The 50,339-nt window shown below is 67.5% G+C and carries 48 protein-coding genes and 4 pseudogenes; 27 read left to right on the top strand and 25 right to left on the bottom strand.

Going from position 1 to position 50,339, the window contains the following annotated elements; all coding sequences use genetic code 11:
- Nucleotides 1-99 precede the first annotated feature (99 nt).
- Complete coding sequence (locus ACQVDU_RS14770) at nucleotides 100-2,112, bottom strand: KAP family P-loop NTPase fold protein (RefSeq protein WP_443477521.1); 2,013 nt, start codon at nucleotides 2,110-2,112, stop codon at nucleotides 100-102.
- A gap of 548 nt (nucleotides 2,113-2,660) precedes the next feature.
- On the opposite strand from ACQVDU_RS14770, the gene ACQVDU_RS14765 reads away from it, so the two are divergent.
- Together ACQVDU_RS14765 and ACQVDU_RS14760 are read left to right on the top strand one after the other, a co-directional pair.
- Nucleotides 2,661-4,178, top strand: a complete 1,518-nt coding sequence (locus ACQVDU_RS14765; protein WP_443477520.1) for an SEC-C domain-containing protein — start codon at nucleotides 2,661-2,663, stop codon at nucleotides 4,176-4,178.
- 45 nt (nucleotides 4,179-4,223) lie between these two features.
- A pseudogene (locus ACQVDU_RS14760) lies at nucleotides 4,224-4,421 on the top strand (hypothetical protein); the annotation flags it as partial.
- Nucleotides 4,422-4,447: 26 nt separating this feature from the next.
- On the opposite strand, the gene ACQVDU_RS14755 reads toward ACQVDU_RS14760, so the two are convergent.
- Both ACQVDU_RS14755 and ACQVDU_RS14750 read right to left on the bottom strand, forming a co-directional pair.
- Nucleotides 4,448-4,723, bottom strand: a complete 276-nt coding sequence (locus ACQVDU_RS14755) for a type II toxin-antitoxin system RelE family toxin (protein ID WP_443477519.1) — start codon at nucleotides 4,721-4,723, stop codon at nucleotides 4,448-4,450.
- Entirely contained in the window at nucleotides 4,720-5,004 is a 285-nt protein-coding gene (locus ACQVDU_RS14750) for a type II toxin-antitoxin system Phd/YefM family antitoxin (protein ID WP_443477518.1), read from the bottom strand. Before ACQVDU_RS14750 ends, ACQVDU_RS14755 begins: the two co-directional genes overlap by 4 nt.
- Before the next feature lie 329 nt (nucleotides 5,005-5,333).
- Between ACQVDU_RS14750 and ACQVDU_RS14745 the strand changes: the two are divergent.
- Nucleotides 5,334-6,511, top strand: a pseudogene (locus tag ACQVDU_RS14745) (IS3 family transposase).
- A 48-nt stretch (nucleotides 6,512-6,559) separates the two neighbouring features.
- Nucleotides 6,560-6,904, top strand: coding sequence for a PASTA domain-containing protein (locus ACQVDU_RS14740; RefSeq protein WP_443477517.1), 345 nt, complete (start codon nucleotides 6,560-6,562; stop codon nucleotides 6,902-6,904).
- A 172-nt stretch (nucleotides 6,905-7,076) separates the two neighbouring features.
- On the opposite strand, the gene ACQVDU_RS14735 is transcribed toward ACQVDU_RS14740, so the two are convergent.
- From ACQVDU_RS14735 to ACQVDU_RS14720, 4 genes are all read right to left on the bottom strand, one after another.
- Nucleotides 7,077-7,751 (bottom strand): nucleotidyl transferase AbiEii/AbiGii toxin family protein, encoded by a 675-nt coding sequence (locus ACQVDU_RS14735; protein WP_443477516.1) that lies wholly within the window; start codon nucleotides 7,749-7,751, stop codon nucleotides 7,077-7,079.
- Nucleotides 7,744-8,391: a hypothetical protein gene (locus tag ACQVDU_RS14730; RefSeq protein WP_443477515.1), complete on the bottom strand. Its 648-nt coding sequence runs from the start codon at nucleotides 8,389-8,391 to the stop codon at nucleotides 7,744-7,746. Before ACQVDU_RS14730 ends, ACQVDU_RS14735 begins: the two co-directional genes overlap by 8 nt.
- A 115-nt stretch (nucleotides 8,392-8,506) precedes the next feature.
- Entirely contained in the window at nucleotides 8,507-9,112 is a 606-nt protein-coding gene (locus tag ACQVDU_RS14725; protein ID WP_443477514.1) for a helix-turn-helix domain-containing protein, read from the bottom strand.
- A 40-nt stretch (nucleotides 9,113-9,152) separates the two neighbouring features.
- A complete protein-coding gene (locus ACQVDU_RS14720) occupies nucleotides 9,153-9,677 on the bottom strand; it encodes a TetR/AcrR family transcriptional regulator (RefSeq protein ID WP_443477513.1) in 525 nt (174 codons plus the stop codon).
- A 70-nt stretch (nucleotides 9,678-9,747) separates the two neighbouring features.
- On the opposite strand from ACQVDU_RS14720, the gene ACQVDU_RS14715 reads away from it, so the two are divergent.
- Nucleotides 9,748-10,461: an MBL fold metallo-hydrolase gene (locus ACQVDU_RS14715; RefSeq protein ID WP_443477512.1), complete on the top strand. Its 714-nt coding sequence runs from the start codon at nucleotides 9,748-9,750 to the stop codon at nucleotides 10,459-10,461.
- Nucleotides 10,462-10,893: 432 nt separating this feature from the next.
- Here ACQVDU_RS14715 and ACQVDU_RS14710 read toward each other — a convergent pair whose 3' ends face one another.
- From ACQVDU_RS14710 to ACQVDU_RS14700, 3 genes are read right to left on the bottom strand one after another with little or no spacing between them, the layout of a single operon-like run.
- Nucleotides 10,894-11,478, bottom strand: a complete 585-nt coding sequence (locus ACQVDU_RS14710) for a nucleoside deaminase (protein WP_443477511.1) — start codon at nucleotides 11,476-11,478, stop codon at nucleotides 10,894-10,896.
- Nucleotides 11,479-11,481: 3 nt separating this feature from the next.
- Nucleotides 11,482-14,247, bottom strand: a complete 2,766-nt coding sequence (locus ACQVDU_RS14705) for a molybdopterin-dependent oxidoreductase (protein WP_443477510.1) — start codon at nucleotides 14,245-14,247, stop codon at nucleotides 11,482-11,484.
- Nucleotides 14,244-15,080: an FAD binding domain-containing protein gene (locus ACQVDU_RS14700; RefSeq protein ID WP_443477509.1), complete on the bottom strand. Its 837-nt coding sequence runs from the start codon at nucleotides 15,078-15,080 to the stop codon at nucleotides 14,244-14,246. Before ACQVDU_RS14700 ends, ACQVDU_RS14705 begins: the two co-directional genes overlap by 4 nt.
- 119 nt (nucleotides 15,081-15,199) lie before the next feature.
- Here ACQVDU_RS14700 and ACQVDU_RS14695 point away from each other — a divergent pair, with 119 nt between their 5' ends.
- Nucleotides 15,200-15,592, top strand: a complete 393-nt coding sequence (locus ACQVDU_RS14695; protein WP_292712881.1) for a DUF1304 domain-containing protein — start codon at nucleotides 15,200-15,202, stop codon at nucleotides 15,590-15,592.
- Between the two features lie 103 nt (nucleotides 15,593-15,695).
- A complete protein-coding gene (locus tag ACQVDU_RS14690) occupies nucleotides 15,696-16,673 on the top strand; it encodes a zinc-binding dehydrogenase (RefSeq protein ID WP_443477508.1) in 978 nt (325 codons plus the stop codon).
- 20 nt (nucleotides 16,674-16,693) lie between these two features.
- On the opposite strand, the gene ACQVDU_RS14685 is transcribed toward ACQVDU_RS14690, so the two are convergent.
- On the bottom strand, nucleotides 16,694-17,458 hold the full coding sequence (locus ACQVDU_RS14685; protein ID WP_195692735.1) for a nucleoside phosphorylase: 765 nt from the start codon (nucleotides 17,456-17,458) through the stop codon (nucleotides 16,694-16,696).
- A 155-nt stretch (nucleotides 17,459-17,613) separates the two neighbouring features.
- Between ACQVDU_RS14685 and ACQVDU_RS14680 the strand changes: the two genes are divergently transcribed.
- Nucleotides 17,614-18,174, top strand: a complete 561-nt coding sequence (locus tag ACQVDU_RS14680) for a nucleotidyltransferase family protein (RefSeq protein ID WP_300593222.1) — start codon at nucleotides 17,614-17,616, stop codon at nucleotides 18,172-18,174.
- A gap of 116 nt (nucleotides 18,175-18,290) precedes the next feature.
- On the opposite strand, the gene ACQVDU_RS14675 is transcribed toward ACQVDU_RS14680, so the two are convergent.
- The 3 genes from ACQVDU_RS14675 to purS form a co-directional block, all read right to left on the bottom strand.
- On the bottom strand, nucleotides 18,291-19,235 hold the full coding sequence (locus tag ACQVDU_RS14675) for a 2-hydroxyacid dehydrogenase (protein ID WP_300593225.1): 945 nt from the start codon (nucleotides 19,233-19,235) through the stop codon (nucleotides 18,291-18,293).
- 181 nt (nucleotides 19,236-19,416) lie between these two features.
- Nucleotides 19,417-20,124 carry a phosphoribosylformylglycinamidine synthase subunit PurQ gene (purQ, locus tag ACQVDU_RS14670; protein ID WP_300593228.1) on the bottom strand — a complete coding sequence of 236 codons (708 nt, stop codon included), beginning with the start codon at nucleotides 20,122-20,124 and terminating at the stop codon, nucleotides 19,417-19,419.
- Nucleotides 20,121-20,369 (bottom strand): phosphoribosylformylglycinamidine synthase subunit PurS, encoded by a 249-nt coding sequence (gene purS, locus ACQVDU_RS14665; RefSeq protein WP_195692738.1) that lies wholly within the window; start codon nucleotides 20,367-20,369, stop codon nucleotides 20,121-20,123. Before purS ends, purQ begins: the two co-directional genes overlap by 4 nt.
- A gap of 250 nt (nucleotides 20,370-20,619) precedes the next feature.
- Between purS and ACQVDU_RS14660 the strand changes: the two genes are divergently transcribed.
- The 5 genes from ACQVDU_RS14660 to ACQVDU_RS14640 all read left to right on the top strand — a co-directional run bounded on the left by ACQVDU_RS14660 (nucleotide 20,620) and on the right by ACQVDU_RS14640 (nucleotide 26,534).
- Nucleotides 20,620-21,900: an ABC transporter substrate-binding protein gene (locus ACQVDU_RS14660; RefSeq protein WP_443477507.1), complete on the top strand. Its 1,281-nt coding sequence runs from the start codon at nucleotides 20,620-20,622 to the stop codon at nucleotides 21,898-21,900.
- A gap of 71 nt (nucleotides 21,901-21,971) precedes the next feature.
- Entirely contained in the window at nucleotides 21,972-23,054 is a 1,083-nt protein-coding gene (locus ACQVDU_RS14655) for a carbohydrate ABC transporter permease (RefSeq protein ID WP_443477506.1), read from the top strand.
- Complete coding sequence (locus tag ACQVDU_RS14650) at nucleotides 23,051-23,959, top strand: carbohydrate ABC transporter permease (protein WP_443477505.1); 909 nt, start codon at nucleotides 23,051-23,053, stop codon at nucleotides 23,957-23,959. Before ACQVDU_RS14655 ends, ACQVDU_RS14650 begins: the two co-directional genes overlap by 4 nt.
- A gap of 1 nt (nucleotide 23,960) precedes the next feature.
- Nucleotides 23,961-25,445: a GH1 family beta-glucosidase gene (locus ACQVDU_RS14645; protein WP_300592469.1), complete on the top strand. Its 1,485-nt coding sequence runs from the start codon at nucleotides 23,961-23,963 to the stop codon at nucleotides 25,443-25,445.
- A 45-nt stretch (nucleotides 25,446-25,490) separates the two neighbouring features.
- Entirely contained in the window at nucleotides 25,491-26,534 is a 1,044-nt protein-coding gene (locus tag ACQVDU_RS14640; protein WP_300592466.1) for a LacI family DNA-binding transcriptional regulator, read from the top strand.
- A gap of 25 nt (nucleotides 26,535-26,559) precedes the next feature.
- Here the strand turns inward: ACQVDU_RS14640 and ACQVDU_RS14635 are convergent, their stop codons facing one another.
- Both ACQVDU_RS14635 and ACQVDU_RS14630 read right to left on the bottom strand, forming a co-directional pair.
- Nucleotides 26,560-27,456: a phosphoribosylaminoimidazolesuccinocarboxamide synthase gene (locus ACQVDU_RS14635; protein ID WP_300592463.1), complete on the bottom strand. Its 897-nt coding sequence runs from the start codon at nucleotides 27,454-27,456 to the stop codon at nucleotides 26,560-26,562.
- 65 nt (nucleotides 27,457-27,521) lie between these two features.
- The gene (locus ACQVDU_RS14630; RefSeq protein WP_300592460.1) at nucleotides 27,522-28,805 is read right to left on the bottom strand and encodes an ATP-binding protein; all 1,284 of its coding nucleotides are present in this window, start codon (nucleotides 28,803-28,805) and stop codon (nucleotides 27,522-27,524) included.
- A gap of 189 nt (nucleotides 28,806-28,994) precedes the next feature.
- On the opposite strand from ACQVDU_RS14630, the gene ACQVDU_RS14625 reads away from it, so the two are divergent.
- Both ACQVDU_RS14625 and ACQVDU_RS14620 read left to right on the top strand, forming a co-directional pair.
- A complete protein-coding gene (locus ACQVDU_RS14625) occupies nucleotides 28,995-29,618 on the top strand; it encodes a PadR family transcriptional regulator (RefSeq protein WP_300592457.1) in 624 nt (207 codons plus the stop codon).
- Entirely contained in the window at nucleotides 29,615-31,114 is a 1,500-nt protein-coding gene (locus ACQVDU_RS14620; RefSeq protein ID WP_300592454.1) for a DHA2 family efflux MFS transporter permease subunit, read from the top strand. Before ACQVDU_RS14625 ends, ACQVDU_RS14620 begins: the two co-directional genes overlap by 4 nt.
- On the opposite strand, the gene purD is transcribed toward ACQVDU_RS14620, so the two are convergent.
- Entirely contained in the window at nucleotides 31,107-32,372 is a 1,266-nt protein-coding gene (gene purD, locus ACQVDU_RS14615) for a phosphoribosylamine--glycine ligase (RefSeq protein ID WP_300592451.1), read from the bottom strand. The two genes, ACQVDU_RS14620 and purD, sit on opposite strands and share 8 nt — an antisense overlap.
- A gap of 34 nt (nucleotides 32,373-32,406) precedes the next feature.
- Between purD and ACQVDU_RS14610 the strand changes: the two genes are divergently transcribed.
- Nucleotides 32,407-32,760 (top strand): sterol carrier family protein, encoded by a 354-nt coding sequence (locus tag ACQVDU_RS14610; RefSeq protein ID WP_300592448.1) that lies wholly within the window; start codon nucleotides 32,407-32,409, stop codon nucleotides 32,758-32,760.
- Between the two features lie 28 nt (nucleotides 32,761-32,788).
- On the opposite strand, the pseudogene ACQVDU_RS14605 reads toward ACQVDU_RS14610, so the two are convergent.
- A pseudogene (locus ACQVDU_RS14605) lies at nucleotides 32,789-33,564 on the bottom strand (heme ABC transporter ATP-binding protein).
- Nucleotides 33,561-34,163 (bottom strand): annotated as a pseudogene (locus ACQVDU_RS14600) (FecCD family ABC transporter permease); the annotation flags it as partial. The pseudogenes ACQVDU_RS14600 and ACQVDU_RS14605, both read right to left, overlap by 4 nt.
- A 57-nt stretch (nucleotides 34,164-34,220) precedes the next feature.
- On the opposite strand from ACQVDU_RS14600, the gene ACQVDU_RS14595 reads away from it, so the two are divergent.
- The 5 genes from ACQVDU_RS14595 (at nucleotide 34,221) to purF (ending at nucleotide 38,027) form a co-directional block, all read left to right on the top strand.
- The gene (locus ACQVDU_RS14595) at nucleotides 34,221-34,595 is read left to right on the top strand and encodes an HtaA domain-containing protein (protein ID WP_300592445.1); all 375 of its coding nucleotides are present in this window, start codon (nucleotides 34,221-34,223) and stop codon (nucleotides 34,593-34,595) included.
- Nucleotides 34,596-34,653: 58 nt separating this feature from the next.
- Nucleotides 34,654-34,983 carry a potassium transporter Trk gene (locus ACQVDU_RS14590; protein ID WP_366945436.1) on the top strand — a complete coding sequence of 110 codons (330 nt, stop codon included), beginning with the start codon at nucleotides 34,654-34,656 and terminating at the stop codon, nucleotides 34,981-34,983.
- 24 nt (nucleotides 34,984-35,007) lie between these two features.
- Nucleotides 35,008-35,412 (top strand): hypothetical protein, encoded by a 405-nt coding sequence (locus ACQVDU_RS14585; RefSeq protein WP_300592442.1) that lies wholly within the window; start codon nucleotides 35,008-35,010, stop codon nucleotides 35,410-35,412.
- A 104-nt stretch (nucleotides 35,413-35,516) separates the two neighbouring features.
- A complete protein-coding gene (gene purM / locus ACQVDU_RS14580) occupies nucleotides 35,517-36,560 on the top strand; it encodes a phosphoribosylformylglycinamidine cyclo-ligase (RefSeq protein ID WP_443477523.1) in 1,044 nt (347 codons plus the stop codon).
- A gap of 6 nt (nucleotides 36,561-36,566) precedes the next feature.
- Complete coding sequence (purF, locus tag ACQVDU_RS14575; RefSeq protein WP_443477504.1) at nucleotides 36,567-38,027, top strand: amidophosphoribosyltransferase; 1,461 nt, start codon at nucleotides 36,567-36,569, stop codon at nucleotides 38,025-38,027.
- A gap of 30 nt (nucleotides 38,028-38,057) precedes the next feature.
- Here the strand turns inward: purF and ACQVDU_RS14570 are convergent, their stop codons facing one another.
- Nucleotides 38,058-38,243 (bottom strand): DUF3073 domain-containing protein, encoded by a 186-nt coding sequence (locus ACQVDU_RS14570; RefSeq protein WP_228179361.1) that lies wholly within the window; start codon nucleotides 38,241-38,243, stop codon nucleotides 38,058-38,060.
- 174 nt (nucleotides 38,244-38,417) lie between these two features.
- On the opposite strand from ACQVDU_RS14570, the gene ACQVDU_RS14565 reads away from it, so the two are divergent.
- Entirely contained in the window at nucleotides 38,418-38,960 is a 543-nt protein-coding gene (locus ACQVDU_RS14565) for a universal stress protein (protein WP_292712931.1), read from the top strand.
- 51 nt (nucleotides 38,961-39,011) lie between these two features.
- Here the strand turns inward: ACQVDU_RS14565 and ACQVDU_RS14560 are convergent, their stop codons facing one another.
- Together ACQVDU_RS14560 and ACQVDU_RS14555 are read right to left on the bottom strand one after the other, a co-directional pair.
- Nucleotides 39,012-39,626 (bottom strand): PadR family transcriptional regulator, encoded by a 615-nt coding sequence (locus ACQVDU_RS14560; protein ID WP_443477522.1) that lies wholly within the window; start codon nucleotides 39,624-39,626, stop codon nucleotides 39,012-39,014.
- Nucleotides 39,626-40,477, bottom strand: a complete 852-nt coding sequence (locus tag ACQVDU_RS14555; RefSeq protein ID WP_331790876.1) for a DUF4097 family beta strand repeat-containing protein — start codon at nucleotides 40,475-40,477, stop codon at nucleotides 39,626-39,628. The genes ACQVDU_RS14560 and ACQVDU_RS14555 overlap by 1 nt, the downstream gene beginning before the upstream one ends.
- 138 nt (nucleotides 40,478-40,615) lie before the next feature.
- On the opposite strand from ACQVDU_RS14555, the gene ACQVDU_RS14550 reads away from it, so the two are divergent.
- Nucleotides 40,616-41,389: a MerR family transcriptional regulator gene (locus ACQVDU_RS14550; RefSeq protein ID WP_300592430.1), complete on the top strand. Its 774-nt coding sequence runs from the start codon at nucleotides 40,616-40,618 to the stop codon at nucleotides 41,387-41,389.
- A gap of 76 nt (nucleotides 41,390-41,465) precedes the next feature.
- Here ACQVDU_RS14550 and ACQVDU_RS14545 read toward each other — a convergent pair whose 3' ends face one another.
- Nucleotides 41,466-41,627, bottom strand: a complete 162-nt coding sequence (locus ACQVDU_RS14545) for a hypothetical protein (RefSeq protein ID WP_292712937.1) — start codon at nucleotides 41,625-41,627, stop codon at nucleotides 41,466-41,468.
- A 168-nt stretch (nucleotides 41,628-41,795) separates the two neighbouring features.
- On the opposite strand from ACQVDU_RS14545, the gene ACQVDU_RS14540 reads away from it, so the two are divergent.
- The 3 genes from ACQVDU_RS14540 (at nucleotide 41,796) to ACQVDU_RS14530 (ending at nucleotide 46,301) form a co-directional block, all read left to right on the top strand.
- Complete coding sequence (locus ACQVDU_RS14540) at nucleotides 41,796-42,197, top strand: fluoride efflux transporter FluC (RefSeq protein ID WP_331790875.1); 402 nt, start codon at nucleotides 41,796-41,798, stop codon at nucleotides 42,195-42,197.
- Nucleotides 42,194-42,568: a fluoride efflux transporter FluC gene (locus ACQVDU_RS14535; protein ID WP_292712941.1), complete on the top strand. Its 375-nt coding sequence runs from the start codon at nucleotides 42,194-42,196 to the stop codon at nucleotides 42,566-42,568. Before ACQVDU_RS14540 ends, ACQVDU_RS14535 begins: the two co-directional genes overlap by 4 nt.
- Before the next feature lie 103 nt (nucleotides 42,569-42,671).
- Nucleotides 42,672-46,301 carry an efflux RND transporter permease subunit gene (locus tag ACQVDU_RS14530; RefSeq protein WP_443477503.1) on the top strand — a complete coding sequence of 1,210 codons (3,630 nt, stop codon included), beginning with the start codon at nucleotides 42,672-42,674 and terminating at the stop codon, nucleotides 46,299-46,301.
- Here ACQVDU_RS14530 and ACQVDU_RS14525 read toward each other — a convergent pair.
- Complete coding sequence (locus tag ACQVDU_RS14525) at nucleotides 46,289-47,209, bottom strand: aldose 1-epimerase family protein (RefSeq protein ID WP_443477502.1); 921 nt, start codon at nucleotides 47,207-47,209, stop codon at nucleotides 46,289-46,291. The genes ACQVDU_RS14530 and ACQVDU_RS14525 overlap by 13 nt on opposite strands.
- 294 nt (nucleotides 47,210-47,503) lie before the next feature.
- Between ACQVDU_RS14525 and ACQVDU_RS14520 the strand changes: the two genes are divergently transcribed.
- A complete protein-coding gene (locus tag ACQVDU_RS14520) occupies nucleotides 47,504-49,657 on the top strand; it encodes a DEAD/DEAH box helicase (RefSeq protein ID WP_443477501.1) in 2,154 nt (717 codons plus the stop codon).
- Nucleotides 49,658-49,769: 112 nt separating this feature from the next.
- On the opposite strand, the gene ACQVDU_RS14515 is transcribed toward ACQVDU_RS14520, so the two are convergent.
- A partial coding sequence (locus ACQVDU_RS14515) for a radical SAM protein (protein WP_443477500.1) occupies nucleotides 49,770-50,339 on the bottom strand: 570 nt, incomplete at its 5' end.

Genomic DNA, 50,339 nt, shown 5'->3' with positions numbered 1-50,339 from the left:
TCTATTCTTCCTGATCAGAGGGGCATTTCTACGTCACGACGCTCGCTCAACGCCCCGTCCATCGGTGGATCGAGGCTAAGTCTGGGTCGTTAGGAGAAATCATCCCGAACCACCTCGGCGCAGGGAGACAAGGGCTAATGTTGTTGCGCGACGGTCCCCGATTACGTCTAGCTGATTGAGGTCGGCCGATGTTGGGGCCGGAGGCGCAATCTGCACGATTGACTCAACGATCTCACCCCCCAGGTGTCCCTCGGCCTCGGCCCATCGAATGATCGGATGTTCATCTTCCGGTTCGAACGCGGTCGCGAGGTAGAGGGACAAGAGGTCAATCCCGTCCCAGGTGCCTGAGTCCAGCATCGTTGTCGTTACGGTACGCAGCTGCACCGGGCTGAGCCGCGCGAGGCGGAAGTACGCGGCGGCCGACCCCGGTTCAGTCAGACCCGCAGCGGTGGTGGAGGCCAGTTCGTTCACGAGGCGGGGGATTGCTTCTTCGGCCATCGCCTTGAACGCGGACAGAATTTCGGGATCCGACGTGAATCTCTCGAGCACATTCGAGACGTCGACAGAGAGGTTAGTTCCAGCGAAGAGGGCGCTCCTACGGAGGGCCTGTGTTTGGTCGGCGTCCAAATCCCTGATCACTCTGGCCGAAAAGGCGCGCAACGCTCGATCGCTTCGCTGAAAGGCGTCGACCATAACGGGTGATAACGCGTCATAGACGCTGGCCGCCCACTCAAGTAAGTACGGACGCGACTCATGACATCGACCAATATTGCGCTCAACGGCCGAGAGAGTTAGGCGCGCAGAATCAGTCCACAGTTCGTTCAGGCCGGACGAGGCGGCCGAACTCGGCATGTCGGACAGGAGCCGTGCAATTTCTACTTCGGACACCGCTCCTGGTGGTACCTCAAGCCAGAGATAGTGGTCGGCGAAGTCTCGATCGCCCATGCCGCGCTCCCGCTCGGGGTATTGAGCGATGTTGTTCGAGCCAGCCCCTAAGCCAAGCGAGGGGAAGTGCTCGATGAACGATTCGAGCAAATCCTCCTTGATGGCTAGGCCGCTCGTGGCGGTGGAGAGGCGATTCAATACTGTCGCGGCTCTCCGCTTTCGCTCGTCTTCGCCAACAAGCATTTCTTGGCCGGTCAGGAATCGTCGCTCATCGACGATCACTTGCCAGGCGTCCGGAGCGAACATTCGCCAGAACAACGATTCATATAGGTCGCTCGCCGGGAGCTCCTGCCAAAGATGCGCTGGCACTGAGGTTGCTAGATCAACAAACCGCTCCGCAGCTCTAGGTGTCGTGATGACTCGGGAGAGCAGACCTTGGAGCCGATAATCCATCACCTCGTCCAGATCGGCGGTAGCGTCCCCGAGTCCGGTATGAATGGGCAGCCGCCTGAAGAGCACCGCTTCTATCTGATCCTGCGTTAGCGGGGGAACCGCAAATCGGTGCTCAACGATCTTCTCAAGGTAACGTCGAGCACGTTCCGGTGACCCCGCCGCGAGCGGGGTCTGCTCAAGCAAGTGCTGCAGGGTGACCTCGTCGTATGCCAAGAGATAGTGCAAGCCAGGCACGTCTCCCACCAGCCTGACTAGTTTGAATACCGTAAGTAGCTCGCCGGGGCTCAGACGATCGAGGTCGTCCATGACGACTAGCAGTTTGCGGTTGGTTCGTCGGAGGCCTTCGGCAATCGCGGCTCTGATCCGCTCGGGCGTGGAAGCCATGAGATGCTCACCGATCGCAGTCACAGGCCCACTGACGTCGACGCCCCCAAACTTGGCCGCAGGACCGATCGACTGGAGCAGCGACGCGACGCGCTTGCGGGCGCGTTGTACTTCAAGCGTTCCTTGGACAAGGAGCGAACTGAAGCCGGCGAAGAGTGCACCGTCGTCCGCATAGAACCATGGGTTGAAACTGACGAGAGCGGCGTTCGCAGCGGTGAACTGCGGATCAGCAGGCAATCTCTGTCGGATATGCGCGAGTATCCAAGACTTCCCAGCTCCCCACGATCCAACCAGAGCCGACACGCTGGAGCGGTCACCATCCGACACCCTTCGTGCGAGCTCAGCGCTGAATCGCTCCGCCAGCGGTTCCCGCCCGAGATCGACCTCCATGCTGGGACACTATCCGACCGGCGCTCCCCCGCCGCCGCCATGAGAGGGGCTCGCGTACATCGCTTGTCTGCTCGACGCATGGCACGGGCTTCCGTCCCGACGGAACACGCACGTGGGAGATTCCGGTCCACGTGAATGAGGTCTGCGGGTAGTGCCTGCAACTCGTGGGTTCGTGCACTGCTGCGAGACAACTCACGAATGCCGCCGCGCTGACCAGCATCCATCGCGCGAACGCCAGGCAACACTCGCCGGTGGTTGAGCCGCCATGTCGGACGCCGCCTGCGTCAAGCGTCCAGACATGTGGCGCTTGCCACCTGCGCACGAGTGCAGGGTGGGGGCCGCCCGGTCAAGTCGCGAGACACGGCTCCCAGAGAACGGGGGCTCTAGCGCTGACCTGGGGCACTCGTTGTATGGACATGTAGCTTCGCCTCTCGCCCGGTCGTAGGCCAAGAACGCGTGCGGCACTCGAAGGAGTGGGGACGTGACCCTGTAGCGGAGCGCACACTGAGCCGGGCGGACTTCGGTGACTCGATCGGTAGCCTGAGTGGGTGAACCCGCTCGCCCCGTTCGACCGCCAAGATCCGTGCTGGTGCGGGTCCGGAAAGACGTACCGGCTTTGCCACAAGCGCTTCGCGTCACCACGTCATCCGCCGGGAGCACCTGTTCCCCCAGACGACGATGAATTCATCAGTCTGAGCCCTGATGTGCGACTCGCGCGGTCGGCCATCCCATCAATGATGCCCGCCGGTACGCCTCTCACTCTGCCGCCGGAAACTCCCACCCCAAGACCTCTTAGCGCGACAGCGTTCGATCGCGCTGTCGCTTCTTCGTCGCTCGACGATGACCCGGCCTCGGCACAGGAACTCGGGCGCGCGCGCATCGCGCTATTGCGCGAACTCGCCGCTCTCCCCGAACGTGACGCGCCGCTTGAGGGCCGGTACGTCGATGCAATTGCCTCCTTCGCAATCGATGCATGGAAGACCTCCAGTGCTCTTCGTCGGCTCACACCAAGGCGCACAATCGTCTGGAACGAGGAACTCGCGGCGGACAAGCTCATCGCGCGCACCATGCTCCTGGCTGATCACGTCCTCTATCCGGACAAGCTCTTGGACGCCCTCGCCTCCAAGCCCACAGCCCTGCGCCTGCGAACGCTCGCCACGGATGAACTCAAGCTCGAGCATCTCCTTAGGGCAGGGCACGTGCTCCCAATGCCGGACAGCGTGGCGCAGTACACCGGAAGCGTATTGATTCGCGAGGCGACAGAGACCGCTCTGGCGAACGACTCCCTGCTCAAGTTCGTGCGGTCTCAGCTGGTGGTGGAAGGTCCGACCGCCCGCGAGGTCCTGTTCATTAACGCTATCGACGACATCGAGAACGATTCCGGAATGTGGTTCTACGGTCACACCGGGCCCGATGCTGTTGATGAGAATGAGCGGTCGATCGGCTTTCGCATGCTCCAGCAGTACGATCCTCACCACGACTACTCGGCGTGGATCAAGCAAGAGTCGGATCGGGCCACGGCCAACTATCTGCAGCGCACCGAACGGCGTCTCGTTGTTGCCGATGTTCTTGGGGCGGAATACGTGGCGGCCTCCCCATTTGAGGCACGCATGCTCCAACGTCGAGATACCACCAGCCCGAGCCTCACTAACGCAACTCTCTGGGCAGATGTTCCGGCTCTGGCGGACCTCTCAGCACGGGACCTCGCACGCATGTTGTCCGCTGAGGACGCTGTCGAGGATCTTCGGGCGCGAGTACGGATCGCGATGGACGCCGCACCCGACTTCGGCTCCCAGATCTCCTCAATCCGCGCCGTCGCCGCCGATATCGAACAGTCCTCGAGAGTGCTCAACAAGCGCATCGGCACCTATCGCAGCCTTACTCTCGCCGTTCCTCTCATCACTGGCGGGATGGGGCTCGTAGTCGGCTCTGCCGGTGGGATGGCGGGGCTGTCCGGCGCCGCGCTTGGGCTCGTCGGCACCATCAGCCCTGCTATCGCGGAACGCCTGAACCAGCGCCGAGAGGCGGCCTTCCTCTTTACACTGCCGAAGCGGAAGAGGAAGTGATGCCTCAAGACTAGGCACCCGCGTGGCTTCCACCGCTTCTGGGGCACGCGCCGCCTCAGGATCGCGGTCCGCGCGGTCGCAGAACACGGCGGCGGCGTCATTGGGCTGAAGCCGACGCTCCAGCGCCAGGCACTTGGGCGCGGCAGTGACGAGTGGACTGGGCAGGGTCTGGTCACCATCGAACCGGGTGAAGAGCTCACACGGATCTGCCAGGATGTCGCGGCATTCGCACGTCTGACCTGAGCAACCCGTCGCACGGCAGCCGCGGGTCAACGGCGGCGGTAGGCATCCCGTCGGTGCTCGATGGTGACGATCTCGATGAGCAGCCGGTTCTCTTCGATCCGGTAGAGCACTCGGTACTCGCCGCGGCGCGCGGAGTACAGCGGCGCGAGTGGCTCGCGCAGGGGTTTGCCGAGTCTTCGCGGGTTCTCGGCCAATGGTCCGACGATGAACTCGAATGCTGCTGCCGCAACCGGTTCGGGGAGAGTGATCTCGAGGGCGCGTCGCGCCGATCGCGTGAAGACGACCTCGTAAGGCGTGCTCACCCCGCGAGCCGGCCGCGCGCGATCATCGCGGCACGCACCTGATCCGCCGACGACACGTCACCGGACTCGAGTTCCGCGATCGCGGTGCGCAAGGCGGCAACCTCCTCCGGATTGCTCAGGATGTCGACCGTCTCGACGAGCGAGTCGTAGTCCTCTGCGCTCATCAGCACCGCGACTCGTGCGCCGTTGCGGGTGATCTCGAAGCGCTCGTGCGTGGTGACTGCCGAGTCGATGTGCTTGCTCAGCGCGGCGCGGGCGTCGGCCAGCGAGAGAACCGTCATGTACATAATTCTAGCGCGGAGATTGGAAGGTGCCATTGGCATTCCGTCGTGTGAGCGCCGCTCCCGCGGTTGGTTCTGTTCCGTAAGTGCTGCTGTTTCTTATGCCGCGAAACATGGCGCGTTACGGAACAGGAAGTCGCGGTCGGCCAGAGCTACTCGTCCTGCCGCGTGGATCAGGTGAAGACACCCAAAGCCGCATATTCGGTCGCGAGCAGCACCTGCACCACCCGAGGTCTTGACCGGCCGCGGGAGGGTCGATCGGGCGTGAGGAACGAATCGGTGACAACTGATCGTTAGTGTCGGGAGGCGCTGACGGGGAGGATGTCATCATGCCCGGTCCCTATCCCAGAGAGTTCCGCGAAGACGTTGTCGCGGTCGCTCGCAGCCGCGAGAGCGGCGTCACCATCAAACAGATCGCCATCGACTTCGGCATCAGTGAAGCAACCCTGCAGAACTGGCTCCGCCAGGCCGATGTTGAAGACGGCAATCGACCTGGTCAGACCGCGGCGGACGCGGCCGAGGCTCGGGAGCTGAAGAAGCGGATCCGGTTGCTGGAGCAGGAGAACGAGGTCCTCCGCCGTGCGGCGGCGTATCTGTCGCAGGCGAACCTGCGCCTTGGTGGCTCCCCAAAATGACGTACCCGCTCGTTGCTGAGCTCGCCGAAGCGGGGATTCCCGTGACGGTGTCGTGTCGGGTCCTCAAGCTCGCAAGACAGCCCTACTACCGGTGGCGCAACGCCCCTGTCCGGGACGCGGACGTGCTCCGCGCGTATCGGATCAACGCGCTGCATGACGCGCATCACGACGACCCGACGTTCGGGTATCGATACCTTGCCGACGAAGCCCGTCGGGCGGGATGGCGGATGAGCCGGCGGACGGCGTGGAAGCTGTGCTCGCAGGCCGGGATCCTCTCGTCCGCGCAGCGCCGGCGACGTGGGAAGGGCAAGAAGGCCGGCCCGCCGGTGTTCGACGATCACGTGCAGCGGGTGTTCCGCGCCGATGCCCCGAACCGGCTGTGGCTCACGGACATCACGGAGCATCGGACGAGCGAAGGCAAGCTGTACTGCTGCGCGATCAAGGATGTGTTCTCCAACCGCATCGTCGGCTACTCGATCAGCGACCGGATGACCGCGAAGCTCGCCGTCGATGCCGTCCGCAACGCCGTCTCTCGTCGCGGTGAGGTCGCCGGGTGCATCCTGCACGCTGACCGGGGCAGCCAGTTCCGCAGCAGGGCGATGGCCCGCGAGCTGCGCCGTCATGACATGGTCGGATCGATGGGTCGCGTCGGCGCCGCCGGAGACAACGCCGCCATGGAGTCGTTCTGGTCGCTGCTGCAGACGAACGTCCTCAACCAGCAGCGGTGGACGACCCGGCAGGAACTCCGGCTCGCGATTGTCGTGTGGATCGAGCGGAAGTATCACCGCCAGCGCGCCCAAGACACCCTCGGCGGCTTGACGCCCATCGAGTTCGAAGCCAAGCTAGCCGAGCCGCACACACTGGCGGCCTAAACCGAACCTGTCACCAGTTCGTTCCTCACGCCCATCTACCATTGCCGCATGGTCGAGCGCAGCATCCGACCCATTGTCACCGTGCCGGACGTGGTGGGGTTGCCCTTCCACGTCGGGCGCGATGTGGCGGCCGAAGCGCGCGTTGCACTGGCGAATCCTGACCCCGATGGGCCAGCCATCGGGACGCTGGCGTGGCCTGGGCTCTTCTACATCGTGTGGCAGCATCCGGAGCCGGGAACCCAGCTGCGCGAGTGGGACTCTGTCGCCGTCCGGGTAGTCAAGCACGGTGACGCGACGGATCGAGAGCCGGCAGACCCGCTCGATGCGCCGCCCGCTGATTCGGCGCACGCGCAGCCCGATCGGGAGCAGTATCTCGACCTCACCGAGGATTGACTCGTCCGACTAGGGACCGTCGCCGATGGCCAGCGCTCGCAGTTCTACTGGGCCGGGTGACCGGCAAGGGTTACGCGAGCGTCGCTCAGAGCCTCTGCAGCGCGTCGCGCACTCTGCCGGCTGCCTCCTCGGGCGTAACGGCGGGGATGCACTGGTGGTCCAGCGATGCACTCTATTCGGCGGCCGACGGAGGGTGCGCGAAGGACACCTGGGAAGCGCTCGTGTACGGACCCCACCGCCCGAATACCTCGGATGCGGTCGCATCGATGTAGCCGGCCTCGGCGAGTGCCCAGAGATCGTAAAGGTCTCGTGGGGCTTCCCGGTCGCTCCACGAAGACAGCTTCGACGCAACGAACGCTGCGGGGGTGAGTACTCGTAGGCGCGCGGGTGGAGCGTCGCTGTAGCGCTGCTCGATATCGACGATCTCGGTGGGCCACTGCGGATAGCCCTCTGACGACAGCAACTGGATCTGCACGCGCACATCCCCTACCTGCATCACGGACGGATGCGGGTGTCTGGTCTCCCTCAGCCGCGGGGTGAACGTCACCGTGCCGAAGCTACGGCGCAGTTGACGGGTGACAGCCTCCTCGATCTCGTCGGCAACTGCTGACCTGTCGCCGAGTGCGATGAGGTCGATGTCCTCCGAAAGACGTAGTTCCGTGAGGTGTGTGCGCGCGAGGGCGGTACCACCGAAGAAGACGATGTCGTCGGTACCCACGCTGCTGATGGCGGCGAGTGCGTGTGAAATGACGTGGTCTCGGGCGACCTGTTCTGAATCAACGCCGAACGTGGCCTCGATGTGCTCTCGTTCACCGTCATCGAGGACCCCGGGGACAGGCTTAGCCATTCGCCGTCTCCAGTCGCTCGCGCATGTCCCGTGCGCCGGCTGGCACGAGACGAGCGCGCGCGACGATCTCGGCAAACTCATCTGGCTTGACCAGGGGCGTAAGGTTCTCCACGGCGCCCGCGACTTCTCGACCGAGTCCATCGCGATCCATGCGGCCCAGGAGGTCGAACAGGGTCTGCTCGGGTGTCGTGACGAGTCCCTCACCGAGTCCGGTGCGTTCCAGTACGAGCTCAAGGGCGTCCATCTTGCGAGGAACGAACTTGACGAGCCCACCTCCCTCAAGGGTGACGGGTGCGTAGCCGCGTCGAGGCACCGCAACCGTGGCGACGCCGATAGCCCGTGGGATGGCAGCCCAGTGGCGCGCGGCGCTGACTCCCATGAGGGCAACTTCTCTCGCGCCGAATCGCGCCGTCGCAACTGCGAGAGCGGCCGCCTCCAACGGTGGCTTCCAAGTCCGACCATCGCGGCCATCAGGAACCGCCGTATAGACGCCATGAGCTAGCCGCACCAGCGCGCCCTGCTCGACCAGCCGGTCCGTTGTCCGCCAGGTGTTCCGTGCCAGCTCGGGGACCTCCTTCAGGCGCAGGGTGCGAAGCGGTGCCCGCGCGACAGCGCGCACGATGTCAACGTCCGCGGCCATACTTCCCCCTCTTCTCATTGGAAGTATACGCCGAGCGTCTATTTACGATGAGTAAATTGGTGGAGCACTCGGCGGCAGGCGGAGGATCCTCGAGCCGGGCGTTAGATGGCCGCCTCTACGCCCCGCCGGTGTACACGAACGCGACGCGGGCGGAGCCGTCCCCGCGAAGGTGCCAGCGGTTTCGCAGCGCACCGGGGTGGGCGACGGCATCCCCGGCGCCGAGTTCCCAGATCCCGAGGCCTTCGATCTCGAGGGCGATGGCGCCTTCGATGACGTAGTGGATGACTTCGCCATCCGTCTCGAACCAGTCCCCGACCTGCTCGCCGGGGCGGATGACGTACTCCTGCAGCGAGGTCTCACCGGCATGGATGACGCGGGTATGGGCGGTGTCGGATGCCTCAGAGACCGGCACCCACGTGGCATCCGCCGCCCTGGAGACATGGACAACCGCGGGGTCGGGGTCGGCCGGGAGGAGCGCGGAGGGGGAGATATCGAGGGCGTTCGCGATGCGGTACAGGGTCAGCAGCGAGGGCATCGTCTGGCCCGACTCGATCTGGCTCAGAAACGGCTGGCTGATCTCGGCAGCCGACGCGAGCGCCCGCATCGACAGCTTCTTCTCGGTGCGCGCCTGCCGCACCTGCCGCCCGATTCCGACGCCGATCTGTGTCTCGTCGGATGCCGCACTCGGCCCCTCGGCGCTGGTGCGGGCGGGAGTGGACACCGCTCCAGGATACGGCGCTGCCCACAGCCGACCGGCGCGCCTAGTCGGAGACGAGAGAGCCCACGAGGTGGGCGATGCCGTAGTCGTAGGCGTCGTCGAGATCACCGCCGAGGCGGAAGGCCCCGGCGAGCTCCATCGTGACGAACCCGGTGGCCCACGCCGTCAGCAGCCGCGCCGCGTCGAGCGCGTGCTCCGGCCCGACGGCGGCCGTGGTCGCGCGCAGGGCTGGCGCGCTGGTGGCGGCGAGCTTGTCGGCATCCACCCCCGCGGTGAACAACAACCGGAACGCCTCGGGTCGCTCGTGCGCGAAGCGGCGAAAGACGAGCAGCAGCTCTTCGATCCCGGATGCCGCATCCAGGCGCCCCGTAAGGTCGTCAGCCGCGGCGCCGCCGACGAGCCCCAAGAGTGTTTCGCGGTCGCGCACGCGCTTGTACAGCGAGGGAGCTTTCACCCCGACATCCGCCGCTACCGCCTGCATCGTGACCGCCGCGACCCCGCCCGTTTCGAGCAGGCGCGCTGCTGCGCTGACGATCTCGTCGAGCGATGTTCTCTTTGGTGTGGGCATCGGACCTCCATGGCTACGAACATAAGCTATCATGGCTAACGTTCGTAGCCATCCTTCTGAAAGGCCAGTCATGAGACTCGCACCATCGCTGCACCGCATCGGCAACGACATCGTCGCCGCTTACCTGATCGTCACGCCCGAGGGCATCACGCTCATCGACGCAGGACTGCCCGGCATGTACGCCGACCTCACCCGCGAGCTGGATGCCATCGGTCGCTCCGTCGACGACATCCGCGGCATCGTGCTCACCCACGGCGACAGCGACCACGTCGGGTTCGCCGAGCGCCTCCGCGCCGAGCGAGGCATCCCGGTCTTCGTGCACGCCGCCGACGCCGATCGCGCTCGCGGCGGTGACAAGCCCAAGACCCCGATGGGCCCGACCCGGATCGGCCCCCTGCTGCAGTTCGCCGCCTACGGCATGCGCAAGGGCATGCGGCCGCGCTGGCTCACCGAGGTGCGCGAGGTCAGCGACGGCGACACGCTCGATCTTCCCGGCGCGCCCCGCGTGATGTCGATGCCAGGCCACTCGCCCGGCAGCATCGCGATCTTCTCGCCCGAGGTCCGGGCCGTCTTCGTGGGAGACGCGCTCACGACCCGCCACGTGCTGACCGGTCGCACCGGCCCCGGCCCGGCTCCGTTCACGGATGACCCCGCCGAGGCACTCGTCTCGCTCAGCCACATCGCCGAGCTGGATGCGGACTGGGTGCTTCCCGGCCACGGACCCGCCTTCCACGGCTCACCCGCCGCAGCCGTCGAGGCCGTCCTCGCCGCGGCGCAGGTCTAGGCCACCCCGGTCCGACCGGTCCCTGCCCGGCGAACCCCGGTTCAGTCGCGTCGTGTTGCGGGTGCGGATGCTGCGCACCCACACTTCGGCGCGACTGAAGATTCTGGGCCGGAGGTGAGAGGTTGCCGTGCCCGGTTCGGTCGCGTCGTGTTGCGGGTCAGGATGCTGCGCACCCGCGTTTCGGCGCGACTGAAGATTCTGGGCCCTAGCCCTCCCGGGTTCAGTCGCGTCGTGTTGCGGGTCAGGATGCTGCGCGCCCGCGTTTCGGCGCGACTGAACAGTCTGCGCCCTAGCCCTCCCGGGTTCGGTCGCATCGTGTTGCGGGTCAGGATGCTGCGCACCCGCACTTCGGCGCGACTGAACGATCTGGGCTACAGCCCGGCGCGACTGAACGGCGCGGGGCTGTAGCCCGGCGCGACGGAACGCCCCGGGCTACTCGCCGCGGGCGTTGTAGACCAGGGAGTCGCTGGCGCCGTAGGCGCGGTAGACCTCGAGGGCCTCGTCGCGCCCGACATCCTGCGTCACCCGGATGCCGCGCGCCTCGAACTGCTCGGCCCAATCGGCGACCATCGGGCCCTCATCGAAGCCCGACAGCTCCTCGAGCTCGGGACCAGACCCCGCGACAACGAGAGACCGCACCCCGCTCCACATCGTCGCGCCGTAGCACTGCACGCACGGGCGCCAGTTGACCACGAGCGAGAGGTTCGCGCCATCCGCGCCGAGGTCCCAGCGGCCCAACCCCTGCTGGGCAAGCCCCAGCGCCATGACTTCGGCGTGCCCCGACGACTTGCCGGTCGAGAGCACGACGTTGACCCCCGCCGAGACGAGCTCGCCGGTGTCGTCGTTGACGACGATCGCCGCGAACGGACCGCCGTTGCCTTCGCGCCAGTTGCGGTCGGCGAGGCGGTTGACCAGGGCCATCCGCTCCTCGAGCGTCGGCAGCACGGCCGGCAGCGCATCGGCCTCGTCGACCAGCCACGCGGGCAGGGTCATGGTGAAAGATGTCGCGATCGGCATGGGTTACTCCGCAGGTCGGATGGGGGCTGGTTCAGGATGCTGCGCCAGGCGCCATACGCGCTGGCGGGTGAAGGGCTGGTGGAAGGGCCGCTGCCCGAGCGCCCGAGCGATGGCGTTGCCGATCGCGGGGGCGACCGGGTTGTAGGGGGACTCGCTCATCGACTTCGCCCCGAACGGACCGACGGTGTCGGAGGTATCGGCCAGATACACCTCGGTCTCGGGAACGTCGGCGAACTGCGGGACGCGATACACCCGGAACACCGGGTTCACCACCGCGCCGTCTTCGACGAGCACCTCTTCGTACAGGGAGCTGCCCACGGCCTGCGCGACGCCACCCTCGATCTGACCGCGCAGCTGGGCCGGGTTCATCACGGTTCCGGCATCCGCCGACTGCACCGACTGCAGAATCCGCACAACGCCCGTCGCCGGCTCGACGGCAACGCGCACCGCGTGCACGTTGAACGACACCGACCGCAGGTGCCCCTCCTCGTCGCCGGTTGCGAACAGGCCGTTCTCGTCCCGCTCGGCCGGGTCAGCCCCAGCGACCAGCGAAGCAAACGACACCACTCGTGCGGGCGTTGCGACCCCGGCATCCGTCAACAGGCCGGCATCCGGATCGGTGCCGGTCTGAGCCGCCGCGAGCTGCAGCATCCGTGTCCGCAGCGACTGGCATGCGGCGGCAAGCGCCTTGCCCGCGACGGTGATCCCGGTCGAGGCGAACGCGCCGGTGTCGTGCTCGACGGCGTCGGTGTCGGCAGTCCACAGGTGCAGTCGCTCGAACGGCGCCTCGAGCACGGATGCCGCGATCTGCCGCAACACGGTGGTGGTGCCGTTTCCGAACTCGGCGGTGCCGGCGCGCACGACGAACGTGCCGTCAGGGCGCAGCGCGACCTTCGAGCGAGAGACATGCCCGTTGGGGGCGATCGTCGCAATCATCGCCACCGCCATGCCCTCGCCGACTGCCCAGCCCTGCGGCGCCGCCACCCCGTTGCCGCGGCGCAGCGCATCCTGCGCGAGGTCGAGGCACTGGTCCAGGCCATAGCTGCCGATGATGAGGTCGCGTTCGTACGGGTCCTCATCCGGATGCAGTGGATCATCGGCCCGCACGATGTTGCGCCGCCGCAGCTCGAAGGGGTCGAGATCGAGCTTCTCGGCGAGCATGTCCATGGCGGATTCCACGCCGAGCATGACCTGCCCGAGCCCGTAGCCGCGGAACGCTCCCGAGGGCACGTTGTTCGTGTAGACGGCCTCGGCGTCGATGTGGCGCACGGGCGTCCGGTACACGGTCGTCGACTCGGCAACCCCGTGGAACATCACGCCGATCGCGTGGTTGCCGTACGCACCGGTGTCGCTGAGCACGTCGAGCTTCATCGCAGTGAGGGTGCCGTCGGTATCCGCCCCGAGCGTCACCGAGACGCGCATCGGGTGCCGCAGTGACGCGCGCGTGAACTGTTCGGTGCGACTGAACTCGTACGTGACGGGCCGGCCGGTGCGCAGTACGGCGAGGGCGACGAGGTCTTCGGTGAAGATCTCCTGCTTGCCACCGAACCCGCCGCCCACGCGCGCCGCGAAGACGCGGACGTTCTCGCGCGGCAGGTCGAACACGTGCGCGAGCTCGTCGCGGGTGAGGAAGGGCACCTGCGTGCTCGAACGGATGACGAGCCTGCCGTCGTCGTCGAGCCAGCCGACAGCGCCGTGGGTCTCCAGCTGTGCGTGCGTGACGCGCGAGGTCTGCCACGTGCCCGTCACGGTCACCGTGCTCGCCGCCAGCGCCGCGTCGATGTCACCCCCGTGGCCTTCGTGCAGCTGCGCGACGACGTTGCGGGAGGCATCCGCGACCCGGTCTTCGGGAGTGCGGCCCGGATGCAGTACCGGCGCTCCCGGCGTGCGGGCTTCTTCGGGGTCGAAGACGGCGGGAAGGATGTCGTACTCGACCTGCACGAGCCGGGCTGCCGCGTCCGCGGCGGCGGCGGTCTCGGCGACGACCGCCGCGACGCGCTGTCCGATGAAGCGGACGGTGTCGTCGAGCACCCGGGTGTCGTCGGGGTCGTCGGTTCGGTGCTCGTGGCGGCCGGTCGAGAACCGCGTCGCGGGAGCGTCCTCGTGCGTGAAGACCGCAACAACCCCCGGGACGGCGAGGGCGGCATCCGTGTTGATCGAGAGGATGCGGGCATGCGCGTGCGGCGAGCCGACCACGCGCAGCACGAGCGAACCGGCAACGGGCTCATCGAGCGTGTATGGCTCGCGACCCTGCACGATACGGCGCGCGGGCTCGGGAATTACTGACGCCCCAATGCCGCCGGAAGCGACAGACGCCGAACCCGTCTCGCGCACCGGCCCCATCACCGCGGCAGTGATCGCCTGGCGGATCGGACGGTAGCCCGTGCAGCGGCAGAGGCTCCCCTTCATGCGGCGGTCGAGTTCGGGCAGGTCGGCTTCGGTGAGGGTGGATGCCGTGACCGCCATCCCCGGCGTGCAGAACCCGCACTGGAACCCGAAGTGTTCGACAAGCTGCTCCTGAACGGGATGCAGCTCGTCGCCCGGGGCAAGGCCGCCCGCGGTCGTGACGACAGCACCATCCATGCGCTGCGCCGGCACGATGCACGAGTGGACGGGCTCGCCGTCGACGATCACCGCGCACGCGCCGCAGTCGCCGGCGTCGCACCCCTTTTTGACCTCGGTGTGTCCATGCTCGCGAAGGAATGTACGCAGGCACTGACCAGGAGTGGGGTCGCCCTCGAGGTCGGTGCCATCGACCGTGAGCCTCATGCCGCGTCCTCCATCGCCAGGTCAGCGAGCACCCGCTCGGCGAGGACGGCGGTGACGGCGCGCCGCCAGTCGGCCTCGCCGAGGGCATCGGTGAAGAAGTCGGTCGGGGTCGCGACATCCGCCCGCAGCTGGGCGTCATCGGGCAGGCCCGGGTACCGGAAGACGTGAGGGGCGAGGGTGGATGCCGTCACCGCGATGACGGTCGAGCCGTCTTCATCGCGACGGCCACTCACGACGATGCCCGATCGACCGAGTTCAGCGAGGGCCATCTTGTGCAGGCTCACGCGGGCGCGCATCGCGGCCGCGGGAACGTCGAGCGCGCGCAGCACCTCGCCGGGCCGCAGCGTGTTCTTCGCCTGACCCGTGATGAACTCCGCGACCGGCTGTCGACGTTCACCGCCATCCGGCGTCCAGATCACCGCTTCCCCCTCGAGCGCCGCGAGAAGCGACACCATCGCCGCCGCCGTGAACGACTGGCACACGTTGCCGCCAACCGTCGCCGTGTTCCATACCTTGAACGACATGAGCAGTGCGTGCGCGGCATCCGGGATCGCTCCCGCGGCGTGCCAACCGTCAGGCACCGGGGTGTCGAGCTCGCCTCGCGACCACGCGACGAACCGCGCGATCGTGCAGGTCGCGGCGATGCGGAGCCCGGCATCCGTGATCTCGACCTCGGGCCAGCCCATGCGGGTGATGTCGACGAAGCCGGTCACGTCGGGCTGTGGTTCGCTCATCAGCCACGTGCCGCCAGCGAGAATCTTCTCTCCGGGCGCAAGAGCGAGGTCGTCTCTGGTACGCGCGAAGCGGTAGGAGGTGACCGAGGTGATGTCCATGAGCCCCTCCCTCCGGCATCCGATGTTGACTCAGCGAACACTCCGAGTGAATCAGTCGAGGATTTCGCGAGTGTTTCGCCGTGGCACGTGCCAGGCTAAGTCAGTCGAGAGGAACCCGGATGCTCATCACCGGAATGGTCTTCGCCGCACTGGCCGCCCTGCTGCACGTCTACATCTTCTGGCTCGAATCCCTCGCCTGGGGCGGAGCCCGCAGCCGGGCCACATTCGGGGTTCGCAACGACGCCGAGGTTGAGATCACTCGGGCGTTCGCGTTCAACCAGGGGTTCTACAACCTGTTCCTCGCGATCGCCGCGATCCTCGGCATCGTACTGGCCGCGATCGGCTCGGTTGCCGTCGGCGTGACCCTCATGCTCGTGGGAACCGGCTCGATGCTGGCCGCAGCCCTCGTGCTGTTCGTCACCTCTCCCGACAAGCGTCGCGCCGCTGTGACGCAGGGCCTCTTCCCGCTGCTGGCGGTTGTGAGCCTTGTCATCGCCCTGCTGATCGGCTGAGTGCGGGACTAAAAGCCGACTCGCCCGACGTTGTGCTTCGGGTGCGCTCGTTCCGGGTGATCCTCGCTGAGCGCCGCACCAGCCATCCGTACAAAGGAGAATCATGCGCGCACTCGTGCAGCACCAGTTCGGTGACCCGGCAGAGGTCCTCGCCGTCGAGGAGGTCGAGCTTCCCGAGCCCGGACCCGGTCAGGTGCGGCTGAAGGTCGTTCTCAGCCCCATCCACAACCACGACCTCTGGACTGTGCGGGGCGAATACGGCTACAAGCCCGAGCTTCCCGCGCGCGCCGGCACCGAGGCGCTCAGCGTCGTCGACGCGCTCGGCGACGGCGTCACAGGCGTCGAGGTCGGGCAGCGCGTCGTCACGGCATCCGTGTTCGGAGTCTGGTCCGAGTACGTGATCGCGCCCGCAGCAGCGCTCATTCCGGTGCCGGATGCCGTTGCCGACGAAGCCGCAGCACAGATCATCTCCATGCCCCTGAGCGCGGCGAGCCTGCTCGAGTACCTCAACGTCAGCGAGGGCGACTGGATCGTGCAGAACGCCGCGAACGGTGCCGTCGGGCGTCTGGTCGCGCAGCTCGCCGCCTCACGCGGGGTTCGCGTGCTCGGCCTCGTGCGCCGCGCCGCCGGCGTCGACGAGCTCGCCGCGGTCGGCATCCACGATGTCGTCGCGACGGATGCCGAGAACTGGCGCGACCGCGTCGCCGAGATCACCGGCGGCGCATCGATCCGCGCCGGTGTCGACTCGGTCGGCGGTGCATCCGCCGGCGACGTCACGTCGCTCCTCGGTGAGAACGGCACCCTCGTGATCTTCGGGGCGATGGCATCCCCGACCATGGAGATCCCGTCGGGTGACGTGATCTTCCGCCAGCTCACGGTCCGCGGATTCTGGGGCAGCAAGATCAGCGCCGCGATGGATCCCGCCCACCGCGTCGAGCTGATCCGCGAGATCATCACCCTCGTCGCGCAGGGAAAGCTCGACCTGCCCGTGTCGCAGATCTTCGGCCTCGAGCAGATCGCTGACGCCTCGCGTCTGAACTTCGAGCCCGGCCGCGTCGGCAAGGTCATGCTCCGCCCGTAAGCCCAGGCGCGAGACCGCCGTCAGAGCTCGAGCTCGACGGCGGTCTCGAGGGCTGCCTCGATCGAGCGCATCCAGCCCGCCTGCAGGTCGGCCTTCGTGCCCGAATAGAGCGATGCGCCGTCGACGAGGTTGCTCGAGCAGGCACACACCATGCCGGCGCGAAGGCCCCGGAGGCGCGCGACGATGTAGAGGGCGGATGCCTCCATCTCGACGTTGAGGATCCCCATCGTGTTCAGCTGCGCGATCCATTCGGGCGTCTCGGCATAGAACGCGTCATCGCTCACGCTGATGCCGCGGAACGAATTCGTTCCTGCAGCCCCGGCGATGCGCTCAGCGTGACGGGCCAGTGCGGTGGTGAGCTCGAGGTCGGGCACAGCGGGGAAGCCCTTCGGAAGGTAGGCGTCAGTCGTGCCGTCGTTGCGGAAGCTGCCTTCGCTTACGAGCAGGTCGCCCGGCGCGATGCCCGGCTGCAGGCCCGCCGAACTGCCGACACGGATGAAGGACGTGACGCCCACGCGCGCAAGCTCTTCGACCGCGATCGCGGTGGAGGGGCATCCCATGCCCGTCGAGGTCGCCGTAATGTGGCGGCCCTTGTACCAGCCGGTCATCGTGCGGTGCTCGCGGTTGTGCGCTACCTCTTTCACGTCGGTGAGGAACTCGGCGACGAGCGGCACCCGGAACGGATCGCCGGGCAGCAGAGCAACGCTGGAGACCTCGCCGGGCGCAATGGCGATGTGATACTGGCGGGCGTCGAGCCCTGCAGCTGACTTGTCGACGACGGACATGGGTACCTCCTGGGTTCTGAGACGATTCGGGTCGTCGCAGTCCCCGCCCTGGCGCCGGAGCCATGGTTGATAGGACGTGCTCTGCCGCGACGCTAACACCGCGCTGTTTCGCGGCTGTTTCCCGGGCGCGACCAGACCCCGATACGCTCGCCCGCATGACGGCGTGCGGAATCGTGTTGGCTGCCGGGGCGGGGCGTCGATACGGACAGCCGAAAGTCTTCGCGCGCGCCGCGGACGGGGTGCTGTGGCTTGAGCAGGTCGTCGTCGCGCTCCGCGAGGGCGGATGCAGTGAGGTGCTCGTCGTCATCGGTGCCGAAGCAGAGCGCGCGGTCTCGATCGTTTCGACGCTCGGCGCGGTGAGCGCGGTGGTCGCCGCCGACTGGGAACTCGGGCTGTCGGCGTCAGTTCGCGCGGGACTCGCGGGTGCCGCGAACACGGATGCCGACTCCGCCGTCATCGCACCCGTCGACGTGCCTGGCATGCCGGCATCCGTCGTGGCGCGCGTGCTTCGGGCAGGTGCTGGAGGGGAGGGGCTTGCCCGCGCGATCTATGACGAGCGGCCCGGGCACCCGGTCGCGATCGGGCGGGATCACTGGGAGCTGGTGGCAGCATCCGTTCACGGCGACTCGGGCGCGAACCGGTACCTCGCGACCCACGCCGCGGTTGTCGTCGAGTGCGCCGACCTCTGGGATGGCTTCGACATCGACACTCGCTAGCCGGGCTTGCGTGCCGAACCCAGGACAGGGAGTCGGGGGTCTGGGGTCGGCGAAAGGGAGCTTTGCTCCTGCAATCGTGCCAGGTTCGGCGGGCGCGCCCCGACGTGGCTGTGGCCTCAGGTGCGGAGAACGACGTTGATCGGCTCTTCGCCGCGCTGCATCCGTTCGGCCTGCGTGCGAACCAGATTCGCGATCCGGGGTCGCATCGCGGTGGACGCGCCCCCGACGTGGGGAGTGAGTAGCAGTCCGGGCGCCGACCACAGCGCGTGACCCTCCGGCACCGGCTCCGGGTCGACGACGTCGAGCGCCGCACGGATCCGGCCCGCGTGCAGATGGCGAAGCAGGGCCTCGGTGTCGACAAGGCTCCCGCGCCCGACGTTGACCAGAAGGGCGTCATCCGGGAGAGCCGCGAGGAAGGCGTTGTCGACGAGTTTCGCCGTCTCTTCCCCACCCGGCAGAGCAAGGATGACGATCTCTGTCTGGGGGAGCAGACCCGACAGCTCGTCGAGTGCGTGGACCACGATCCCGTCCTCAACCCGCGTCCGGGTGGCGACAGCCTCGACGTGGGCTTCGAAGCCGCGCAGTCGCGCCGCGATCGCCGTGCCGACGCCGCCGAATCCGACGATGAGCACCCGGCGGTCGGCGAGGCTCGGGGGGAACGCATCGCCCTCGCGCGCCCCCGCCCAGCGGCCCTCGCTCTGGGCCGCAACGAGGCGCGGGATCTGGCGCTGCGCCGCGAGCGTCAACGTGAGAGCGAGTTCGGCCGTCGAGTCCTCATGAACCGTCGCCGCGTTCGCGTAGACGATCCCCGGCGGCAGGTGGCGGGCGGCAGCCTCATACCCGATGGACTGGCTCTGCACCAGCCGAACATCGACGCCCTCGAGACGAGCGAGCACCCGCGGGCTGCGAATGTACGGCGGAACGACGATGTCGAACGCCGCCCGCGGCGCCGAATCGCCCATGTCCCACCGCACGACCTCGATGCCGGGAAGGCCTGCGAGGTCTTTCTCGAGCTTGTCGTCGGGTACGGAAATCACCAGGGTGCGCGCGTCGGAGGTCACCCCTTCACGCTACCCACTGAGGGTTTCGGTCGCGCCGATGTGTGGGTCTTACGGTGCTCGACCCGCGGGAGGGCGCGACTCAGGCTGTGGTTCGGTCGCGCGGATGTGTGGGTCATGTACCGCGAGACCCGCAGGAAGGCGCGACTGAAGTGCCGGCGGACCGACGAGACGAAACGGCGGGTCAGGCGGCGGCGCTGACGACTGCCGAGATCGCTGAGGTGAAAAAGCTCAGGCCGTCGGTGCCGGAGCGCATCGCGTCGCGGGTGTCGGGACCGAAGCCAGGCTCGACAGCGTGCTCAGGATGCGGCATCAGGCCGACCACGTTGCCTCGCTCGTTCGTGAGACCGGCGATGTCGTCGAGAGAGCCGTTCGGGTTGATCCCGAGGTAGCGGAACGCGACGAGGCCTTCACCCTCGATGCGATCGAGGGTCTCGGTCGAGCAGATGTAGCCGCCATCGGCGTTCTTGAGCGGGATGACGATCTCTTGGCCCGCCTCGAAGCCGCTCGTCCACGCGGTGTCGGCGTTCTCGACGCGCAGCCGCTGGTCGCGACGGATGAACTGCTGGTGCGCGTTGCGGATCAGCCCGCCGGGCAGCAGGTGCGCCTCGACGAGCATCTGGAAGCCGTTGCAGATACCGAGGATCGGCATCCCCTTCGCCGCGGCATCCGCGACCTCGCGCATGATCGGCGCGTGGGCGGCAATCGCCCCGGCACGCAGGTAGTCGCCGTAGCTGAAGCCGCCGGGAAGCACGAGCGCATCGACGCCAGCGAGGTCGTGGTCGCCGTGCCACAGCGCGACGGGCTCGGCGCCGGCGACACGGATGGCGCGCTGCGCGTCGCGATCGTCGAGCGAACCGGGGAACGTGATGACCCCGATGCGAACGGTCACTCGATGACCTCGATTCCCACGACATCCTCGATCACGGAGTTGGAGAGGATCTCATCGGCGATGCGCTGAGCGGTCTCCAGAAGCGCGTCGTCGACCTCGCCCTCGACCGTCAGCTCGAAGCGCTTGCCGATGCGGACACCGGCGAAGCCATCGATTCCAAGCCGGTTCAGGGCGCCGGCGACGGCCTTTCCCTGCGGGTCGAGCAGCTCGGCCTTGGGCATGACGTCGACGACGATGGTCGGCATGGGGCGCTCCGGATGTCGAGGGAGGGGGTCGTGCCAGTCTACCGAGGCGGCCGGATGGCGCGCTGAGCGGCCGTGATCAAACCGTTATCCGAATTCGTGGGAGCGCTCCCTTGACGCCGTGGGAGCGCTCCCGTACCGTGTTCCGCAGTCGTGGGAGCGTTCCCACGATGGCCAGGGTTCCGCCCTCCCTCGGTACCCAGGCACAAGCCAAAGGGTGCCTCTTCGGCATCCATCACACAAAGGAGTGACTGTGTCATCACGTGCCTTCCGTCGCAGCGCGATCGTCGCCGCCGCCTTCGGCGCCTCCGCGCTCGTCCTCGCCGGCTGCTCGGGCAGCGGCGGGGGATCGGAAACCGTCAACCCCGACGAGCCGATCACCCTCACCATCTCGACCTTCAACGACTTCGGGTACACCGATGCACTGCTTCAGCAGTACATGGATGAGAACCCGAACGTGACGATCGTGCACAACGTCGCCGCGACGTCCAACGACGCTCGCGCGAACTACTTCCAGAAGCTGGGCAAGACGGGTCTTGCCGACATCGAGGCCATCGAGGTCGACTGGCTGCCCGAGGTCATGCAGTACGCGGACCTGCTCGCCCCCGTGCCCAGCGACCTCGCCAGCCGCTGGCTGGACTGGAAGGTCGAAGCAGCCACCGACCCCGACGGCAACCTGATCGGCTACGGCACCGACATCGGGCCCGAGGCAGTCTGCTACCGCACTGACCTGCTCGAGGCCGCTGGCATGCCCACCGACCCCGCCGCTGTCGCCGACCTGCTCACGGGCGACTGGGACACCTACTTCGAGGTCGGTCAGCAGTACGTCGACGCCACCGGCAAGGCCTGGTTCGACTCGGCCGGCGCCACCTACCAGGGCATGATCAACCAGGTCGAGGCTGCCTACGAAGACCCGGCCACCGGCGAGATCATCGCCACCACCAACCCCGAGGTCCAGGACATCTACAACGCCGTCCTCGACGCCAGCTCGACGCAGTCCGCTCACCTTCAGCAGTGGGGCGACGACTGGTTCGCCGGGCTTGCCAACGGTGACTACGCCACGATGCTCTGCCCGGGCTGGATGCTCGGCGTCATCTCGGGCAACGCGCCCGACGTCACCACGTGGGATATCGCCAACGTGTTCCCCGGCGGCGGCGGCAACTGGGGCGGCTCGTACCTGACCGTTCCTGCCAACGGCGCGAACGTCGCCGCTGCCCAGCAGCTGGCCGACTGGTTGACCGCTCCGGAGCAGCAGATCACCGCCTTCGAGGACGCTGGAACGTTCCCGAGCCAGGTGGACGCTCTGGCTGACCCGATCCTGCTGGACTCCACGAACGAGTACTTCAACAACGCTCCCGTGGGTTCGATCTTCACCGATCGCGCCAACGCCGTTGACGTCGCACCGTTCAAGGGCCAGTACTACTTCCAGATCAACGACGCCATGCAGCAGGCGCTGACCCGTGTCGAAGACGGCACGCAGAACGCTCAGCAGTCGTGGGACCAGTGGGTGTCTGAAGTCGACCTGATCGGCTGATAAACCCCGCCGCGGACCCGGCGCCCTTCCGCCGGGTCCGCGGCACCTCCCCTCGATCTCAGGAAGCTCTCGTGACCAGCACACTCGCTCGCCCGGCATCTGACGCTCCGGCGAAGACCCCCGGCCGCTCGCCTCGGCGCATCGGCTTCGGGCACCGGCTCAGCCGGTGGGACCTGAAGCTCTCGCCCTACCTCTACATCTCGCCGTTCTTCATCCTCTTCTTCGTGGTCGGCCTCTTTCCGATCGCCTACACGGCCGTGATCTCGTTCATGGACTGGGACCTGGTCCGAAACTCCGGCGAGTTCATCGGCTTCGAGCAGTACACGTGGGTGCTGTCGAACCCCAAGTTCTGGATTGCGCTGCGCAACACCTTCAGCATCTTCTTGCTCTCGAGCGTGCCGCAGCTGATCATCGCGATCTTCATCGCGGCGATGCTCGACCAGAACATCCGCGCCAAGACGTTCTGGCGCATGGGCGTCCTCGTCCCCTACGTCATGGCGCCGGTCGCGGTAGCCCTCATCTTCAGCAACATGTTCGCCGACCAGTACGGCCTGGTGAACAACCTCCTCGCCTCGATCGGGCTCCCCGCGGTGCCGTGGCACTCGGATGCCTTCGCCAGCCACATCGCGATCGCGACGATGGTGAACTTCCGCTGGACCGGCTACAACACCCTCATCCTGCTCGCGGCCATGCAGGCGATCCCGCGCGACTACTACGAAGCGGCGACCGTCGACGGTGCGGGCAAGATCCGACAGTTCTTCTCGATCACGGTGCCGAGCCTGCGGCCCACCCTGATCTTCGTCATCATCACCTCGACGATCGGTGGCCTGCAGATCTTCGACGAGCCGCGCATGTACGACCAGTACGGCACCGGCGGTGCCAATTCGCAGTGGCTGACGATCACCCTCTGGCTCTACAACATCGGGTGGGGCGAATGGAACTTCGGCCGTGCCGCAGCCCTCGCCTGGATCCTGTTCATCATCATCCTCGTGATCGGTGTCATCAACCTGCTCGTGACCCAAAGCGTCGTGCGCACCGAAGGCAGCCGTGGTGAACTCAGCCGCCGCGATAGGCGCGCACAGAGCCGCGCAGCGCGCGAACGTCTGGCGGCCGATTCCGCCGCCGAATCGACATCCAAGGAGGACGTGCGATGACCGCCGTCGAGCCGATCCCGGTAGCCCCGCACGACGAGTACCCGCCGGAGGAGCGCAAGCCTCGGCGCCGGCGCGGCATCCGTGGCCAGCGTCCAGGCTGGGTCACCTACGCCGTGCTGGGCGTCTTCTTGCTCGGATGCTTCTTCCCCTACTACTGGTCGATCCTCATCGGCTCGGGGGACTCGAGCACGATCCGCGACCCCAATATGTCGTGGATCCCCGGTGGCAACTTCTTCGCAAACGCCGCTGCCGTGGTCTCCAACCCCGCCGTGAACTTCTGGCTGGCCCTGTGGAACAGCATCTGGAGCTCGGTGGTCATCGCGGCATCCGTGGTCTTCTTCTCGACGCTTGCCGGATGGGCCTTCGCGAAACTGCGTTTCGCGGGGAGCCGCTGGCTGCTCGTCTTCGTGATCGCGACCATGGCGGTTCCCACGCAGCTCGGCGTCGTGCCGCTGTACATCCTGTTCTCCGACCTCGGATGGACCGGCCAGATCGGCGCGATCATCATTCCCGCGCTCGTGACGGCGTTCGGGGTGTTCTGGATGACGCAGTACCTGCAGCAGGCGGTGCCCGATGAGCTGATCGAGGCTGCACGCGTCGACGGTGCCAGCTCGTTCCGCACCTTCTGGACCATCGGCATCCCGGCGGCTCGTCCCGCCGCCGCGATGCTCGGACTGTTCACCTTCGTGACGGCCTGGAACAACTTCTTCTGGCCGTTCATCGTGCTCGACCGGCAGAACCCGACGCTTCCCGTCTCGCTGTCGCTCCTGCAGTCCAACTACTTCGTCGACTACTCGATCGTTCTCGCCGGAGTGATCCTCGCTACGATTCCGCTCCTGATTCTCTTCATTTTCGCGGGCAAGCAACTCGTGAGCGGCATCATGGCGGGAGCAGTGAAAGGCTGAAATGACCACCAATTTCTCGACCGAAACCGTGGCAACGGCATCCGTGTCGGCACGCCCGTTCCCGACGAACTTCCTGTTCGGCGCAGCGACCGCGGCCTATCAGATCGAGGGCGCTGCCCACGAAGACGGGCGCCGCGATTCGATCTGGGATGCCTTCAGCCGCGTCCCGGGAGCGGTGATCAACGCCGACAACGGCGACGTCGCGTGCGACCACTATCACCGGTATCGCGAGGATGTCGCGCTGATGCGCGACCTCGGACTGCAGACGTACCGCTTCTCGACCTCGTGGTCGCGGATCCGCCCCGACGGCGGCGCGATCAACCCGGCGGGGCTCGACTTCTACAAGCGCCTGGTCGACGAGCTGCTGGATGCCGACATTCTGCCGTGGCTCACGCTCTACCACTGGGACCTGCCGCAGGCGTTGCAGGAGCGTGGCGGCTGGGCCGCGCGTGAGACCGCAGACCTGTTCACCGAGTACGCGCTTGACGTGCACGATGCCCTCGGCGACCGCGTCAAGGTCTGGACCACCCTGAACGAGCCGTGGTGCTCGTCGTTCCTCAGCTACACCGCCGGCATCCATGCCCCCGGTCGATTCAGCATCGCCGAAGGGATGCTCGCCTCGCACCACCTGCTGCTCGGTCACGGCCAGGTGGTGCGGGAATTGCGCGCGCGCGATGAGTCGCTGAACCTCGGGATCACGCTGAACCTCACCGTTGCCGAGCCCGTCACCGACGCACCAGCCGACCTCGACGCCGCCCGTCGGATCGACGGCCAGTTCAACCGGTGGTTCCTCGACCCGATCTTCCGCGGTTCGTACCCGGCCGACATCGTCGAAGACATCCGTGCCGTCGACGCGGCCGCGGTAGCCGAGTGGGAGGGGGCGGTCTCGGATGCCGACCTCGCCGTGATCTCGACGCCGATCGACAGCCTCGGGGTGAACTACTACCACGGCGAACTCGTCGGCGGCACGCCCCCGGCGGTCAGCCCCGGCGGCGGTGAGGCTCCCACCGAGCGAGAGACGGCGTCCCCGTTCCCTTCGCACGAGGGAATCTTCTGGCACGACCGTGGCCTGCCGCGCACGGCCATGAACTGGGAGATCCAGCCCTCGGGTCTGACCACCCTGCTGCGACGCGTGTGGGACGACTACGCCGAGCCGGCCGGTGTCACGCTGTACGTCACCGAGAACGGTGCTGCCTTTGACGACATCCGTGTCGACGAAGCCGGCGGGGCCCGCGTCCACGATGCCGCCCGTACCGCCTTTCTCGAAGACCACCTCGCGGCGATCCTCGACGCGGCGGATGCCGGTGTCGATGTGCGCGGGTACTTTTACTGGTCACTCATGGACAACTACGAGTGGGCGTGGGGATACGCGAAGCGGTTCGGTATCGTACGAGTCGAGTACGACACGCAGGAGCGGGTCGTCAAAGACAGCGGTGCCCGCTACCGCGAGATCATCGCCGCGCGGGCGCTACCCGAATCGCCCTAGGCGAGGCGCCCGCCGAGGGAGGATACCCACGTGGACGGTGGAACGATGAGCGAGGCCGTCGTGGGCGAGGAGCTTGTACGGGCTACCCCGTTTCGCGGTGCTGTGACGATCGAAGAGGTGGCTGCAGCTGCCGGTGTTTCGCGCTCGACGGTCTCGCGTGTGGTCAACGGCTCGACGGCGGTGAGCCCTGCGGCTCTGGATGCCGTCAACCGCGCGATCGCCGAGTTGAACTATGTGCCCAACCGTGCTGCGCGCTCGCTTGCCAGCCGCCAGACCCGGGCCCTGGCGTTGGTGGTGCCCGAAGACACAACCCGCTTCTTCGGTGACCCGTTCTTTGCCGCCATCGTCTCGGGGATCAACGCGGGGCTGCGCTCGTCTGACTACGTGCTCAACCTCTTCATCGCCAGCGACGACCCGGGTGACAAGACCACGAGCTACCTGCGGTCGGGAAGCGTCGACGGCGCCCTGATCGTCTCGCACCACACGAGTGACACGTTCATCGATCGCATCGCGGCAGCAGTCCCCGTGGTCTACGGTGGCCGTCCGGTGCGCGAGCGGGGCACCGACTATTACGTGGATGTCGACAACGTCCGCGCCGGGTACGACGCCACCCGGTACCTGATCGAGAAGGGCTACACCGACATCGGCACGATCACCGGACCCCTCACGATGCCCGGCGGCGTGGACCGCCTCGCCGGATACCGGCAGGCGCTCGCCGAAGCAGGCCTTCCGGAGGGAGCGCACGCCGACGGCGGGTTCACGACCGACGGTGGTGCAGGCGCGATGCGCCGCATCCTGAACGCCGGGCCGCCGCCGCGCGCGCTGTTCATCGCGAGCGACCTCATGGCCCAGGGTGCCATCTCGGTGCTCGCCGGCGCGGGGCTGAAGGTGCCGACGGATGTCGCCATCATCGGTTTCGATGACTCACCGGTCGCCGAAACCGTGGACCCACCGCTCACGACGATTCGCCAACCGTCGTTCGAGCAGGGGGAGCACATGGTGAGCGTGCTGCTCGACCTGCTCGCCGGCGGGACGCCCCCGCACGCGACGATTCTCGACACGGAGCTGATCGTCCGGCAGAGCTCCTGAGGGCAGTCCCGCCGCCGGGTCGGGGTCAGGAGCTCGTCAGGCGGTCGATGAGTTCTCGGTACTTCTCGGCAGTCCGCTCGACGATCTCGGCGGGCAGGTCGGGGGGCGTGCCGGTCTTGTCCCAGGCTGCTGCAAGCCAGTCGCGCACGATCTGCTTGTCGAAGCTCGCCATGCGCTCGGCCGGAGTCGTTCCGGTTCGCCACGCCTCGGCATCCCAGTAGCGGGACGAATCGCTCGTCAGCACCTCATCGGCCAGGGTCAGCTCTCCGTCACGGATGCCGAACTCGAACTTCGTGTCAGCGAGGATCAGTCCGCGCCCAGCGGCGGTGTCGGCGGCGCGGCGGTAGGTCTCCAGCGAGAGGTCGCGAAGCTGTGCCGCGCGGTCGGCTCCGACGAGCTCGACGGTCTGGTCGAACGTGATGTTCTCGTCGTGCTCGCCGAGCGGGGCCTTGTAGGCGGGCGTGAACAGGGGCTCGGGAAGGCGGTCTCCGTTGCTGAGTCCCGCCGGCAGCTGGATGCCGCATACCGTGCCGCTCGCGGTGTATTCTGCCCAGCCCGAACCGGTTAGGTAGCCGCGCACGACGCACTCGATCGGCAACATTTCGAGGCGGTGCACGAGCATGGCACGGCCGCTGACGGCATCCGGAACCTCGGCCTGATCGCCCGCGAGATGGTTCGGAATCGGCGCGCCGCCGTCAGCCCCCGCGAGCTGCGTGAACCACCACAGGCTCAGCGTGGTCAGCAGTGTTCCCTTACCGGGGATCCCGGGCTCGAGCACGTGGTCGAACGCGCTGACGCGGTCGCTCGCGACCACCAGCATCCGGGTGTCGGTCTCATCGTCAGGAAGGTAGAGGTCACGGACTTTGCCCGAGTAGACGGGATGCCATCCGGGCAGCGAAACGGGAGCGCCGTGATCTGTCACCCGAGCATTCTCGCAGGTCGCCGCGCCCTGCCGTGGGCCGATGACAGGCCGGTGCCGGGCACCGGTCACAGGCGAGCGAGCGACTCGATGTCTTCGGTGAACTCCGCTGCCGCTTCGGGCGAAACCGTTGCGCGAGTGGATGCCAGCGCCGCGAGGTAGTCCTCGGTCTCGAGCCCCGTCGCCGCGTCTCCCTCGCGCATCGCTCGGCCGAGCGCCTCTTGCGAGGCACGTCGCGCGGCGTACTCGATATCTGCTGGGGTCAGACCGTCGCTTGCCTGCACGAGCTTCGGCAGATCGAGTTCGCCGAGGGAGTCGATCGGGATGTAGCGCGTCCAGATTGCTTCGCGGGCCTCGGCATCGGGCAATCCGATAGGCAGAACGTAGTCGAACCGCCCGTGGCGCAGGAAGGCGGCATCCAGTGCGCGTACGAAGTTGGTCGCGCACACCAAGAGGCGACCCGGACGGTCGCGGAACTCGGCGATGAGTTTGAGCAGTTCGTTCGTCACACCCTGCGTGGGAGACGGAGGTGTGCCCCCGCGGCGGGACGCGATCTCCTCGACCTCGTCGATGAACACGACGGCGTGTTCGAGCTCACCGATCTTCTCGAACGAGGTGCGTAGGGCGCTGGCCATCCCGCCGGGCGCATCACCCAGCCGGGACGGGAACAGCTCGACGAACGGCCAGTCGAGGCGGGACGCGACGGCGCGGGCAAATGTGGTCTTCCCCGTTCCGGGCGGGCCGAACAGCATGACAGCGCGCGGTGCCACGACCCCGAACCGGGCAGCCAGCTCGGGTTGTGCGAGCGGGGCGACGAGGCGCTCCTCGAGCAGGTTCTTCTCCTGCCGCATCCCCGCCACGGCGTTCCACAGGTCGCGGGGAAGGACGCGGCCACCGACCTCCTTCAGCAGATCCAGCTCACGCCGCTGCACAGGGAGTCGACGCTCGAAGTAGCGCAGGTGGCGCTGCTCGTGGAAGCCGTTCTGTACCAGGTGTTGGGCTCCGCCGCCCTCCTCGGACACGAGGGCCGACAGGGTTCCGAGCCCCAGCGGTGCCATCCGGCGTTCGAGTGCATCGAGCAGCTCGCCCGCGACACCCGGATCGACCTCGTCGTCGAGGGCGAAGAAGACGAGCCACCCCTGGGCGTGCGCCGCCCGACCGACGGCGGCGCCGACGACCTCCTCGCCGACGACGGCAACGATGGCGACATCCTCGCGGCACGAGGCGATGACCTCGGCCAGCGAGTAGACCGCGCCACCGGAGCCTGCAACGGATTGCCACAGCCGGACGACGCCGTCGATGTCATCTGCGTGAGCCTCCCGCACGCGCGGGTGCTGACGGATCCGAACCATCGGTGACCTCCCCACTGAGCCCTGACATCCGCGGTGACGGCTGATCTGAGCCGATCTTCGCGGGTCAGGGTGCCGCGTGTCTACTGGCATTCGAGGGGGGGGGGACCCGCCGGCTTGGCCGAATGCCGATATGCGCGTATAGTCCATGTGGACTAGCCGATATGGACCATATTTGGAAGGACGCACGCCGTGAAACCCGCGCACCACACGCTGACGCCGATCGCGATCATGGCGATGGCGCTGCTGCGTGAGGATGACATGCATCCGTACGAGATGATCCGGCTGCTGCGCCACCGCCGCGACGACCGTATGGTCGCCATCACGAACGGCACGTTCTATCACACGATCGCGCGCCTGCAGCGGGCCGGCCTGATCGACGAAGTCGGCAGCGACCGCGACGGCAACCGCCCCGAGCGCACCACCTACACGCTCCTGCCCGCGGGCGCCGAAGCGGTGCGCGCGTGGCTGCGCGCCGAACTGCCGCGGGTCGATCGCCCCGTCGAGTTCCGCGTGGCTCTGGCCGAGGCGCACAACCTCGAGCGCAGCGAGGTGATCGAACTCCTCCGGCAGCGTGCCACCGAGCTGGACGCTGACTACGCCGAGCACCGGACCGGACTCGCCGCAGCACGGGCCGATGGCGTCCCCGAGCAATACCTCATCGAGGTCGAGCGCCAGGAAGCGCTGCTGACCGCTGAGACCCGGTGGCTCCACCAGACCATCGATCGCCTTGCCGACCCGGGTTACGCCTGGGGCGGCGACCCGAAGCCCCACGAAACCGTCTATCGCGCACAGAGAGAAGCTGCACGCTCATGACCGAGACCACCCGCCCCGCTGCGCCGCCGGCATCCGACGCTCCGGCACGGAGCCCCTGGCCCGCCCTCTTCGCGCTTGTCATCGGGTTCTTCATGATCCTCGTCGACACGACGATCGTCGCTGTGGCCAACCCCGCCATCAAGGCGGCCCTCGACCCGAACACCGCCAACCTCGACAACGTGGTGTGGGTCACCTCGTCCTACCTGCTGGCCTACGCCGTGCCGCTGCTGATCACCGGCCGCCTGGGCGACCGCTTCGGGCCCAAGACCATCTACCTCATCGGACTGGTGATCTTCACGGGGGCCTCCCTGGCCTGCGGCCTCTCACCGACGCTTGGCGCGCTCATCGCTTGGCGCGCGGTTCAGGGGCTCGGCGCCGCGCTCATGACCCCCCAGACGATGGCCGTCATCACCCGCACATTCCCCCCGCACCGCCGTGGCGCGGCAATGGGCCTGTGGGGAGCCACCGCCGGCGTCGCGACGCTCGTCGGTCCGCTCGCGGGCGGCCTGCTCGTCGACGGACTCGGCTGGGAGTGGATCTTCTTCATCAACGTGCCCGTCGGGGTCATCGCGTTCGTGCTCGCGGCGGTTCTGGTGCCCCGACTCGAGACGCACCGCCACCGCTTCGACATCGTGGGTGTCGTGCTCAGTGCTGCTGCCCTCTTCTGCATCGTCTTCGGGCTGCAAGAGGGAGAGGCCTATGACTGGGGAGTGATTTGGGGCCCCATCTCAGTGTGGGGACTCATCATCGTCGGGGTCATCTTGCTCGGGATCTTCATCTGGACGCAGGCGCGCACCCGCAGCGAACCCCTCGTGCCACTTCCCCTCTTCCGCGACCGCAACTTCTCGCTCGCGAACCTTTCGATCGCTGCCGTCGGGTTCACGGTGACGACGATGGCGCTGCCTCTGATGTTCTTCCTGCAGCTGGCCCGCGGGCTCACCCCGACCGAGTCAGCCCTGCTGTTGATTCCGATGGCGGTGCTCTCGGGCGTGCTCGCACCGCTGGCCGGGCGGTTGCTCGACCGCACCGACGCGCGCTGGCTGCTCGTACCCGGCATCCTTCTGGTGTCGGTTTCGCTGTGGTGGTACGCCGCGATGCTGAACGTCGACACCCCGATCTGGATGTTCCTGCTCCCGTCGGCCCTGATGGGAATCGGCAACGCGGGAATGTGGGGACCGCTGGCCACCGCTGCGACCAACAGCCTGTCGCCCCGCGAAGCGGGCGCTGGCGCCGGCATCTACAACACGACCCGCACCGTCGGTTCGGTGATCGGTTCGGCTGCGATCGCGGCGTTCATGCAGTCACGGCTCGAAGCGAACCTGCCGGGAGCCGCCGAAAGCACCGAGAGCTTCGGTGGCGGCACGCTGCCCGCCGCGGTGGCCGACGGCTTCTCGACCGCGATGGCTCAGACCCTCATGCTGCCGGCATCCGTGATTCTCATCGCGGTCGCGGCGTCGCTGTTCATCCACCGCAAGCCGCGACAGGCCGTCAGCTGACGCGGGCGGCGATGTCAGTGCGGAACTGGCCGCCTTCAAGCGTGATCTTCGAGAGCGCGTCGTAAGCACGCGAGCGCGCCTGGCCGAAGTCGTCACCGATCGCCACGACATTCAGCACTCGGCCGCCGGTCGCGACGAGCCCCTCGGGCCCGGCGGCCGTTGCGGCATGCGCCAGGTGAACGCCGTCGACGGATGCCGCGGCATCCGTGCCCGTGATCGGGCGGCCGACCTGCGGAGCCGCGGGATAACCCTCGCTCGCCAGTACGACGGTGACTGCTGCGGTGTCGTGGAAGGTCGGTTGCGCCACGTCTTCGAGGTTGCCCGAGGCTGCCGCCAGCAAAAGCCCTGACAGCGGCTCGACCAGGCGTGGCAGCACGACCTGCGTCTCGGGGTCTCCGAAGCGCGCGTTGAACTCGATCACGCGCACGCCGCGCTCGGTCAGGATGAGGCCCGCGTAGAGCAGGCCGATGAACGGCGTGCCCTCGGCATCCAGCTGACGGATGACGGGCTCAGCGACCTCACGGGTGACCTGCTCGACGAAGGCCGCCTCGCCGCCCCAGTCGTCGCTCAGCCATGGGAGCGGTGAGTAAGCGCCCATGCCGCCGGTGTTCGGGCCCTGGTCACCGTCGCGGAGGCGCTTGAAGTCCTGGGCGGGACTGAGCGCCCGCACGGTGTCGCCGTCGCTGAGGAAGAAGAGCGACACCTCCGGTCCTGACAGGAACTCCTCGACCAGCACACCGCCGGTGCCGAGGTACTCGGCTGCATGCTCGAGCGCCGCCTCGCGGTCGTCGGTGACGATGACGCCCTTGCCCGCCGCGAGTCCGTCGGCCTTCACGACGTGCGGGGCCCCGAATTCGTCGAGGGCAGCGGCGACCTCGTCGAGCGTGGCGGCGTGGGTGGCACGTCCCGTGGGGACGCCGGCTGCCGTCATGATGCGCTTGGCAAAGGCCTTGGATCCTTCGAGCTGTGCGGCGGCCTTACCCGGCCCGAAGGTCGGGATGCCGCGCTCGCGCAGCGCATCAGCGACCCCGGCCACCAAGGGTGCCTCCGGTCCGATCACGACGAGACCGATCGACTCCGTCTGTGCGAAGGAGGCGACGGCGACAGGGTCGTTTGCATCAAGGGCGACCACCGTGATGTCCTGGGCGATGCCGGCGTTTCCCGGGGCAGCGAAGATCTCGTGCGCCTCCCCTTCGCTGCGCAGCGACGTGATGATCGCGTGTTCACGGGCACCGGAGCCGAGGACGAGAATTCGCACCCGGTCAGCCTACCGACCGGCGTAGCGTGGAACCGTGCCTCCCAAGATCACGACCGAAGCCGGACGCGCCGCCCTCGGGGCCGTGGCCGACGGCACGGCCGGCCGGCCCGAGACCGCGACAGCTGTGCGCTACCTGCTCCAGCTGCTCGCCGAGAAGGCCCCGGGCGCGACGGTCGAGGTCCGCGTTCCGCCGTTCGGGGCGACACAGATCATCGAGGGACCGCGTCACACCCGCGGCACCCCGCCCAACGTCGTCGAGATGGATGCCGCGACGTTCATCGATCTCGCGACGGGAGCGAGTGGGTGGTCGGATGCCGAAACCTCCGGGGCGCTGCGGGCCTCCGGAGTGCGCGCCGACTTCTCGCATCTCCTCCCGCTCCGACCGTGAGCGCAGCATCCGTGCCGGGCTGGGCCGACTACCGCTTCGGGACGACGACGCCGACTCCGGTGACGGGGTGGGTGAGGATGTCGACGGGCTGCCCGTAGACATCCTCGATGCGTTCCGCCGTAAGCACCTCGGCGGGTGTGCCGGTGGCGACGACCCGTCCGTAGGAGAGCAGCGTGGCGCGATCGCTGTAGGCCAGCGCCGCGTTCAGATCGTGGACGACCAGGGCGACCGCGGCCCCGGCCGCTGCGCGATCTCGCGCGATGCGCAGGACGTCCTCCTGGTGACGCAGGTCGAGCGCTGCGGTTGGTTCATCCAGCAGCAGGATGCCGACATCCTGCGCCAGCACCCGGGCCAGGGCGACACGGGCCCGCTCTCCGCCGGAGAGTGATCGGACCGCGCGGTGACGCAGAGCCCCGATGTCCGTCGCGGCGAGCGCAGCGTCGACAAGGTCGTTATCCGCATCCTCTCGCTCTGTGCGAGCCCACGGAGCGCGCCCCATCCGCACGACCTGCTCGACCGTGAAGGCGAACGCCACGTCGTTCTGCTGCAGCAGCACGGCGCGCTGGCGGGCGAGATCCTTCGGGGGGATGCTGGCCAGGGGTGCACCGTCGAGGTCGACAGCCCCGGACGCGGGGCGATGTCTCCGGCGAGAACTCCGAACAGGGTCGACTTGCCGGCGCCGTTGGGGCCCACCAGCGCATGGACTTCGCCCGCCCGCAGCTCGAGGTCCGCGTTCTCGAGGATCGGTGCGGGGGCGGCATCCGGGTGGACCGTGACGCCGCGCGCACTCAGCCGGATGCTCATGCCCAGCCTCCCGCGCTCTTGCGCGCTCGCAGCAGGAGCCACAGGAAGAACGGCCCGCCGATGAGGGAGGTGAGCATGCCGATCGGCAGGTCTGCCAACGGAACGGCGGTGCGCGCGACAAGGTCGGCGAGTTCGATCAGCAGCGCACCGCCCAGCGCGCTCGTGATCACGAGCGGCAGGTGCGCGGGGCCGATCGCCATCCGCAGCAGGTGGGGGATCACGAGTCCGACGAAGGCGATGATGCCGGCAAACGCCACGGCGGCGCACACCAGGAGCGCGACGGTCACGATGACGACGATCCGCAACGCCTCGACCCGCACGCCGAGGTGCCGTGCGGTGCGCTCGCCGAGGGCGAAGAGGTCGAGCGAATTCGCGACCACGAGCGCAACGATCGATCCGATCAGCACCAGCGGCGCGACCAGGGCGATGTTCTGCCAGAGGGCTCCGTTGAGGCTCCCCAGCTGCCAGAACACGATCTGCTCGCGCGTCGATGTCGTGCCGAGGAAGGTCAGCAGCGCGAGGCCCGCGCCGGCGATGGCGTTGATCGCGATGCCCGTCAACAGCAGCGTGACGACCTCCGTGCGGCCCCCGGACCTGCTCTGGTCTTCGACGTTGCGGGTGAGACGCAGGATGGCGCCTCGGTCTCTGAGACCGGAGTGCGGTTCGCGCAGTTCGCGGTGCCGTCACTCGAGGTCGCGGACGGTGCCATCACGCTCGATGCTGTCCCGGCGACACTCACGGATGCCGGAGCTGCCGCCTTCGGCACCTACTCCAGTGGTGAGGAGCTCGACCCGATTTCGGCCGTGATCCCCGTCACCTCGGACTGTGTCACGGCGGCACCCGCCGTGGCCGAGGAGCCCGCTGACGCTGCGCCGCTGATGACCGAGGATGCGGCATCCAGCGCCCCCGAAGCGCCGGTGTGGCCCTGGATCGCCGGTGGTGTCGGACTTCTCGCGGTGATCGTCGCAGCCGGCGTGCTCATCGCCCGCCGTCGCGGGTCGGATGCCGGGCCCGGCACACACGACGACTGACACCTCACGCTCTCGCACCCTCCCGCCCGCGAATCCCGCTGGGCGGGAGGGTGCGAGAATGGAGACCATGTCCCCGACGAGTGACGACCACCTCGAGCAGGTGACGGTGCGGCGCAGCCCGAAGTACTCTGTCTTCCTGCTGATGGGCGGTGCCCTGGGCCTGCTCGTCGCGATGATCCTGACGTTCCTGTTCGACGGGACGACGCAAGAGAGCCCGAACACGGGCCTCGTCTACTCCCAGATGCAGGTCTTCGGGTTCCTGCTGCTGATCTTCGTCTCGAGCGGCGTCGCCCTCGGCGGAGCGGTGGCCCTCATCCTCGACCGGATCTACGCGCGCCGCGCCCGCACGATGCGGGTCGAGCACGAGCGCATCATCTCGGCCGACTGACCGGAACCGGGTGAGGGCAGTCACATGGCAGTCCAGCGCGAGTCATCCTCACCGGATCCACACGAGCACATCATCGACGTCCAGGTGCAGCGGGTTCACGTGCGACGATCGCCACGGTATGGGCGCATCCTCGGCGCCGGCATCGCTGGGGGCCTCCTCATCGCTGCGATCCTGACCACGCTCGGGGCGGTGTCGGGCGACGGTGTTGCCTCGTCCGGCGAAGCCGGGGTCATCTGGGCGTTCGGGCTGAACGCCATGGTGTCGGTCGCAGTGTGCCTGCTGATCAGCGCGGGCATCATCCTCTTCGCTGAGCGACGCACCCTCCGCCGCATCCGCGACGCACGTGCTGCGCAGGAGGTCACCTTCGTCGACGACCTCTCCCGGCCGATGACCGATCAGCCGCCACCATGGATGCGCGACGAGAGCTGAGGACGCGCCGGTAGGCTGTTCGGGTGGAGTCCCACAACGCCCCCAGCAATCCCTACACCGCAGCAGGTGTCGACACGGCAGCGGGTGACCTCGCCGTCGAACTCATGAAGGCTGCGGTCCGTCGCACCCAGGGACCCGAAGTCCTCGGCGGTGTCGGTGGCTTCGCCGGCCTGTTCGACGCGTCGACCCTCCGCTCGTACCGCCGTCCGCTGCTCGCGACGAGCACCGACGGCGTCGGCACGAAGGTCGCCATCGCCCAGGCCATCGACAAGCACGACACCATCGGCCAAGACCTCGTCGGAATGGTCGTCGATGACATCGTCGTCGTCGGCGCCAGGCCCCTGTTCATGACCGACTACATCGCGTGCGGCAAGGTCGTGCCCGAGCGCATCGCCGACATCGTGGCGGGTATCGCGCGCGGCTGCGAAGAGACCGGAACAGCTCTGGTCGGCGGTGAGACAGCCGAACACCCGGGCCTGCTCGGCGTCGATGACTACGACGTCGCGGGAGCTGCAACGGGCGTCGTCGAGGCTGACGCCGTGCTCGGGGCCGATCGCGTCGAGAACGGTGACGTGGTTCTCGCGCTCGCTTCGAGCGGACTCCACGCCAACGGCTACTCGCTCGTGCGCCACATCGTCTCGGCATCCGGCCTGTCGTACACGGATGCCGCGGCCGAGTTCGGTGGCACCACCTGGGGTGAGGTTCTGCTCGAGCCCACTCGCTTGTACACGGCGCCGTTGCTGCGGCTGATCGCACAGTCCGGCGGCGGGGTGCATTCGCTCAGCCACGTGACCGGCGGCGGGATTGCTGCGAACCTCGCGCGCGTCCTTCCGGCTGGCACCTGGGTCGATATCGACCGTGCGACCTGGACTCCGCCGGTGGTGTTCCAGTCACTTGCCAACCTTGGCGGCATCCCTCTCTCGGACACCGAGGGCACGTGGAATCTCGGTATCGGCTTCGTCGCGGTCGTCGCGGCAGATCGGGCAGCGGATGCGGCATCCGCGCTGACCGCCGAAGGTATTGCCGCGTGGCAGATCGGCGTTGTCTCCGACGGGCCGAGGCCCAGTGGCACGTACGTGGAAGGGGCGAAGGGCGTTGACGGCGGTGCCGTTCGCCTGGTCGGATCGTTCGCCGAAGGAGCGCAGTAACACCCCATGTGTGGAATCGTCGGCATGGTCGGGCGGGGCCCCGTCAACCAAGAGATTTACGACGCGCTTCTGCTGCTGCAGCACCGCGGGCAGGACTCCACCGGAATCGCCACGGCGGAACCGAGCGGGGTCTTTCACATCACCAAGGCGCGCGGCCAGGTGCGTGAGGCGTTCCGTACGCGCGACATGCGGTCACTGCTCGGCACGATCGGGCTCGGTCACGTGCGTTATGCCACCAAGGGCACGGCATCCAGCGAAGAAGAGGCCCAGCCCTTCTACGTCAACGCGCCGTACGGCATCGTGCTCGTGCACAACGGCAACCTCACCAACACGCGCGAGCTCACCGACGAGCTCTTCCACAAGGATCGCCGCCACCTGAACACGAGCTCTGACACCGAGCTGCTGGTCAATGTCCTCGCCGGCGAGTTACAGGCGACGGTTTCGGGGATCGATCTCGAGCCCGACGAGATCTTCGAAGCCGTCTCCCGCGTCCACGCCCGCGCGGAAGGCTCGTACGCCACCATCGCCCTTATCGCGGGCCACGGCCTGCTCGCTTTCCGCGACCCGTTCGGCATCCGTCCTCTGATCCTCGGCACGCGACAGGCCCCCGACGGATCGTACGAGTGGGTGGTCACGTCCGAGTCCCTCGTGCTCGAGAACGGCGAATTCGAGGTCGTCCGCGACGTCATGCCGGGCGAAGCGGTGTTCATCGACCTCGACGGACACCTGCACACGAAGCAGTGCGCCGAGGATCCTCAGCTCGTGCCGTGCTCGTTCGAGTACGTCTACCTCGCGCGGCCTGACTCGATCATGAACGGGATCTCGGTTTACGAGGCACGGCTGCGCATGGGCGACCGCCTCGCCGACACGATCGCGAAGTACACCCCCGCGGGGACGATCGACGTCGTCATGCCGATTCCGGACTCATCCCGGCCCGCCGCGATGCAGGTCGCGCGCAAGCTCGGCATCGAGTACCGAGAGGGGTTCTACAAGAACCGTTACGTCGGCCGCACCTTCATCATGCCGGGGCAGTCGGCCCGCAAGCGGAGCGTGCGTCAGAAGCTCAACGCCATGTCGAGCGAGTTCAAGGGCAAGAACGTGCTGCTCATCGACGACTCGATCGTGCGGGGAACGACCTCGAAGCAGATCATCCAGATGGCGCGGGATGCCGGTGCGACATCCGTGACCTTTGCCTCGGCAGCCCCTCCCGTGCGATACCCGCACGTCTACGGCATCAACATGCCGACCCGCCACGAGCTTGTCGCACACGGACGCTCCATCCCCGAGATCGCTGAGGAGCTGGGTGCCGATTACGTCGTGTACCAGGAGGTCGCCGACCTCAAGGCGGCGATCCTCGAAGGCTCGGATGTCGAGGACCTCGACATGAGCTGCTTCGACGGACGCTACGTCACCGGAACCGTGACGGAGGAGTATCTCACTTGGGTCGAGGCCAGTCAGGAGTCCTGAGTGGGAGCGCGATGACGGGACGAGGCGCGCTCAGGCGGTCTCGTCGAGTTCGTCATCCTCGTCGTCGAACTCATCGGCCCACTTGTCGACGTACAGATCATCGTCGGACGGGTGACCCAGTTCCTTCTCGAGCGCCGCATAGTTGACGCTCGGGCTGTAGGACTTGAGTTCGCGGGCGATCTTGGTGTGTTTCGCCTTTTGACGGCCACGCCCCATGCGAGACCCCCTCATTTCTGACCCGCGGGCTGAAGCGCGGGTCTCCGCGCTCCGCAGCCCGTGCATTCACGATCCGGTCTTTCGCCGGGAAGAGTAGCATTCAGAATATCACGGAGCCCTCGAGGGCCCGCTGCTGTGCACCCCTCGGCTCCGTATGTCGAGGAGGGAATCCCCATGGCGGACGAACGGCCAGAGCTTACAACGGCGCCCCTGGACGCGGCGGCGGTGCGCGGCGCGGTGATCGTCGGGGTCGTTCCCGACCAGAACCCCCGCGTCGTGAAGGAGGCCGCGAAGTACGCCGCCATGATGAAGGCGCCCCTGGTTGTGGCCCACGTCGACGTCACTCGGTTCGTGACGTACGAAGATCCTGACGGGTACGTACACACCGCTCCTATCGACGTGAACATCGCGCCGGGCGAGGCAGATATCGACCTCGTGCGCGCCTCCGTGGCCCACGCGCTGGACGGAATCGACGTCGACTGGCGCCTCCATCAGCTCGTCGGCGACCCGGCACTGGCCATCAAGCACCTCGCCGAGCAGGTGGACGCCCGTTTGCTCGTCGTCGGGACCCGCAAGCGCGGTATCGGCGAGTCGATCCGCGAGTTCTTCACCGGATCGGTCGCTGCCCGGTTGGCCCATCGGCAGGCGCGCCCGATCCTCGTCGTGCCGCTCGGGGAGCCGGCGCCCGATGACGAGGACCTCTGGCCGACCAGCTGAGCTCCCCGAACGCAGGTTCATCCTGCACTCGGTCCGGAGATCCGAGCCGCCTCAGTCGCGCAGTGAGCGAGTGATGGCGCGGGTCACCTCGTCCAGGCCGGTTGCCAGCTCGTCCACGACGAATGCCGCGAGTGTGCCGCCCTTGGCAACGTGCGTGCGCAGGTCGGCGCGCACCTGGGCGCGGAACTCGCTGATCGCAACCTCGGCCCGGTGCAGTTGTTCCCGCGAGAGGGAGCGCAGGTCGTCGGTGACGTCCCGCACCTGCTGATCGCGATCCTCGCGCTCTGCCCTGCTGGCGGCGGCGAGGTCTGCGCGCAGGCTCTTCATCGCCTCACGCACCGACCCGCGTACCTGGTCGGCGATCAGGCGCACCGAATCGGCAAGACCGTCCTCGATGCTCTTGAGGTCGTCGGCGCGGGATGCCACCTCGGCGCGGCCGGCATCCGTGATCTCGTAGATCGTCTTGCGACCGTCGACGGTCTTGGTCACCAGGCCCTCCTCCTCGAGCTTCGCGAGCCGCGGGTACACCGTGCCGGCACTCGGGGTGTAGGTGCCGCCGGTGCGATCCGACAGGGCCTGCATGATGTCGTAGCCATGTCGCGGCCCCTCGTCGAGGAGCGAGAGCAGGTACAGGCGCAGGTCGCCGTGAGAGAAGACGGGGGCCATCACAGGCCCTCCGCCTCGCTCGGGGCATCCGCCGGTGTCGAAGCGGGGGAGCGGCGCAGCACCGTGAGTCCGCCAGCGACGGAGTTTGTGCGCACGTCCACGAAGGAGCCGCTCAGCTCGCCGGTCGAGCCGGTGTAGTTGGTCACACCGCTTCCCGACCGCATCACGCCGTCGATCTGGACGCGACCGCTCACGCTGCGCACGACGAAGTTGGCCGGAAGTCCCTCATCGAGTCGGATCGTTGAGCTACCGCTGACCGTGTTCAGGCTGATGGCGTGGGCGTTGCCGGTCGTGTCGACCAGCATGTCACCCGACACGGTGTCGATCGTCGCCTTGCGGATGCTGCCGGTCGCGGCGACATCACCCGAGACGCTGTTCGCCGACAGGGTGCCGGTGAGGTCCCGGATCTGAGCATCGCCCGACACCGCATTGACCGTGACGTCGCCGCTCAGGCCGTCGACGATGATGTCGCCCGACACGGTGTTGAGGCGTGCGCCGGCCTCAAGCCCCGAAACGAGGGCGCTGGCGTTCACGACGCCGAGGTTCAGGGCGACCGAACGGGGGACCGCGACGCTGACCTCTGCTTTGGGGCCGCCGGACCCGAAGTTGCGGAAGGCCTCGAGGAAGTTGTCCCAGCGCAGCTGCGGGTGATCGATCTCGACGGCGTCGCCGGTTGCCTCGATGCGGAGGTCTTTGACAGTCACTCCGTAGACCTCGATTCGCACCCCGGGTTCGTCGTGGGCGACGACATCGACCTGGCCACCGACGAGGCCGATCTTGAGGGTACGCACATCGTCGAGGTCGATGACGCGCGTTTCTCCCGGATGAATGAGCCACTTCTCGAGGGTCACGGTCCGCTCCGTTCTGGTCGCAAGAAAGCAAAGACGCGATATAACGCGATTTGAGAATAACGCGATATAACGCGTCATGCAAGATTCCCCGCGCGCCTTCTTGACATTGACGCAACGTCAACTTCTACCGTGGATGCCATGACGGAATGGAGCATCCATGAGGTATCGCGGCGATCGGGCGTGACCACACGCACGCTGCGGCACTACGACGACATCGGCATCCTGGCCCCGACGCGAACGGGCGCGAACGGGTATCGGTACTACGGAGCTGAGGCCCTCGTGCGACTGCAGCGGATCTTGCTACTGCGGGATCTGGGGCTCGCGCTCGGCGACATCGCCGAGGTCGTGGACGCGCAGCAGGACCCCGCTGCGGCCTTGCGCACACACATCGGATGGCTCCGTTCGGAGCAGGCAAGACTTGCCCGGCAGATCGCTGCGGTGGAGTCCACGATCAGGGCATGGGAGGGAGGTGAATCGACGATGAACGACGACATGTTCGACGGCTTCGACCACACCGTCTACAAGGACGAGGTCGAGCAGCGCTGGGGCGCCGAGGCGTACGCCAGCTCGGACGCGTGGTGGCGCTCACTCGGAGCGGAGCAGCAGTCGGCGTGGAAGGACGCGACAGCTGAACTCGCCCGGGCCTGGGCGGCTGCCGCTGAGTCCGGAATCGCGCCAGGCTCGACCGCGGCGCAGGCCCTGGCGGAGCGTCACGTGACGTGGCTGCGCGCCATCCCCGGCACTCCCGCTCACGAGGGCGACGCGGCGCTGAAACCCTACGTGCTCGGCCTCGCGGAGATGTATGTGGCTGACCCTCGCTTCGCGGCCAACTACGCGACATCCGCCGGCGGGAACGGCGGCGCTGAATTCGTGCGCGACGCGCTCACGGAGTACGTGACCACCCGGCTGTAGTCACGCGAACCCGCCACGGCAAACGGATGCCGCGCCCCTCCCCCGAGGAGCGCGGCATCCGTTCGTCGCGGGTGCGTCAGCGGCGGCTACCGCTGATCACCCTGAACAGGAATGCGATCAGGGCGATCACACCGACAATGAGGGCGACCCAGAGCAGCCAGTTCAAGGCCGTGTTGAGGCCGCCGACGATAGCCAGAACGACGGCGATGATGATGACGAGCAGAAGTGCGATGTTCATGGGGCACCTTTCGTTGGACGTCGGGGAGCATGCTCGACACGTGTCGGGCGCGCTCGCCACCCCGTGACGATGTCACCGTCGACGCCGCGCGACAACGGGGTTGTTTCCGCGCCCCGAAACCGGTATGCGAGAGCGGCGATGCGCCGGTCGGAGCGTTAGCCTGAGCGGATGGCGACCAGACCGCGCTTCTCGGGGGCTCATCTGTGGCTGGTGTTCGCGGGCGGGGTGATCGGTACTGCCGCGCGACTGCTCATCCTGCTCATCGAGGATCCCTCGGTCCAGTGGTTTTCCATCCCGCTCATCAACATCATCGGGTCCTTCCTGCTTGGCGTGGTGACGGGGCGGGCCGAGGCTCAGGCCGACCCCGCCCGCGCCACCAGGATGCGCACGTTCTGGGGAGTCGGGGTGATGGGAGGGTTCACGACCTACTCGAGCTTTGCCGTGCTCGCAGTGGACCCGGCATCGCTGCCGCTCGCGGTCGTCACCGTGCTCGCCGGGCTGGTAGCTGCGCTCGCCGGGCTCTGGATCGCCCGTCCCCGGCAGGCATCAGCGCGTGGACACTCCGCATGAGCCCGCTTCTGCTCGCTCTCGGTGCGCTCGCCGGCGGCGTTGGTGCAGCACTGCGCTACAGCGCTGACGTCGCCATCCTGCGCTGGTGGGGCCCGCCATGGGGAGTCTTCGTCGTCAACGTCGTCGGGTCGTTCGCGCTCGGCATCCTGACCGGCGCCGCTCCCTCCGCTGACCTGCAGCTCATCATCGGGGGAGGCCTCCTCGGCGGCTTCACGACCTTCAGCGCCGTCTCGGTCACGACGATCCTGCTCGCCGAAGAGCGGCGCGGACGGATCGCGATCGTCAACGTCGTCGGAACCTTCGTGCTCTCGCTCGCTGCCGCTGCGGGCGGGCTTGCGCTGGGCGCAGCGCTCGCTCCCGGCGCCGGCTGATCGGGAGTTTTCGGGATATCCCCCGGAATCACCGTGCGAAGATGGGGGCGATACACCCGCGTATCGTCGCGTCCCGACAGCACCGAACACAGCAAAGGCCACCGTGTCGAAACTCGCCGTCCTGAGCCTGAAAAACCGCGCCCTCATCGCGCTGGTCACGATCGTCGCTGCCCTGTTCGGCAGCCTCGCATTGACCAGCCTGAAGCAGGAACTGATCCCCTCGATCGAGTTCCCCGCTCTCATCGTCGTCACGACGTATCCGGGAGCGTCGCCTGAGGTTGTCGCCAACGACGTGTCGACACCGATCGAAACAGCCATCCAGGCCGTCCCGGGCCTCGAGTCGACGACAGCGACCAGCACGACCAACGCCTCGATCGTGCAGGCGTCCTTCACCTACGGCACCGACCTCGGCACCGCTGAGCAGAAGATCACGCAAGCGATCAATCGGATCTCATCTCAACTGCCCGAGAACGTCGAACCCAATGTCCTTTCGGCAAGCATCGACGACTTCCCCGTCATCCAGATCGCCGTCACCGGCTACGACGATCAGCAGACCATCCAGGCGACACTCGAATCAGTCGCGATTCCCGAGCTTGAGGATGTCGACGGCGTCAACGCCGCGCAGATCGTCGGTGGCACCGGACAGCGCATCACGATCACCCCCGACCCGGCGAAGCTCGCTGCGACCGGCTACACGCAGCAGGCGATCCGCGACGCCCTCGATCAGAACGGTGTGCTGTTCCCGGGCGGTGAGATCACCGAGAACGAGCAGACCCTCACAGTGCAGACCGGCTCGAAGATCACGTCGGTCGATGCGGTGGCGGCGCTCCCGCTCGTTCCCACGGATGCCGAGCAGTTCCAAGCCGGCACAGTGACCATCGCCGACGTCGCCACCGTCGAGCAGGGCCAGGACCCGGTCACGACGATCTCTCGCGTGAACGGCGAGCCGGCGGTGACGATCGCGATCACGAAGCTTCCGGCAGCGAACACCGTCGATGTCTCGCACGGCGTGGTCGACATCCTGCCCGAGCTCGAGCAGCAGCTCGATGGAGTCACCCTCACCGTCGTCTTCGACCAGGCGCCCTACATCGAGCAGTCGATCGAGACCCTTGCCGTCGAGGGTGGATTTGGCCTGCTGTTCGCCGTGCTCGTCATCCTGCTCTTCCTGCTGTCGGTGCGCGCGACGCTCGTGACCGCGATCTCGATCCCGACGAGCGTGCTGATCACGTTCATCGGCCTGCAGGCGTTCGGGTACTCGCTGAACATCCTGACTCTCGGGGCGATCACGATCTCGATCGGCCGTGTCGTGGATGACTCGATCGTCGTGATTGAGAACATCAGGCGCCACTACGTCGGCACGGCCGACAAGATGACGTCGATCGTGCGGGCCGTCAAGGAAGTCGGGTCGGCGATCACATCGTCCACGATCACGACTGTCGCCGTCTTCTTGCCGATCGCCTTCGTCGGCGACGTGACCGGCGAACTGTTCCGACCCTTCGCTCTGACCGTCACGATCGCGCTGCTGGCATCGCTCCTGGTCGCCCTCACGATCGTGCCCGTGCTGGCTTACTGGTTCCTCAAGCCCGGCAAGCCGCTGATGGATGAGGCGGGGCGGGAGATCGACCCCGAGAACCCGGCGGCTCCGCTCGATCGGTTGCAGCGCGGCTACACCCCGATCCTGCGGTGGACGCTGCGCCACTCCTGGGTCACTCTGGGGCTTGCGGTCCTCGTCCTCGTGGGCACCATCGCCGTCGCACCGTTGATGAAGACGAACTTCCTCGGCGATTCCGGGCAGAACACGTTCACGATGACGCAAGACATCGGTCCGGCGCCGAGCCTGGAGGCCGAGTCCGCCGCAGCGGTGCCGGTCGAGGAAGCCCTCATGGGAATCGACGGCATCCAGACCGTGCAGGTCTCGATCGGCTCCAGCGGCAACGCGCTGCGTGATGCTTTCACCGGCGGCGGCAGCGGAATCACGTACTCCATTACGACACAGGAAGGTGCCGACCAGGTCGCGCTTCGCCAGGAAGTCCAGGACACCGTCGAGGCGATTCCGGATGTCGGCGAGATCACCGTCGCTGGCAGCAACGGCGGATTCGGCTCGACCGACATCGAGGTCGACGTCACTGCTCCCGACGCCTCGACACTGCAAGCGGCGACGGATGCCGTCGTCGCGAGCCTCAGTGACCTCGACGACGTCAGCCAGGTCACGAGCAACCTGTCGGCATCCCTGCCCTTCATCTCGGTGCAGGTCGACAGCGACAAGGCGGCGTCGCTCGGCCTGTCGGAGGTCGCCGTCGGTGCGATCGTGTCCAGCACGATGCAGCCGCAGAGCATCGGTAGCGTCGAGGTCGACGACACCTCGCTGACGGTGTACCTGGCCTCAAACGACCCGCCGACCACGATCGACGAGCTGCGCAACCTGCAGGTCTTCACCGCGCAGGGGCCCGTGCCGCTGTCGGAGGTCGCGACTGTCGAGGAGTCACAGGGACCGACATCGATCACCACGCAGGGTGGCACGCGCACCGCGACAGTGACGGTTACTCCCGCCACTGACAACCTCACGCAGGCGACGACATCCGTCACGGAAGCGCTCGACGCGGCTGATCTGCCGTCTTCGGCCAGCGCTGATCTGGGCGGTGTCGCGACCGACCAGGCCGACGCCTTCAGCCAGCTCGGCCTCGCGCTGCTGGCAGCCATCCTGATCGTGTACGTCGTCATGGTCGCGACCTTCAAGTCGCTGCGCCAGCCGCTGCTGCTGCTCATCTCGGTGCCGTTCGCGGCAACCGGTGCGATCCTGCTGCAGATTGTCACCGGCATCCCGCTGGGCGTCGCCTCGCTGATCGGCGTGCTGATGCTCATCGGCATCGTCGTCACAAACGCGATCGTTCTCGTCGACCTCGTGAACCAGTACCGCGAGAAGGGCCTGAGTGCCCACGACGCGACGATCGCCGGTGGCACGCGGCGTCTTCGTCCGATCCTGATGACCGCGCTCGCCACGATCCTCGCGCTCACGCCGATGGGACTCGGGATCACCGGCACGGGCGGGTTCATCTCGCAGCCGCTCGCGATCGTCGTGATCGGCGGACTCATCTCGTCCACCGTGCTGACGCTGCTCGTGCTGCCGACGCTCTACAACCTCGTCGAGGGCGCGAAGGAGCGGCGGCAGGCAAAGCGCGCGGCGCGGTCGGGGCAGACGGATGCCGAGGGCGCGCTCGTGCTCGCCGGCATCGGGGTTGCTGCCGTTGCCAGCGCCGCGGGTGGTGCCGAGGACGTGCCGTTGACGCGTCGCGAGTTGCGCGAGCGTGAGACGGCGCTGCGGACCGGCCAGATCCCGATCCAGTCGCCTGCCGGATCCGAGGGGGTCGAGGACCAGGTGGGCGAGGACCAGGTTGGCGAGGACGAGGTGGCGACCGAGTCCGATGCCGGTGAGCCGGGGGGTCTCGAGACCGCGGCCGATGGTCCAGAGCCAGCCGTCGACGAGACCATTGAGCCTGATATCACCGAGCCTGACGCTGTCGAAACAGACGCTGTCGAATCAGATGCTGTCGATCCCGAGGCCGTCGAGTCGGAGGGCGACGAGCCGGAATCTGATCAGACCGAGACCGACGGTGGAGCCACCGAGGAATCAGCCGACAGCGCCGAGACTGCCCACGCCGAGACAACCGATGCCGGCGACGAACCCGGCGCCGAGAACTCGGACGACGACCAGAACGGACGTCAGCCCGAGTAGGAGATGCCCCAGCTCACGGTCCAGGTCTCGCCCGGCGCCAGCCAGCGCAGACCTCGACCGGAGTTGAGGGCGTCAGGCACCGCGCTCATCGGTTCGATGGCGACGGCCAACTCGCGGTTCGGGTAGCGGTCAGTCGTGTACACCTGCACGTAGTCGAGGTCTGGCCCCTGCCAGATCGTGACGGTCCGCCCATCGGGCGCGCTCAGGCGGTGGCGCAGCATCCCGTCGGCGTCCCGGGCGATCTCGGTGTAGCACGTGTTGAGCGAGACATCCCCGAGCCGGGCGCCCTCCCGAAGATCGGATGCCGCGTCCACCGGTACCTCGTCGATCGGGATCAGCGCGTCGTCGAGCACGAGCATCTTCTGGCCCGGCGAGGTCAAGACAAGATCGGCGGTCGGAACATCACCGAGCGTGAAGTACGGGTGGGTGCCGAGGGCCGCGGGTGCGGCATCCGTGCCGACGTTCTCGATGACGTGGGTGACCTCGATGCCATCGGCAGTCAGCGCATACGTGACAGTCGTATCGAGCTGGAAGGGGTAGCCGCTCTGCGGAAAGACGGTCGCCGCGAGCGTGAGCTTGTCGCCGGACTGCTCGGCGACGGTGTACGGCATGAAGCGCAGCAGCCCGTGCGATGCGCCCCCGACCGACGGATCGGTGATCCACAGCTGGTAGGTGGTGCCGTCGTGGCTCCACGTGCCGCCCCGGACGCGGTTCGGCCACGGCACGAGCACGGTTCCGGATGCCGCGGGTGCGGGCATCCCCTGGGGGTAGGGTGCGATGAGGTCGACGCCGTCGACGGTCAGTCCGCGGATCGTCGCCCCCACCTGCGTGAGGTGCGCCGTTACCCGGCCGTCGGCGCTCGAGAGGTGGAACTGCTCCCCGGTGGGGTCGTGGCGCGTGTCGATCATGGGTCCTCCTCGGCTGGCGTCGTGCCCATGCTAGAGGCCCTGAGTGACGCATCCGTTCCGATGGTGCCGAGGTGCCGACGTGGGGGTTTCTCAGGGTGAGCCTGTACCCTGGATCGGTCGGCTCTGGACATTGCCTTGTATGGCGAGTGGGTTTGTGAGTCCTTGGGGCCGATGGTGAGCGCCGATCGGCGCACATGACCATCACATGAATGGCCCCCGGCCAAGAGAGTCCGGGCCTGTCGAGCGCGTCTCGACTGCTGTTCTCGTGCGAGAGAACCCAGGAAGAACACACCCATGCCCAAGAGCAAGAAGCCGGCCGGCGGCCGCGCAGCCAAGAACTTCGAACCGCGCTATGGCGAGAAGACCGCGTACCAGGACCGCAAGCGTTGGCCCGGTACGTCGTCGGCCGGAAAGCCCGGTAGCAAGAGCCCGAGCCACCGGGGCTACCGTCCCGAGGCCGCAGAGTCGAGCGGCGAGCCCAAGCGTCGCTGGACGGCGCAGGAGCGCGCAGGTCGCGACGAGGCTCGCGCCATCCGTTCCCATGCTCGGGACGACCGTCCGCGTCGTGATGACCGCCCCGCGCGAGATGACCGCCCCGCGTACGGGGACCGCCCGCGTCGTGAGGGTCAGGATCGTTACTCCGACCGTCCCCGTCGTGATGACCGTCCGTCGTATGGTGATCGCCCACGCCGTGATGACCGTCCGTCGTATGGTGATCGCCCGCGTCGTGATGACCGTCCGTCGTACGGTGATCGCCCACGTCGGGATGACCGGCCGTCGTACAACGACCGTCCGCGTCGTGATGACAGTTCGTCGTATGGCGACCGCCCGCGTCGTGACGACCGCCCGCAGCGTGATGATCGCCCCGCGTACGGTGATCGCCCGCGTCGTGATGACCGTCCCTCGTACGGTGACCGTCCGCGTCGGGATGACCGCGGTGGTTACGGTGACCGGCCCCGTCGTGATGACCGTCCGCAGCGCGAGGGCCAGGACCGCTACGGGGATCGTCCGCGTCGCGACGACCGTCCCTCCCAGGCAGACCGTCCCCGTCGTGAGGATCGCCCGTCGTACAGTGACCGCCCGCGTCGCGACGACCGTGCCGGTTACGGTGACCGGCCCCGTCGTGACGACCGGCCGCGCCGCGACGACCGTCCGAACCGCTCCGACTGGAACGCGCCGACGCGCTCGGCCGCACACGAAGAGCACGTCGACGTTGTCCACGAGCGGTTGCAGGCTGACGCTGTCCAGGCCGATGCTGTCGAGGGCGTGAGCTTCGGTGATCTGGGCCTCGGCGAGAACATCGTTCGCGTGCTTGCCGAGCTGGGTGCGGCAACGCCGTTCCCGATTCAAGCGGCCACCGTTGCGCCGATCCTCGAGGGTCGCGATGTGCTCGCCCGCGGACGGACCGGGTCGGGTAAGACCATCGCGTTCGGCGCACCGCTCGTCGAGAGCATCCTGCGCTCGCAGGCGGGGAGCCGTCGTGAGTTCGGCCGATCGCCCAAGGCTCTGGTGCTCGCTCCCACGCGTGAGCTCGCGCTGCAGATCGACCGCACGATCCAGCCGATCGCCCGCAGCGTCGGTCTGTTCACGACGCAGATCTACGGTGGTGTACCCCAGGCCCGCCAGGTCGGTGCGCTCAAGAAGGGCGTCGACATCATCGTCGGGACCCCCGGCCGCATCGAGGACCTCGTCGAACAGGGCAAGCTCGACCTCTCGGATGTTCGGATCGCCGTCCTCGATGAGGCCGACCACATGTGTGAGCTGGGCTTCCTCGAGCCGGTGCAGCGCATCCTGCGTCTGACCGCTGACGGTAGCCAGAAGCTGCTGTTCTCAGCGACGCTCGACCGCGAGGTCGCTGCGCTCGTCGACGAGTTCCTCGTCGAGCCTGCCGTCTACGAGGTTGCGGGTGAAGACCAGGACTCGAGCACCATCGAGCACCGCGTGCTCGTGATCGACCACCGCGACAAGGCCGAGATCCTGACCTCGCTCGTCGACCGCGACGGCAAGACCCTCGTGTTTGCTCGTACCCGCGCCTACGCCGAGATGCTCGCCGAGCAGTTCGACGACGCCGGCATTCCGTCCCTCGCCCTGCACGGTGACCTCAACCAGGCCAAGCGCACGCGCAACCTCGAGAAGCTCACCTCGGGCCGGGTGCGGGTGCTCGTCGCGACGGATGTCGCCGCGCGCGGCATCCACGTCGATGACATCGACTTGGTCGTGCAGGCCGACGCTCCCGACGAGTACAAGACGTACCTGCACCGCTCGGGACGCACCGGCCGCGCGGGTCGCGAGGGTCGGGTCGTCACGCTCATCACGCGTCAGCGTCGTCGCCGCATGACCGAGATGCTTGATCGCGCCGAGATCGAGGCGCCCTTCGAGGACGCTCGCGTCGGTGACGACCTGCTCGAGGAGATCGCGGGCCGTCAGCTCGCCGACGTCGACGCCTGACGCGCCGCCGCCACCTCTCTGACGTAGGCAATATCCCGCAGGCAGGACGAATCCGCACCGGATCGTCCTGCCTGCGGGATGTGTCCTACCTCCATGCGTAGAAGCGGCGGGCTCAGAACAGCATCGCTGCCGCGTCAGCACGTCTGCCGCGCGAGGTCGTGACGACGGATGCCGCGGCACGCCGCGCTGCCAGACCGGGCACCGGCTCGCGTGGCGGCGCTTCTTCCTCGGCGTGCCCCGTCAGGCCGTGCACCCGCAGCAGCGGCCGAACGCGCTTGGCGAGCCACTGACGGTACGGCTTCGGCGCGTACGCGGAAGCGCCCGGGTACAGGCCGCGATACGACCCGACGAGTTCCGGATGCTCCCGCTCGAGCCATTGCCAGAACCACTGCTTCGCCCCCGGGCGCAGGTGCAGCGCGCCGAAGACCACTCGGTGTGCGCCGGCCGCTCGGATGCGCCCCAGCGCATCATCGAGCGTGGCAATTGAATCGGTGAGGTGGGGGAGGATCGGCATCAGGAACACGGTGACGCGGAATCCGGCATCCGTCGCCGCTCTCACGGTCTCGAGGCGCGCGGCTGCGCTCGGCGTCCCCGGCTCGAGCGTGCCTGGAGTCCCGCGGGGTGGTGGTCTTTCGGGCCCGCGGCGTCGTGACCGCGACGGGGTGAGCCATCGTGCGATGGT

The sequence above is a fragment of the Microbacterium sp. F2 genome, from assembly GCF_052274505.1.
In the GTDB taxonomy this organism is placed as follows: domain Bacteria; phylum Actinomycetota; class Actinomycetes; order Actinomycetales; family Microbacteriaceae; genus Microbacterium.
The sequence above is the reverse complement of the archived record's forward strand: the minus strand, read 5'-3'. Positions and strand labels throughout refer to the sequence as shown.

Excerpts from the sequence above, each read along its gene's own strand:
- ACQVDU_RS14695 (WP_292712881.1), top strand. The coding sequence starts at position 15,200 with ATGCTCATCACCGGAATGGTCTTCGCCGCACTGGCCGCCCTGCTGCAC.
- ACQVDU_RS14545 (WP_292712937.1), bottom strand. The coding sequence starts at position 41,627 with ATGAACATCGCACTTCTGCTCGTCATCATCATCGCCGTCGTTCTGGCT.
- purM (WP_443477523.1), top strand. The coding sequence starts at position 35,517 with ATGAAGGCTGCGGTCCGTCGCACCCAGGGACCCGAAGTCCTCGGCGGT.
- ACQVDU_RS14570 (WP_228179361.1), bottom strand. The coding sequence starts at position 38,243 with ATGGGGCGTGGCCGTCAAAAGGCGAAACACACCAAGATCGCCCGCGAA.
- ACQVDU_RS14735 (WP_443477516.1), bottom strand. The coding sequence starts at position 7,751 with ATGGCTAAGCCTGTCCCCGGGGTCCTCGATGACGGTGAACGAGAGCAC.
- ACQVDU_RS14560 (WP_443477522.1), bottom strand. The coding sequence starts at position 39,626 with ATGGCCCCCGTCTTCTCTCACGGCGACCTGCGCCTGTACCTGCTCTCG.
- ACQVDU_RS14585 (WP_300592442.1), top strand. The coding sequence starts at position 35,008 with ATGGCAGTCCAGCGCGAGTCATCCTCACCGGATCCACACGAGCACATC.
- ACQVDU_RS14535 (WP_292712941.1), top strand. The coding sequence starts at position 42,194 with ATGAGCCCGCTTCTGCTCGCTCTCGGTGCGCTCGCCGGCGGCGTTGGT.
- ACQVDU_RS14520 (WP_443477501.1), top strand. The coding sequence starts at position 47,504 with ATGCCCAAGAGCAAGAAGCCGGCCGGCGGCCGCGCAGCCAAGAACTTC.
- ACQVDU_RS14645 (WP_300592469.1), top strand. The coding sequence starts at position 23,961 with ATGACCACCAATTTCTCGACCGAAACCGTGGCAACGGCATCCGTGTCG.
- ACQVDU_RS14710 (WP_443477511.1), bottom strand. The coding sequence starts at position 11,478 with ATGCCGATCGCGACATCTTTCACCATGACCCTGCCCGCGTGGCTGGTC.
- ACQVDU_RS14540 (WP_331790875.1), top strand. The coding sequence starts at position 41,796 with ATGGCGACCAGACCGCGCTTCTCGGGGGCTCATCTGTGGCTGGTGTTC.
- ACQVDU_RS14590 (WP_366945436.1), top strand. The coding sequence starts at position 34,654 with ATGGAGACCATGTCCCCGACGAGTGACGACCACCTCGAGCAGGTGACG.
- ACQVDU_RS14640 (WP_300592466.1), top strand. The coding sequence starts at position 25,491 with ATGAGCGAGGCCGTCGTGGGCGAGGAGCTTGTACGGGCTACCCCGTTT.
- purS (WP_195692738.1), bottom strand. The coding sequence starts at position 20,369 with ATGCCGACCATCGTCGTCGACGTCATGCCCAAGGCCGAGCTGCTCGAC.
- ACQVDU_RS14700 (WP_443477509.1), bottom strand. The coding sequence starts at position 15,080 with ATGGACATCACCTCGGTCACCTCCTACCGCTTCGCGCGTACCAGAGAC.
- ACQVDU_RS14650 (WP_443477505.1), top strand. The coding sequence starts at position 23,051 with ATGACCGCCGTCGAGCCGATCCCGGTAGCCCCGCACGACGAGTACCCG.
- ACQVDU_RS14715 (WP_443477512.1), top strand. The coding sequence starts at position 9,748 with ATGAGACTCGCACCATCGCTGCACCGCATCGGCAACGACATCGTCGCC.
- ACQVDU_RS14550 (WP_300592430.1), top strand. The coding sequence starts at position 40,616 with ATGACGGAATGGAGCATCCATGAGGTATCGCGGCGATCGGGCGTGACC.
- ACQVDU_RS14740 (WP_443477517.1), top strand. The coding sequence starts at position 6,560 with ATGGTCGAGCGCAGCATCCGACCCATTGTCACCGTGCCGGACGTGGTG.
- ACQVDU_RS14565 (WP_292712931.1), top strand. The coding sequence starts at position 38,418 with ATGGCGGACGAACGGCCAGAGCTTACAACGGCGCCCCTGGACGCGGCG.
- purF (WP_443477504.1), top strand. The coding sequence starts at position 36,567 with ATGTGTGGAATCGTCGGCATGGTCGGGCGGGGCCCCGTCAACCAAGAG.
- ACQVDU_RS14705 (WP_443477510.1), bottom strand. The coding sequence starts at position 14,247 with ATGAGGCTCACGGTCGATGGCACCGACCTCGAGGGCGACCCCACTCCT.
- ACQVDU_RS14690 (WP_443477508.1), top strand. The coding sequence starts at position 15,696 with ATGCGCGCACTCGTGCAGCACCAGTTCGGTGACCCGGCAGAGGTCCTC.
- ACQVDU_RS14750 (WP_443477518.1), bottom strand. The coding sequence starts at position 5,004 with ATGACGGTTCTCTCGCTGGCCGACGCCCGCGCCGCGCTGAGCAAGCAC.
- ACQVDU_RS14720 (WP_443477513.1), bottom strand. The coding sequence starts at position 9,677 with ATGCCCACACCAAAGAGAACATCGCTCGACGAGATCGTCAGCGCAGCA.
- ACQVDU_RS14620 (WP_300592454.1), top strand. The coding sequence starts at position 29,615 with ATGACCGAGACCACCCGCCCCGCTGCGCCGCCGGCATCCGACGCTCCG.
- ACQVDU_RS14525 (WP_443477502.1), bottom strand. The coding sequence starts at position 47,209 with ATGATCGACACGCGCCACGACCCCACCGGGGAGCAGTTCCACCTCTCG.
- ACQVDU_RS14680 (WP_300593222.1), top strand. The coding sequence starts at position 17,614 with ATGACGGCGTGCGGAATCGTGTTGGCTGCCGGGGCGGGGCGTCGATAC.
- ACQVDU_RS14770 (WP_443477521.1), bottom strand. The coding sequence starts at position 2,112 with ATGGAGGTCGATCTCGGGCGGGAACCGCTGGCGGAGCGATTCAGCGCT.
- ACQVDU_RS14730 (WP_443477515.1), bottom strand. The coding sequence starts at position 8,391 with ATGGCCGCGGACGTTGACATCGTGCGCGCTGTCGCGCGGGCACCGCTT.
- ACQVDU_RS14685 (WP_195692735.1), bottom strand. The coding sequence starts at position 17,458 with ATGTCCGTCGTCGACAAGTCAGCTGCAGGGCTCGACGCCCGCCAGTAT.
- ACQVDU_RS14630 (WP_300592460.1), bottom strand. The coding sequence starts at position 28,805 with ATGGTTCGGATCCGTCAGCACCCGCGCGTGCGGGAGGCTCACGCAGAT.